This is a genomic window from Aliiroseovarius sp. S2029 (assembly GCF_023195575.1).
In the GTDB taxonomy this organism is placed as follows: domain Bacteria; phylum Pseudomonadota; class Alphaproteobacteria; order Rhodobacterales; family Rhodobacteraceae; genus Aliiroseovarius; species Aliiroseovarius zhejiangensis.
On the sequence record NZ_JALPQE010000003.1, the window covers coordinates 112,808 to 170,478 of the forward strand.

General features: G+C 62.0%; 48 protein-coding genes (2 of these 48 running past the window's edge). 31 read left to right on the forward strand and 17 right to left on the reverse strand.

Annotated features, from left to right (window positions below; genetic code table 11):
* From MUY21_RS07455 to MUY21_RS07470, 4 genes are all read left to right on the forward strand, one after another.
* Positions 1-925, forward strand: partial view of a malate synthase G gene (locus tag MUY21_RS07455; protein ID WP_248409695.1) — the end only. The gene continues 1,199 nt to the left of window position 1, outside the view; the window shows 925 of its 2,124 coding nt (coding positions 1,200-2,124); its start codon lies off the left edge, out of view; its stop codon occupies positions 923-925.
* Between the two features lie 21 nt (positions 926-946).
* Positions 947-1,375 carry a heme-binding protein gene (locus tag MUY21_RS07460; RefSeq protein ID WP_248409696.1) on the forward strand — a complete coding sequence of 143 codons (429 nt, stop codon included), beginning with the start codon at positions 947-949 and terminating at the stop codon, positions 1,373-1,375.
* A gap of 76 nt (positions 1,376-1,451) precedes the next feature.
* Positions 1,452-2,237 carry a gamma-glutamyl-gamma-aminobutyrate hydrolase family protein gene (locus tag MUY21_RS07465; protein WP_248409697.1) on the forward strand — a complete coding sequence of 262 codons (786 nt, stop codon included), beginning with the start codon at positions 1,452-1,454 and terminating at the stop codon, positions 2,235-2,237.
* A gap of 71 nt (positions 2,238-2,308) precedes the next feature.
* The gene (locus MUY21_RS07470; protein ID WP_248409698.1) at positions 2,309-2,761 is read left to right on the forward strand and encodes a cytochrome c; all 453 of its coding nucleotides are present in this window, start codon (positions 2,309-2,311) and stop codon (positions 2,759-2,761) included.
* Between the two features lie 471 nt (positions 2,762-3,232).
* Here the strand turns inward: MUY21_RS07470 and MUY21_RS07475 are convergent, their stop codons facing one another.
* Both MUY21_RS07475 and MUY21_RS07480 read right to left on the reverse strand, forming a co-directional pair.
* Positions 3,233-5,488 carry a Hint domain-containing protein gene (locus tag MUY21_RS07475; protein ID WP_248409699.1) on the reverse strand — a complete coding sequence of 752 codons (2,256 nt, stop codon included), beginning with the start codon at positions 5,486-5,488 and terminating at the stop codon, positions 3,233-3,235.
* Positions 5,489-5,805: 317 nt separating this feature from the next.
* Positions 5,806-6,960, reverse strand: a complete 1,155-nt coding sequence (locus MUY21_RS07480) for an aminotransferase class I/II-fold pyridoxal phosphate-dependent enzyme (RefSeq protein WP_248409700.1) — start codon at positions 6,958-6,960, stop codon at positions 5,806-5,808.
* A gap of 231 nt (positions 6,961-7,191) precedes the next feature.
* Here MUY21_RS07480 and MUY21_RS07485 point away from each other — a divergent pair, with 231 nt between their 5' ends.
* Positions 7,192-7,950: a DsbA family protein gene (locus MUY21_RS07485; protein ID WP_248409701.1), complete on the forward strand. Its 759-nt coding sequence runs from the start codon at positions 7,192-7,194 to the stop codon at positions 7,948-7,950.
* A 90-nt stretch (positions 7,951-8,040) separates the two neighbouring features.
* Positions 8,041-9,429, forward strand: coding sequence for an N-acetylmuramoyl-L-alanine amidase (locus MUY21_RS07490; RefSeq protein ID WP_248409702.1), 1,389 nt, complete (start codon positions 8,041-8,043; stop codon positions 9,427-9,429).
* A gap of 73 nt (positions 9,430-9,502) precedes the next feature.
* Here the strand turns inward: MUY21_RS07490 and MUY21_RS07495 are convergent, their stop codons facing one another.
* Complete coding sequence (locus MUY21_RS07495; RefSeq protein WP_248410034.1) at positions 9,503-10,933, reverse strand: Glu/Leu/Phe/Val dehydrogenase; 1,431 nt, start codon at positions 10,931-10,933, stop codon at positions 9,503-9,505.
* Between the two features lie 325 nt (positions 10,934-11,258).
* On the opposite strand from MUY21_RS07495, the gene MUY21_RS07500 reads away from it, so the two are divergent.
* The 3 genes from MUY21_RS07500 (at position 11,259) to MUY21_RS07510 (ending at position 14,346) form a co-directional block, all read left to right on the forward strand.
* Entirely contained in the window at positions 11,259-13,049 is a 1,791-nt protein-coding gene (locus MUY21_RS07500) for a Tad domain-containing protein (protein ID WP_248409703.1), read from the forward strand.
* A gap of 86 nt (positions 13,050-13,135) precedes the next feature.
* Positions 13,136-13,672 carry a TadE/TadG family type IV pilus assembly protein gene (locus MUY21_RS07505; RefSeq protein WP_248409704.1) on the forward strand — a complete coding sequence of 179 codons (537 nt, stop codon included), beginning with the start codon at positions 13,136-13,138 and terminating at the stop codon, positions 13,670-13,672.
* A gap of 11 nt (positions 13,673-13,683) precedes the next feature.
* A complete protein-coding gene (locus MUY21_RS07510) occupies positions 13,684-14,346 on the forward strand; it encodes a hypothetical protein (RefSeq protein ID WP_248409705.1) in 663 nt (220 codons plus the stop codon).
* Here MUY21_RS07510 and MUY21_RS07515 read toward each other — a convergent pair.
* The gene (locus MUY21_RS07515) at positions 14,336-15,529 is read right to left on the reverse strand and encodes a hypothetical protein (RefSeq protein WP_248409706.1); all 1,194 of its coding nucleotides are present in this window, start codon (positions 15,527-15,529) and stop codon (positions 14,336-14,338) included. The two genes, MUY21_RS07510 and MUY21_RS07515, sit on opposite strands and share 11 nt — an antisense overlap.
* A gap of 178 nt (positions 15,530-15,707) precedes the next feature.
* Between MUY21_RS07515 and MUY21_RS07520 the strand changes: the two genes are divergently transcribed.
* Positions 15,708-16,619, forward strand: coding sequence for a pirin family protein (locus MUY21_RS07520; protein ID WP_248409707.1), 912 nt, complete (start codon positions 15,708-15,710; stop codon positions 16,617-16,619).
* Positions 16,620-16,632: 13 nt separating this feature from the next.
* Here MUY21_RS07520 and kynU read toward each other — a convergent pair whose 3' ends face one another.
* The gene (kynU, locus tag MUY21_RS07525; protein WP_248409708.1) at positions 16,633-17,835 is read right to left on the reverse strand and encodes a kynureninase; all 1,203 of its coding nucleotides are present in this window, start codon (positions 17,833-17,835) and stop codon (positions 16,633-16,635) included.
* Positions 17,836-17,975: 140 nt separating this feature from the next.
* On the opposite strand from kynU, the gene MUY21_RS07530 reads away from it, so the two are divergent.
* The 17 genes from MUY21_RS07530 to recN all read left to right on the forward strand — a co-directional run bounded on the left by MUY21_RS07530 (position 17,976) and on the right by recN (position 37,650).
* Positions 17,976-18,434, forward strand: coding sequence for an isoprenylcysteine carboxylmethyltransferase family protein (locus MUY21_RS07530; protein ID WP_248409709.1), 459 nt, complete (start codon positions 17,976-17,978; stop codon positions 18,432-18,434).
* A gap of 177 nt (positions 18,435-18,611) precedes the next feature.
* Positions 18,612-20,183 carry a Re/Si-specific NAD(P)(+) transhydrogenase subunit alpha gene (locus MUY21_RS07535; RefSeq protein WP_248409710.1) on the forward strand — a complete coding sequence of 524 codons (1,572 nt, stop codon included), beginning with the start codon at positions 18,612-18,614 and terminating at the stop codon, positions 20,181-20,183.
* 13 nt (positions 20,184-20,196) lie between these two features.
* On the forward strand, positions 20,197-21,630 hold the full coding sequence (locus MUY21_RS07540; RefSeq protein ID WP_248409711.1) for an NAD(P)(+) transhydrogenase (Re/Si-specific) subunit beta: 1,434 nt from the start codon (positions 20,197-20,199) through the stop codon (positions 21,628-21,630).
* Between the two features lie 101 nt (positions 21,631-21,731).
* Positions 21,732-22,658, forward strand: coding sequence for a DMT family transporter (locus MUY21_RS07545; protein ID WP_248409712.1), 927 nt, complete (start codon positions 21,732-21,734; stop codon positions 22,656-22,658).
* A 178-nt stretch (positions 22,659-22,836) separates the two neighbouring features.
* Positions 22,837-24,006 (forward strand): putative lipid II flippase FtsW, encoded by a 1,170-nt coding sequence (gene ftsW, locus MUY21_RS07550; RefSeq protein ID WP_248409713.1) that lies wholly within the window; start codon positions 22,837-22,839, stop codon positions 24,004-24,006.
* On the forward strand, positions 24,003-25,109 hold the full coding sequence (gene murG / locus MUY21_RS07555) for an undecaprenyldiphospho-muramoylpentapeptide beta-N-acetylglucosaminyltransferase (protein ID WP_248409714.1): 1,107 nt from the start codon (positions 24,003-24,005) through the stop codon (positions 25,107-25,109). Before ftsW ends, murG begins: the two co-directional genes overlap by 4 nt.
* 48 nt (positions 25,110-25,157) lie before the next feature.
* On the forward strand, positions 25,158-26,555 hold the full coding sequence (gene murC / locus MUY21_RS07560) for a UDP-N-acetylmuramate--L-alanine ligase (protein ID WP_248409715.1): 1,398 nt from the start codon (positions 25,158-25,160) through the stop codon (positions 26,553-26,555).
* A 13-nt stretch (positions 26,556-26,568) separates the two neighbouring features.
* A complete protein-coding gene (locus tag MUY21_RS07565; protein WP_248409716.1) occupies positions 26,569-26,808 on the forward strand; it encodes a DUF2484 family protein in 240 nt (79 codons plus the stop codon).
* Entirely contained in the window at positions 26,805-27,050 is a 246-nt protein-coding gene (locus tag MUY21_RS07570; protein ID WP_248409717.1) for a DUF2484 family protein, read from the forward strand. The genes MUY21_RS07565 and MUY21_RS07570 overlap by 4 nt, the downstream gene beginning before the upstream one ends.
* Position 27,051: 1 nt before the next feature.
* The gene (murB, locus tag MUY21_RS07575) at positions 27,052-27,984 is read left to right on the forward strand and encodes a UDP-N-acetylmuramate dehydrogenase (RefSeq protein WP_248409718.1); all 933 of its coding nucleotides are present in this window, start codon (positions 27,052-27,054) and stop codon (positions 27,982-27,984) included.
* A gap of 228 nt (positions 27,985-28,212) precedes the next feature.
* Entirely contained in the window at positions 28,213-29,127 is a 915-nt protein-coding gene (locus tag MUY21_RS07580) for a D-alanine--D-alanine ligase (RefSeq protein ID WP_248409719.1), read from the forward strand.
* Entirely contained in the window at positions 29,115-30,077 is a 963-nt protein-coding gene (locus tag MUY21_RS07585; RefSeq protein WP_248409720.1) for a cell division protein FtsQ/DivIB, read from the forward strand. Before MUY21_RS07580 ends, MUY21_RS07585 begins: the two co-directional genes overlap by 13 nt.
* Entirely contained in the window at positions 30,074-31,408 is a 1,335-nt protein-coding gene (gene ftsA / locus MUY21_RS07590; RefSeq protein WP_191284600.1) for a cell division protein FtsA, read from the forward strand. Before MUY21_RS07585 ends, ftsA begins: the two co-directional genes overlap by 4 nt.
* A gap of 234 nt (positions 31,409-31,642) precedes the next feature.
* Positions 31,643-33,331 carry a cell division protein FtsZ gene (ftsZ, locus tag MUY21_RS07595; RefSeq protein WP_248409721.1) on the forward strand — a complete coding sequence of 563 codons (1,689 nt, stop codon included), beginning with the start codon at positions 31,643-31,645 and terminating at the stop codon, positions 33,329-33,331.
* Positions 33,332-33,887: 556 nt separating this feature from the next.
* On the forward strand, positions 33,888-34,820 hold the full coding sequence (gene lpxC, locus MUY21_RS07600) for a UDP-3-O-acyl-N-acetylglucosamine deacetylase (protein WP_248409722.1): 933 nt from the start codon (positions 33,888-33,890) through the stop codon (positions 34,818-34,820).
* Between the two features lie 220 nt (positions 34,821-35,040).
* A complete protein-coding gene (locus tag MUY21_RS07605; RefSeq protein ID WP_248409723.1) occupies positions 35,041-35,958 on the forward strand; it encodes an outer membrane protein assembly factor BamD in 918 nt (305 codons plus the stop codon).
* A gap of 39 nt (positions 35,959-35,997) precedes the next feature.
* A complete protein-coding gene (recN, locus tag MUY21_RS07610; protein WP_248409724.1) occupies positions 35,998-37,650 on the forward strand; it encodes a DNA repair protein RecN in 1,653 nt (550 codons plus the stop codon).
* A gap of 6 nt (positions 37,651-37,656) precedes the next feature.
* Here the strand turns inward: recN and MUY21_RS07615 are convergent, their stop codons facing one another.
* Complete coding sequence (locus tag MUY21_RS07615; protein WP_248409725.1) at positions 37,657-39,030, reverse strand: FAD-linked oxidase C-terminal domain-containing protein; 1,374 nt, start codon at positions 39,028-39,030, stop codon at positions 37,657-37,659.
* A gap of 76 nt (positions 39,031-39,106) precedes the next feature.
* Between MUY21_RS07615 and MUY21_RS07620 the strand changes: the two genes are divergently transcribed.
* On the forward strand, positions 39,107-40,795 hold the full coding sequence (locus tag MUY21_RS07620) for a chloride channel protein (RefSeq protein ID WP_248409726.1): 1,689 nt from the start codon (positions 39,107-39,109) through the stop codon (positions 40,793-40,795).
* A gap of 9 nt (positions 40,796-40,804) precedes the next feature.
* On the opposite strand, the gene rsmA is transcribed toward MUY21_RS07620, so the two are convergent.
* From rsmA to MUY21_RS07650, 6 genes are all read right to left on the reverse strand, one after another.
* A complete protein-coding gene (rsmA, locus tag MUY21_RS07625) occupies positions 40,805-41,644 on the reverse strand; it encodes a 16S rRNA (adenine(1518)-N(6)/adenine(1519)-N(6))-dimethyltransferase RsmA (RefSeq protein ID WP_248409727.1) in 840 nt (279 codons plus the stop codon).
* Positions 41,641-42,642 (reverse strand): 4-hydroxythreonine-4-phosphate dehydrogenase PdxA, encoded by a 1,002-nt coding sequence (gene pdxA, locus MUY21_RS07630; protein WP_248409728.1) that lies wholly within the window; start codon positions 42,640-42,642, stop codon positions 41,641-41,643. The genes rsmA and pdxA overlap by 4 nt, the downstream gene beginning before the upstream one ends.
* Positions 42,639-43,928: a peptidylprolyl isomerase gene (locus MUY21_RS07635; protein ID WP_248409729.1), complete on the reverse strand. Its 1,290-nt coding sequence runs from the start codon at positions 43,926-43,928 to the stop codon at positions 42,639-42,641. The genes pdxA and MUY21_RS07635 overlap by 4 nt, the downstream gene beginning before the upstream one ends.
* Before the next feature lie 70 nt (positions 43,929-43,998).
* A complete protein-coding gene (gene lptD, locus MUY21_RS07640; RefSeq protein ID WP_248409730.1) occupies positions 43,999-46,152 on the reverse strand; it encodes an LPS assembly protein LptD in 2,154 nt (717 codons plus the stop codon).
* Positions 46,152-47,249, reverse strand: a complete 1,098-nt coding sequence (lptG, locus tag MUY21_RS07645) for an LPS export ABC transporter permease LptG (RefSeq protein ID WP_191284589.1) — start codon at positions 47,247-47,249, stop codon at positions 46,152-46,154. Before lptG ends, lptD begins: the two co-directional genes overlap by 1 nt.
* On the reverse strand, positions 47,246-48,445 hold the full coding sequence (locus MUY21_RS07650) for an LptF/LptG family permease (RefSeq protein WP_248409731.1): 1,200 nt from the start codon (positions 48,443-48,445) through the stop codon (positions 47,246-47,248). Before MUY21_RS07650 ends, lptG begins: the two co-directional genes overlap by 4 nt.
* A 96-nt stretch (positions 48,446-48,541) precedes the next feature.
* Here MUY21_RS07650 and MUY21_RS07655 point away from each other — a divergent pair, with 96 nt between their 5' ends.
* On the forward strand, positions 48,542-50,020 hold the full coding sequence (locus MUY21_RS07655) for a leucyl aminopeptidase (RefSeq protein WP_248409732.1): 1,479 nt from the start codon (positions 48,542-48,544) through the stop codon (positions 50,018-50,020).
* Positions 50,020-50,532: a DNA polymerase III subunit chi gene (locus tag MUY21_RS07660; RefSeq protein ID WP_282568986.1), complete on the forward strand. Its 513-nt coding sequence runs from the start codon at positions 50,020-50,022 to the stop codon at positions 50,530-50,532. The genes MUY21_RS07655 and MUY21_RS07660 overlap by 1 nt, the downstream gene beginning before the upstream one ends.
* 29 nt (positions 50,533-50,561) lie before the next feature.
* Here MUY21_RS07660 and MUY21_RS07665 read toward each other — a convergent pair whose 3' ends face one another.
* The 3 genes from MUY21_RS07665 to MUY21_RS07675 form a co-directional block, all read right to left on the reverse strand.
* On the reverse strand, positions 50,562-51,149 hold the full coding sequence (locus MUY21_RS07665; RefSeq protein ID WP_191284586.1) for a TIGR02281 family clan AA aspartic protease: 588 nt from the start codon (positions 51,147-51,149) through the stop codon (positions 50,562-50,564).
* An 84-nt stretch (positions 51,150-51,233) separates the two neighbouring features.
* Positions 51,234-51,857 carry a MarC family protein gene (locus MUY21_RS07670; RefSeq protein WP_248409733.1) on the reverse strand — a complete coding sequence of 208 codons (624 nt, stop codon included), beginning with the start codon at positions 51,855-51,857 and terminating at the stop codon, positions 51,234-51,236.
* 2 nt (positions 51,858-51,859) lie between these two features.
* The gene (locus MUY21_RS07675; RefSeq protein WP_248409734.1) at positions 51,860-53,716 is read right to left on the reverse strand and encodes an ABC-F family ATP-binding cassette domain-containing protein; all 1,857 of its coding nucleotides are present in this window, start codon (positions 53,714-53,716) and stop codon (positions 51,860-51,862) included.
* 134 nt (positions 53,717-53,850) lie between these two features.
* Between MUY21_RS07675 and ndk the strand changes: the two genes are divergently transcribed.
* Positions 53,851-54,273 carry a nucleoside-diphosphate kinase gene (ndk, locus tag MUY21_RS07680; RefSeq protein ID WP_191284583.1) on the forward strand — a complete coding sequence of 141 codons (423 nt, stop codon included), beginning with the start codon at positions 53,851-53,853 and terminating at the stop codon, positions 54,271-54,273.
* Between the two features lie 139 nt (positions 54,274-54,412).
* Here ndk and MUY21_RS07685 read toward each other — a convergent pair whose 3' ends face one another.
* Complete coding sequence (locus MUY21_RS07685) at positions 54,413-54,754, reverse strand: TfoX/Sxy family protein (protein ID WP_248409735.1); 342 nt, start codon at positions 54,752-54,754, stop codon at positions 54,413-54,415.
* Between the two features lie 414 nt (positions 54,755-55,168).
* Positions 55,169-57,671: the 3' portion of a cation-transporting P-type ATPase gene (locus tag MUY21_RS07690; RefSeq protein ID WP_248409736.1), read on the reverse strand. The gene runs 191 nt beyond the window's last position; only the last 2,503 of its 2,694 coding nucleotides appear in the window; its start codon lies off the right edge, out of view; it ends in the stop codon at positions 55,169-55,171.

The window sequence follows — 57,671 nt, forward strand, 5'->3', positions numbered from 1 at the left end:
GGGCCTGCCGCAATATACCGTCAAGCTGGGCATCATGGATGAGGAACGGCGCACCAGCGCGAACCTCAAGGAATGTATCCGCGCGGCCAAACATCGCGTGGCCTTCATCAACACAGGCTTCCTTGACCGCACGGGGGACGAGATTCACACCTCGATGGAAGCGGGGCCGATGGTGCGCAAGGGTGACATGAAAGACACCGCCTGGATCAGCGCCTATGAGGATCGCAACGTCGATATCGGGCTGGCCTGCGGGCTGCGCGGACGTGCCCAGATCGGCAAGGGCATGTGGGCGATCCCGGATCGCATGGCCGACATGCTGGCCCAAAAGATCGCCCATCCCGAAGCGGGTGCCAACACCGCCTGGGTGCCAAGCCCCACGGCGGCAACCCTGCACGCGACCCATTATCACCGCGTCGATGTGCTGGCCCGGCAGGACGAGATCGCCGCCCAGGGCCCGCGCGCGAAACTGGATGACCTGTTGACCATTCCGGTGGCGCAAGGCGTGAACTGGTCGGACGCAGAAATCCGCGACGAGGTGGAAAACAACGCCCAAGGCATTCTTGGCTATGTGGTGCGCTGGGTGGATGCCGGTGTCGGCTGTTCGAAAGTGCCGGATATTCACGATGTGGGTCTGATGGAAGATCGCGCGACCTGCCGGATTTCCAGCCAGGCGCTGGCAAACTGGCTGCATCACGGCATCGTGTCGGAAGACGAGGTGATGGACGCCATGCGCGCCATGGCCCGGAAGGTCGACAGCCAGAATGCGGACGACCCGGCCTATGAGCCGATGGCCCCCGGTTTTGACGGCGAAGCCTTCAAAGCCGCCTGCGCGCTGGTATTTGATGGCCGTGCACAGCCTTCGGGGTATACTGAACCCCTGCTGCACGCGCACAGGCTTGCCAAAAAGGCCCAATGCGCGGCATAGGCCAATAACGGGAGGAGACACATGAACAGGATTTCACTGGAGGCCGCGCGGGTTATCGTGCGCGAAACCCTGAACCACGCCGAAAATGCCAAGATGAAACCGCTATCGGTCGCTGTGGTCGATGCGGGCGGGCATCTGATCGCCTTTGAACGCTCTGACGGGGCGCCCGCCGGTCGGTTCGATCTGGCGCGCGGCAAGGCCTATGGTTCGGTCATGCTGGGCATTGGCGGCACCGCGCAGCGCGACCGCGCCGAGGCGCAGGCCTATTTCATCGCGGCGGCCAATGTGGCCTATGGCGGCAAGCTGGTCCCCGTGCCTGGCGGGTTCATCGTGCGCAACGCCGAAGGTGACATCGTGGGCGGCGTGGGCGTGTCGGGTGACACCTCCGAAAACGATCTGGCCGCGGGCGAGGCGGGCATCAAAGCCGCAGGGCTGGTGCCGGAAGGGTAATCACGCGCCAAACCCGTTGTGCAGGCATCTGCGGTACAGTATCTTTCCGCACCTGAACAGATCACGCGGAGCAGGTATGACCCGACCGATCATTGGCATCATTGGCAACAGCTATCTGGTCAACGACCAATATCCGACCCATGCGGGCGGCACCATGAATTCCGAAGCCATTTCGCAGGTTGCGGGCTGTCTGCCGCTGATCGTGCCATCGGACCCGCGCTTCGTGACGGTAGACGAGCTTCTGGACACCTGCGACGGGTTCCTGTTCACCGGTGGGCGGCCCAATGTTCACCCCGCAGAATATGGCGAGGACGAAACCGAAGCGCATGGCGAATTTGACCGCTGCCGCGACGCCATCACCTTGCCGCTGATCCGGGCCTGCGTCGATCGGGGCCAGCCCTTCTTTGGCATCTGCCGCGGCTTTCAAGAGGTCAACGTCGCCATGGGCGGCACGCTTTATCCCGAAATCCGTGACCTGCCGGGGCGGATGAACCACCGGATGCCACCCGATGGCACGCTGGAGGAAAAATTCGCCATTCGCCACGACGTGCATTTGCACGAAGGCGGCGTGTTTCATCAGTTGCTGGGTGCCACCTGCGTGCGCACCAACACCCTGCACGGGCAGGGGATCAAGACCGCCGGGTCGCGTATCGTGATCGAAGGTCACGCTGATGATGGCACACCGGAAGCCATTGTGATTCAGGACGCCCCCGGATTTACCTTGTCGGTGCAATGGCACCCCGAATACAACGCCACGCAGGATCCCGTCTCGCAAATCCTGTTCCGCGCCTTTGGCGATGCAGCGCGGGACTGGTCGGCGCAGAAAGGGGCTGACCCCGCGATGCGCTCGTCGGTCGCCTGAGCCTGACCTTTCGCTGTTGACCTTCCAGTTGGTGGAACGCCCACGGTGGCGGCCGGACAAAAGGAGATCACATGATTCGATCCAACCCAAAGCTGACATATGCCGGTATCGCGGTTCTGGCCGCGGTTGTGGCAGGCTGGGCCCTGACCCGGACCGCCGCTCCAGATCAGAATGCAATGGGCGCAGGCGACACCGCCGCGCCGGGCGATCCACTCGTGCCGGTGAACATGCCGGCGCTGACCAATGCACAACAGATCGGCCAGACGGTATTCGTGGCCAAATGCGCCGCCTGCCACGGCACGAATGCAGGGGGTGTCGACGGGGCGGGACCCCCCCTGATCCACAAGATTTATGAACCGTCACATCATGCCGACATCGCCTTTTACATGGCGGCCGAACAAGGCGTGCGGGCCCATCATTGGAAATTCGGCGACATGGCCCCGGTCGAGGGGATCACCCGGGCCGAGGTGGCGAGCGTGATCGACTTCATCCGCGCGGTGCAGCGGGAAAACGGGATCAACTGACACCGCCCCGTCCCGGATCGGGGCCGTGTGACAGTCAAAACATCAGGTTTCGGTGCCGGGAGGATGGGGCATCTGTGCCTCGGGCATCCGCGACGGTTGTAGCTTGCAGGCAGTGGTGTCGGGATCCGACGGAATCGGTCCGCCAAGCCGCGCGGCAAACGGCCTCCCGCGATCCGCGCCGTTTCGACGAGCGCTTTTGATCGCATCCAGCGCCAAAGCGCCCGTCGCGATACCACCGGACTCTATGATGGTTTCGCGTAAGGCATCCGTGTTCGCAATACCTGCGCTGCTGAACCGGATATCACGGCATCGGCACCCTGATCACCTGCCTACGGACTATCTGTCACCAGGTTTTTCACCGACAGCAAATTTGCACCCGCCGAGCCTCGTGACAGGTGGCGAGCGACGGTGCCTGAGTTTGCGCGGCGGGTTCAGTTTAAGGTGCGCGATTGAGGGTTTGCGCGGGTGCCCCTACGCGACGCAGGGCAGGGCGCTTGCTTCGAATGCGCGCAAGACCGGGCGGGCCGTGTCGCCATAATGGCACGGATCCGCGCGCAATTCGGGGAACAGGGAAAACAACTCGTCCCGCGCGGCGGCGTCGATGGCCGCCAGGCCTTGGTGACCGGGATGGAAGCTTTCAGTCGCGGCATTGTTGGCGAACACGACTTCGTGGCGGTCGAACATCATGTGGAAATAGGTCACCTGTTCCATCGGGGCCAGCACGGCGCCGCGACCGTCCAACAGGTGCTTGGCGGGCACCATCACTTCGCGTTCGGCAAACAGCAGGCTTGCCTCGTAACCGGCGAAAACCATGCGGTGCTGCGGCGAGACCAGAAGCGGCCTGTCATTGCCGAACCCGCCGGGCGCGATCCGGATCGGGGCCAGGGGGCCGGTGCCGGATACGGTTTTCTGACCCATCCAGCGGATCGGTTGCACCCCGTTGTCGCGGGTCACGACCATATCGCCGGGGCGCAAATCCTGGATGGGGCGTTCCCCGCGATCGGTCAGGATCATGGTGTCTGTGGTAAAGCAGATGATGACGCTTTCGATATTCGTGAAGGTCAGCACCGTGCCATCGGACAGGGTCGCGGTGCCGTTTTCCGAATTGCCCGGATCGAACACCACATCGTCCCAATCGTCGACAAGGTGGTTCAGATAAAGCGTGTCGGTGTCTCCATCATCATCATCTTCGCCACCGTCGATGGTGATCGTCGGCCCCGATCCGTCCAGTGCGGTTGCCGCATCCAGGTTGAATGTGTCTGACCCGGCGCCGCCTGATGCGGTGTCACCCGCCGCCACGTTCAGCGTATCGCTGCCCGCACCGCCATCCAGCGTATCGGCCCCCAATCCACCGGCCAGCGTATCATCGCCGCCCTGGCCATAGATCGTATCTGCCCCGTCGCCACCGTCGATCGTGTCATCGCCATCAAGGCCGGGATTTGGGATTGTGTCGAAATGCACATCCGAGACCCAGATCGCCTGCGTGCCGGACAGTGCGTTGGCATATATGATCTCGATCTCGCTGACCGGGCCTGCGATCTCGATCAGAACTGATCCGCCAAGATCATTCTGGCTTTCACCGACATTGTTTGCGGTGACGGTATTGCCGGACACCGTGTCGCCGCCGCCCGGTGTCAGCGTAACGCTGACGGGATTTCCGTTGGCGTCGATCGCGTTGACCGTGACCACATCACGGTGGTTGCCGGACCCCCAATCCACGTCATTGATACGGAATGAGACATTTGCGACATCATCCAGCGACGAACTGCCCGCGGCCGCCGCGAAATCAATCGTTGTGGTTGATGTCGTGCCGTCGCCATTGCCGTAAAGATAGAGGCTGGAGTTGCGGTCGAAATCCTCACCCGTGGCGGCATAGGTGGTGTCGCTTGTCTCGACCCGATAAACGGGGGCGTTGGTGCCATCGCTTGAGAAGCTGACCGAGACATCCATCTCGCCGGTGTTCTGGGTGAAACCGCCACTCAGATTGGTGCCATCACCGCCTTGTGCGCTCCAGTCCAGGACTTCTGACGGGGCTTCTGCAGGATCGTTGTCACCATAGATGACATCGTCGCCAGCACCGCCATCAATCGTATCGTTCCCATCACCACCATAGACAGTGTCGTTGGCCGCGCCCGCGGCGATGGTATCGTTGCCTTCATACCCATAGATGATGTCGTCATTGCCGCCCGTGCTGATGCTGTCGTTACCATCAACAACCTCGCCATCCTCGTCGACGAAGCTGTTGTCGATGACATCATCACCGCTGGTGCCGGTCAGGATGCCGTCGACCTGTTCGGAATAGGTAAAGACAGGATCGCCCGCATTGACATTCGGGTTGCTGTCATAATCAACGATCTCATAGCTGCGCCCGGCAATGAACGGCGTTTCCGACAGGGTGTAATACCCGCTGGCATCGCCGCCTTCGACCTGCAACTGGACAACCTCAAATTCCTGCCCCGTCACAGTGTCACGCACTGTCCAGGCCAGTTCGGCATCCATGTTGACGCCGGTCGAGGTGTCGCCGCCGATGGTGGCTGTGCCGAAGGCGCTTTCGCCGCCGCTGCTGTCATCGTCCAGCGTCTGGCCCTGAATTCCGGGCTCGTTGTCGGTGATCGTGGCCATCCCGGCCGCGGTGGTGGGGCCTGTCCAGGTAAATGTCGATCCCGTTCCCGTCGGAATGACGCCGGACGGGTTGAGGTCATAGAATTTCACGGAATGGGTCGGCATAGAAAACGGCTTTCTTACATACTAGCTACATGTCCAATCAACTGGACGGTCTTGCAATTCGCTTCTCAGAGGCTCCAAAGATTAGAGCTGCGTGCTGAACAATGGCTTAATCGCAGAAAAACGTGACCGAAAAAAGTCGAAATCATCCCAAAAACAGAACTTTGGCGATTGTCACATCGCTATTTGTGGGGAGCCTGCGCGTTAAACGCTCTTCAGCGGGGTGATTGTCAACCAATCGAAGAAAATCGAATATTGGTAAGAGCGGCTCTGCGTTTTGTGGTGCGTTTTCCACGTCCAGATTCGCGGCGTGGTGCTGTTCAGAGGGTCTGGTTGGGATACTGCTGCATGAACTTCGCCAGACGCGCCAAACCTTCGCGAATCTCGCCCGTTGACCGGGCATAGGAAAAGCGCAGCGTCTGATGCCCGCGCACCGGATCGAAATCCAGACCGGGGGTCACCGCGACGCCTGCCTTGTCGAGGATTTCAGCGGCCAGCGCAGGGCTGTCTTCGGTCAGGTCGCGAACATCGGCATAGATATAGAACGCCCCGTCGGGAGGCGCGATCTTGTCGAACCCGATCTTGGGCAACTCCTCGATCATCAACTGGCGGTTGGTGGCATAGGTGGCCAGGTTCGCGTCCAGCTCGTCACGCGCATCCAGCGCGGCGAGGGCGGCGATCTGGCTGGCATGCGAGGGGCAGATGAACATGTTCTGGGCCAGCCGTTCGATCAGGCGCACGTGGTCTTCGGGCACGATCATCCAGCCCACCCGCCAACCAGTCATCGAAAAATACTTGGAAAAGCTGTTGATCACGTAAATGTCGTCGGAGACTTCAAGCGCCGAGATCGCGCGCCCTTCGTATTGCAAACCGTGATAGATCTCGTCGGCGATGAAACTGGTGCCCTGCGCGTGGCAGGTGCCGATCAGCCCTTCAAGGGCTGCGTGATCCAGCATCGTACCCGACGGGTTGGCGGGCGAGGCGGTGATCAGCCCGGCCAGATCGCCGGGGATCTCGGACGGGATGGGTTGCAGGCGGTTTTCCGCGCGGGTGGGAATGCCCACGGGGGTCAGGTTCAGGGCTTTCAGGATTTGCCGATAGGACGGATATCCCGGCTCGCCCAGCCCCACCTTGTCGCCCGCGTCAAACAGCGCGGTGAAGGCCAGGATGAAGGCCCCGGAACTGCCCGGAGTGACCACCACGCGGGTGGGGTCGATTTCCAGATTATACCAGTCTTTATAAAGTCTTGCGATGCCTTCCCGAAGTGCCGGAAGGCCCAGTGAGACGGTATAGCCCAACGGCTCGCCATTCATCGCATCCGCCAGTGCCTCGCGGGATTTCGTCGGGGCCGGGGTCGACGGCTGACCCACCTCCATGTGGATGATGTCACGGCCCGACGCTTCGGCGGCGCGGGCGGCCTCCATCACATCCATGACGATAAATGGATCGACAATGCCGCGGGTCGAGCTTTTCATGGCAACATCCTTTTGCTGTGCGCCCGTCTGGGTGCCTTCCATGCGGGGTAAAGTCAATGCTGCCCGCCTGCGGATTATGTCGCAGCGCCCACAGGCAGACGACTGGTTGGCAGCGTCGCGCCAATCGCGTAAATGCGGGGTGATCGCGGGATTGTGCAGTTACGGGGCACACCCGGCTGCTAGAGTAGTTGCGCATCGAACTGTGCGCCAAAACAGGAACGGACGAACGACATGAATTTCCTAAGGCCCCTGGCCCTGACCTCTGCGCTGACCTTCGCAATGGCCCTGCCGGGCACCGCGCTTGATCTGACCAGCATGACGGATGACGAACGCAACGCCTTTCGTGACGAGATTCGCGCCTATCTGCTGGACAACCCCGAGGTGCTGATGGAAGCCATCGGCGTGTTGGAGCAGCGCCAGGCCGAGGCACAGGACGCAATGGATGCCGACCTTGTGAAGGTCAATGCCGATGCGCTGTTCAACGACGGGTTTTCCCACGTGGCGGGCAACCCAGATGGTGACATTACCATCGTCGAGTTCGTGGATTACCAGTGCGGATACTGTCGCAAATCCTATGATGTGGTGCAGGAGCTTCTGGAAAAGGATACCGGCGTGCGCCTGATCCTGAAAGAGTTTCCAATCCTCAGCGAGGCCAGCATGTTGTCGGCCCGGTTCGCGATTTCGGGCCAGTTGCTGGCGGGCGAAGATGCCTATGCCAAGCTGCATGATGCCCTGATCACTCTGCGCGGGCCGGTCACGACGGAAAGCCTGATCGCGTTGGGGGATGAGCTTGGGCTGGACGGACAGGCGATTGCCGACGGGATGAACGCGCCCGAAGTGGACAGGATTCTGGCCGATAACCGGGCGCTGGGGCAGCGGTTGCAGATCACCGGCACCCCGGCCTTCGTGATGCACGATACGATGGCGCGCGGCTACATGCCGCTGGAGCAGATGGAACAGATCATCGCCGAGAAACGCAAAGACAGCTAAGCGCGCATTGCCTGCTCAATTTGGGCTGACCTTCCGGGCGGAGCTTGATAGGCTCCGGCCAAAGGAAAGCACGGGCAGGGTTGCTGGAACATGACAATATGGACGACGGGCAGGGCGGGGGCAGTCCTGCTGGCTGCAGGATATTTCGCGCTGGTGACTGGCATGACCAGTGTCGCGCTGGGGCAGGACAGTTCCGCCCCTGCAACATCTGTGCAGCCCGAGCCGCGACCGCATATGGCGGCGGATAGTGCCGCGCCAAACGATCCGACAGCGGTGCCCCCGGCAACCCCGCCACGGCCAAAGCACATGGCACAGAAGCTGACAGGACTGGCCCGACTGGCCGGGGCAGGGGTCACGATCACCGACCGTTGGCGTGGCGCGGCGGTCACGATCGAGATGACACGCGCCGTGCCGTGGCGTGTCTTTACGCTGGACGACCCACAGCGTGTCGTTTTGGATTTTTCCGAACTGGACTGGTCCGGGCTTGATACCAGTGCCCTGCGCGACATGTCTGAGCGCGTGGCGGATCTGCGCGCGGGGCTGTTTCGTCCCGGCTGGACGCGACTTGTCTTGACCCTGTCCGCCCCGATGATGGTGGAAAACGCCTGGATGACCAGCCCCGATGGCGAAGGCGGGACAGCCGTTCTCTCCCTGGATCTGGCGCAATCGTCACCGGAAGAGTTCGCCGCCACCACCGGTGCGCCGGACAGCGCCGTGTTCACCCCCGTCACGCCGCGCCCGATGCCATCGCCCAAGACGCGCCAGACCGGGTTCGGCGACCTTGTGGTGGTGCTGGACCCCGGCCATGGCGGCATTGACCCCGGCGCCGAGCGTGAAGGCGTGGTCGAGGCCGATCTGATGTTGACCTTTGCCCGGCAGTTGAAGGAGACGCTGTTGCGGTCGGGCGGGTTCAAGGTTGTCTTGACCCGTGACAGCGACATCTTCGTCCCGCTGGAGGAACGTGTGACCATTGCCCGCCGGGCCGGGGCCGACGTGTTCCTGTCGCTGCACGCGGATGCGCTGGCACAGGGGCGGGCTACCGGGGCGACCGTCTATACCCTGTCGGACGCGGCCACCGATGCCGCCTCGCAATCCCTGGCCGAACGGCATGACCGGGAGGACATTCTGGCCGGTGTCGATCTGACCCGCCAGTCGGACGAGGTGGCATTGGTCCTGATGGATCTGGCGCGCACCGAGACCACGCCACGTTCCGAAGCCCTGGCCGACGCTCTGGTGGAAGGGATCCATTCGGCAACCCGGTCGACCTATAAAAGCCCGCGCATGAAGGCGGGGTTTTCGGTGTTGAAAGCGCCCGATATTCCGTCCGCTCTGATCGAACTGGGATTCCTGTCCTCGCCCCGCGACCGCAAGCTGTTACAGGATGAAAACTGGCGCAGGCAGGCGGCCGAGGGCATACGTGATGCCCTGCAATACTGGGCCTTGCAGGATGCGGCGAAAAGCGACCACCTGCGCCGGTAAATCAAATATCGTCAGCAGGTTACGCTGCCGCCTTGATGCAGTCCGCAAAGGCGGCAGCCGGGGGTCGCCGGGGTCAGAGACCCTTGGCGCGGTAGCTTGCCGCCACGCGCTTGATCGCCACGATATAGGCCGCCATCCGCAGATCATCCACATCATCGCGGGCATGCCAGACCTCGCGCATGTCCTGATAGGCGGTGCGCATCGTGTCATCCAGACCCGAACGGACCAGTTCCAGCTCATCCGCGCCGCGCAGGTATTTTTCCTTGAACTGCGGCGTCATCGACCAGGCATCGCCCAGATAGCGGTCCAGCCGTTCCAGTTCGTCCACCACAAGTTGGTGGCGTGCCTCTTCCTGGCGGCGCTGCATCCGGCCAAAGCGGATATGGCTCAGGTTCTTGACCCATTCAAAGTAACTGACCGTTACACCGCCTGCGTTGGCATAAAGGTCGGGAATGATCACCGTGCCCTTCTTGCGCAGAATCTCGTCCGCACCCGAGGTCAGCGGGCCGTTTGCGGCCTCGATGATCAACGGAGCCTGGATGCGGTCGGCGTTGGTCAGGTTGATCACCCCTTCCAGCGCGGCGGGGATCAGAATGTCGCAGTCAGATTCCAGCACCTTCGCGCCGTCCTCAAGATACTTGGCGTCGCCAAATCCCTTGACACAGCCGTGCTGCACAATCCATTGGTGCACCGCCTCGACGTCCAGGCCGTCTTCGTTCACAAGGGCGCCGTCCCGTTCGATGATGCCCGTGATCTTGGCCCCGTCCTCTTCCGAAAGGAACTTGGCCGCGTGGTAGCCCACATTGCCCAAACCCTGCACCACGATCCGCTTGCCGTCCAGTTTTCCCTCAAGATTGGCGATCTTCACGTCTTCGGGATGGCGGAAGAACTCGCGCAGGGCATACTGCACGCCGCGCCCCGTGGCCTCGACCCGGCCGGCAATGCCGCCCGCATGTGTGGGCTTGCCGGTGACACAGGCGCGCGCGTTGATGTCGGTCGTGTTCATCCGGGCATATTGGTCGGCGATCCACGCCATTTCGCGTTCGCCGGTGCCCATGTCGGGGGCAGGGACGTTCTGCGACGGGTTGATCAGGTCGCGCTTGGCCAGTTCATAGGCAAAGCGGCGGGTGATCAGCTCCAGTTCGTGTTCTTCATAGTCGCGGGGTTCGATGCACAGCCCGCCCTTGGACCCACCAAACGGCGTTTCCACCAGCGCGCATTTGAATGTCATCAGGGCGGCCAGCGCCTCGACCTCGTCCTGGTTCACCGCCGAGGCATAGCGGATGCCGCCCTTGACCGGCTCCATATGTTCGGAATGGACCGAGCGATAGCCGGTAAAGGTGCGGATTTCACCCCTGAGCCGCACGCCAAACCGAACGGTATAGGTCGAGTTGCAGACGCGGATTTTCTCTTTCAAACCTGTGGGAATATCCATGAGTGCGACCGCACGGTCGAACATCAGGTTCACGGAATCGCGGAAACTCGGCTCTTTGATGTTAGCCATATCAGCCATTTTTCATACCCCTGCGTACTTTGCTGCACCGCCGCAGAATCAATATTCAGCGACATTTCTTTGAACAGGTTAGGCCTAATCGGCCCCAATGCCACCCCGGATTACCGTGCCATTGGTTCGACATCCAATGCAAAACCGTGCTCAGGCGGCTTTCTGTTTTTAAGCTGCGGACAATAAGGCGTATTTGGGCGAGTTTACTCGCTTTCGTAAAGAAATTGCCTTAGTTTTGCCATAGCTTTCGAATTATTATCGAAAGGTTAAAAAAGTTAGTACGTGTGTATTGGTACCGTGCGGGGGCATGGGAAGGGAGATCGACATGAAGCGCCGGAACGACTGCTTGGGCGGTTTCAAATCCAGTGTGGCGGGCCTGTTGCGACGGGGTCGGCTCAACACTTTCGCCCGCGAGGAAGACGGGGCGATGTTCATCCTGACGTTGTTCCTGTTCATGACCCTGCTGATCGTATCAGGCCTGTCGATTGACCTGATGCGATATGAAATGCAGCGCACCCGTTTGCAGGCCACGCTGGACCGCGCGCTTCTGGCTGCGGCCCACCCGGATCAGGAAAACGACCGCAAAAGCGTGGTGATGGATTACTTCAAGCGCGCGGGCCTTGATGGGTTCATCAAGCCCGAAGACGTTGTGGTGACGGTGAAGTCGGACGGCACGTTGGTGTCGGGCTACGCCAGGATGGATGTGCGCACACCCCTTCTGGACAATCCGTTCCCCTTCCTGCCGTCGACCGGCGTCAGTTACCTGAGCGCGCCCGCAGCAGGCGCGGCGGCCAAGGTGAACGCGCTGACCGAGATTTCGCTGGTGGTGGACGTGTCCGGGTCGATGGACAGAACCTCGACCACGGGCAATTCCAAGATTTACGAGCTGCGCAAGGCCGCGAAGGAGTTTTCCAACCTGTTGTTGTGCAATCCGAATGACGGAACGACATCGACCAATTGCACGATCACGCACAAGAAGACATCCCTGTCGCTGATCCCGTATTCGACACAGGTGAATGTCGGGCAGACTTTGCTGTCGAAGTTCACCCGGCAGGATGCCCAGACCGATGCCTATTGCGCGACCTTCTATCCCGATGCGACCTTCCGGTCCGCCTATGTCGATCCGGACGTCCCGTTGCGCCAGGCGGCCAAGTACTATCGCTATGGCGGCAACTACAAACGAAGCACCCCCAATTCCCTCCTGTCCTGTCACACGGACAACTGGCGCGAAGTTGTGCCCTTTGAAGATTCGCCGACCCAGATGGAAGCGAAGATCAATGCCTTGGGCGCCGAAGGCGACACCGCGATCGACATCGGTTTGAAATGGGGTTCGGCGCTTCTGCATCACAAGGCGCAACCCGTTGTGTCGGCACTGATCGACGATGGTAAAGTTGATGCAGCCTTCGCGGGTCGCCCGTTCAATCCGGCCACCACATCTTCGTCGAAGTTCCTGGTGCTGATGACGGATGGTCAGAACACCAATCACCACCATCTGTTTGATGGATACCGGACCGGGCCGTCACCCTTCTGGCTGAACACCCATGAAAACTGGGACATCATGTCGGTCTATAAGGCTGATACAAACAAGTATATGTGGTTCCTGCCGGCCACAGGCGAAACTCGTTGGGAAGAACACCCGTATGGCAAGAACGGTCGCAGTGATTGCTTCTGGTCCAACAAACATGGCAGAGATTACTGCACACCCACACGGTCAGAATTTGATAGCTATACCAGCCAACTGACCTGGCAGGAACTTTGGAAAGAGAACTACACGTGGGGCTTCGTCGAGCGATTTGATTGGCTGTTGCCGGCAAACAAGAACGCGCCCGGTCGCCTGATCTCGAACAGCAATGATTCGGACGGCAATGGCACACGCGACATCGACCAGCGCCTGCTGGATCAGTGCACGGCGGCCAAGAATGCGGGCATCACCATCTATACGATCGAGATGGAAACCCCAGACACGGCGACAGATGCGATGCAGAAATGCGCGTCCACCAAGGTTGGCGAAAGCGGCAAGCCCGAGCTTCTGCATTACAAGGTCAGCGCCTTGGATATCGGCAAGGTGTTTTCGAAAATCGCCGCAGATATCAACAAGTTGCGGCTGATCAACTGATGAGTATGGGCACAGGTCACAGAAACGCCCACGGGGCAGGCAATCTGGAAACAGGAGCGTCCTGACAGGACAACGGAACAGTACGAATGAAACGGGTATGTAAACAGTTTTGGCACAGGTTGCGCGCACGCGATGGCAATACGACCATCGAGTTCGTGATGTGGTTTCCGTTCTTCCTGACCCTGTTCCTGACATCCTTCGAGCTGAGCATCTATGGCATGCGGTCGATGATGCTTGAGCGGGCTGTCGATGTGAACGTCCGCGGCATGCGTCTGGGCACAAACCGCCCCGAGGACATGACCGTCCTGAAAAAGAACATCTGCGAAGACACCATCCTGTTTCACGATTGCGAACGGGAAATGACCATCGACGTGCGCAAGATTGACGGGGTGGGGTGGACCCTGCCCACCGGGCCGATCGAATGTGTCGACCGGTCGAATGACTACAAACAGCCCGACAACGTGGAATACGGGCCGGGCGGCAGTGGTGACCTGTTGCTGATCCGCGTCTGTGTGAAGAAAGACCCGTTCTTCTTCACAACGCCTTATGTCATGGGTCTGCCGCGCGACAAGTCCGGCGCGGTCGCGATTGTTGCCATGTCAACTTATGTGAACGAACCATGAGGGCAGGGACGATGTTTAGCAATCTGAAGACACTCCTCGCCTCCGGTGGCCGCACGGTGCGGCGCGCACGGGCGGGCTTGCGCAAATTCGCGCGGGTCGAGGCCGCATCAATCACGGTGGAAAGCGTGATCATCCTGCCTATCCTGCTGTTCGGACTGATGGCAACCTATACCTATTTCGAGGCGTATCGCCGCCAAAGCCTTGCGCTGAAAGCGAATTATGCGATCGCCGACTACCTGTCGCGGCTCAACTCATTCGATCGCACGACGCTGGAAGGGCTGGATGAGCTGTTCGAATACATGTCCGGGACCAGGGAAGGCAGTTGGGTGCGCGTCACCGTCGTGGAATGCAACCAGTCGCCAGCGCGCTGCAACGATCTGACCCCGCGCAGGTTGGGACGAGGTGTGTCAAAAACCAGCCTTCACAGCGGCGTTCAAAACCACACCCGCACCACCATGCGCGAATATCTGGGGCCGTATATTCCCAAGATGTACAAGGGCGAAAAGCTGATCGTTGTCGAAACGGTCGCCAAATATGTGCCACCCTTCCCCGTTCGCTGGACCGGAATCTATCCGCGCGATCTGGTGAATGTCACCGTCACGAGCCCGCGCGAGTATGACGGTCTGTGCTGGAAGGTCCAACCGGAAGACTGCCCGCTGCCGTCTACGTCGTGAACCGGGTCTGATCTGACGCAGGCCGGGGCAGCCTGACCCAGATCGGCATGTGATCGGACAGATCATGTGCGAAACGGTTATAGTCCGGGGTGCCGTCTGGCAGTCGGCCGGGGCCGGCCTCGGTGAACAATTGCACGAAATCGAACATGCCATAATCGAACTGGTCGCGCCCAAGCGTGCCCGCCAACCCGTTATGACGCCCACGCGGCAGGCGTGTATCATCGGCCAGCCACGCGATGTGGTCATAGGTCTGGGTGCGCCGTGCGTTGGTGTTGAAACTGCCATCCAGGAACGGGAAGTTCACCTTGGCATCCAGCCGCCGCTTGGCGTTGATCCCGGTCACATAGTTTTCGATCCCGATCCGCCGGTCGGCGTTCGAGCTGTCGAAATCCATGTTCAGATCCCCCATGATCAGGATGATCTTGCCCCGTTCGCCGACTGTTTTGCGGCTGTCATGCAGAAGCCACTCCAGAAGCGCAAAGAATTCCTGCTCCCGCTCGTTCTTCTTGCCGGACACCAGATGCGCGTTGACGGCATAAAACTCGTATTGGCCATCCGGTCCGTCGATCACGAACTCGACCAGATAGGGGCTGCGGATGAACTGAACGAATTTGGAAAACTGTGACCCCATCAGGCGGGTGGTGTTCTGCACCCAGTTCATCAACTGCTCGAGATAGCCGGGGTCGTCCTGACCCGGCACGCTGGTGTCAAAGGAGGCTTTCAGCGCCTCGTTCATGTTTGCGGCGATCGCGGTGCGGTCATAGGACAGGTCCGAGGCCAGATGCCCCAACCGCACCCGGTCCTCGCGATACAGATAAGCAAATCGTTCCGACATGCCGCGATAGCCCGGGCTGCGTCCCGTCACATCGCTGTAGATCACGCCATAGGGTGCGTTCAGCGCCGCAAGCAGGGCGTCCAGCGCGCCGGTGGCGTCCTGTTGTTCCTGAATGGCCAGCAGATCGGCCTGCGCGGCGATGCGTTCAATCATCCGCGTGGCGCCCGCGCTTTTCTTCAACCCGTCCCGGTCGGCAACCGCCCCGAATTTGCGAATGTTCCACGACATCAGGATCACGGACCCCTCGCGCCGTTCCGGCAGGCCATAGGCTTCTGGGTTTTGGGCAAGGGCTGCGTCCAGATGTGCCTCGATCTCTCGCCATTCGGCGTCGGTAAAATGCTGGGCCATGGGTGCCTCAATCCATAAACGAATGCTGCAAGTATAGCAGGAAACGGCCCCACGCGCTTGCCCCCAAGCAATTTGTGCAAAAATGCAGGGGTGCTGTTAGGTTGCGCGCAATTGCAGAGCCGGCGCGCCGTGCCTATTTTAAGACCAACACCACATGACCTTCTGAAAGGGGGATACCATGTCCATTCGTCCCGTTTTGTCAGCCACGCAGTCGAAACCCACGCTGGAAGGCGCGGGTGTTCACCTGCACCGCGCCTTTGGGTTTCACGAGCCGGAAGCCTATGACCCGTTCCTTCTGTTCGACGATTTCCGCAACGATGATCCGCGCCTGTCGGAGAAGGGCTTTCCATGGCACCCGCACCGAGGGATCGAGACGATCACCTATGTGCTGGCGGGCGAGGTCGAGCATGAAGACAGTCTCGGCAATGCGGGTCGTCTTGGTGCGGGGGATATCCAGTGGATGACGGCCGGGTCAGGGATCATGCATCAGGAAATGCCACATGCGAACGCGCGCGGGCAGATGCACGGGTTCCAGCTTTGGGCCAACCTGCCGCGCGATCTGAAGATGACCGCGCCGAACTATCAGGATGTGCCGTCGGTCGAAATACCGGTGGTCGAGGAAGACGATGGCACCAAGGTCCGCGTCATCGTCGGCGATTTCTGGGGCAAGTCTGGCCCGGTTGACGGGATTGCGGCGGACCCGCTTTATCTGGATATCAGCGTGCCAGCAGGCGTGACCAAGACGTTCCCCGTGGACACGCGTCGCCAGGCCTTTGCGTATGTTTTCGAAGGCGCGGGCGCGTTCACTGATGCTGCCGCACCCCAAGGTGTGCTGCTTGAAAAAGAGGTGATGGGGCAGGAGGTCAACATCCGCGATCTGTCCGGCAACCGCACCGTCGTGCGGTTTGGGGCAGGGGATGACGTGCGGGTGCAGGCCGGGCCGGAGGGCGTTCGTTTTCTGCTGGTCGCAGGTGCGCCGATCCGCGAGCCGGTGGCGTGGCACGGTCCCATCGTGATGAACACCAAGGACGAGCTGCGTCAGGCGATGGCCGATCTGCGCAACGGGACGTTCATTCAGCCCGCGCACTAGATCGTGCGTTAGATCACGTTACGGCGGCCCGGGTGTGATACTCGGGCCGGTCCCACAGGCGGTTCGACATGATGTCGGCAAGCGTCTCGACGGCGCGGTCCACATCACCTTCGTCGATGTAAAGCGGTGTGAAGCCGAACCGCATGATGTCTGGCGCGCGGAAATCCCCAATCACGCCGCGTACAATCAAGGCTTGCATGGCGGCATAGCCGTGCTCGAAAGCGAAACTGACCTGAGACCCGCGCGTCGCCGCCTCGCGCGGGCTGGCAAGGGTCAGGTCTGGGCAAGTCGCCTCGACCCCCGCGATGAAACGCTCGCACAATGCGACCGATTGCGTGCGCAGCGCGTCCATGTCGACCTGATCCCAGATATCCAGTGCCGCCTCCAGCGCGGCCATTTGCAAAACCGGCGGCGTGCCGACGCGCATCCGGTCGATGCCGGGGCCGGGGCGATAGTCGGGATCGAAGGCAAACGGTGAGTCGTGACCCAGCCACCCCGACAGCGCGGGCGCGACCTGATCGGCCAGTCGGGGTGCCACATAGATAAACGCGGGTGCGCCGGGGCCGCCATTCAGGTATTTATAGGTGCACCCGACCGCGAAATCCGCATCGGTGCCGCTGACATCCACCGCAAAAGCCCCCGCCGAGTGCGCCAGATCCCAGATCACCAATGCGCCGACCTTGTGTGCGGCCTTGATCAGGGCGGGCATGTCGTGCCGCCGACCGGTGCGGTAATCAACTTCAGTCAACATCAGGACCGCAAGGTCATCGCCGATGGCGTCGATCTGCGCGGCGACGTCCTTGGGGGCAGGGGTTTCAATCCGGTGGCCTTGGTCCAGCGACCGCACCAACCCTTCGGCCATGTAAAGGTCCGTGGGAAAGTTTCCGCTGTCAGACAGGATCACGCGGCGGTCGGGGCGCAGTTCCAGCGCCGAAGCCAGCGCCTGATAAACCTTGATTGACAGGGTGTCACCAACGACAGTCGTGCCCGGCGCTGCGCCGATCAACCGCCCAATCCGATCCCCCAAGGCGCGTGGCTGGTCCATCCAGCCTGCCTTGTTCCATCCGGTGATCAGCATCTCGCCCCATTCATCGCGCAGGCAGGCGGCCATCCGGTCTTGTGCGGCGACGGGCAGGGGGCCGAGCGAGTTGCCATCCAGATAGGTCACGCTGTCGGGCAGGGAAAACAGGGTTCGGGTCGCGTTGAAATCGGTCATGGGACACCTCGTCGCCGGGTTTCCGGCAGGGTAGGGATTTCCACATGCGGGGCAAGCGCAATCAGGCGCAAATGCCGTTGCACATCCCCATCAAGACGTTACAACTTCTGCAACGATAAACGATCAAAGGCCCCTCCCGAATGAGCCGACATTTGCGCTGGATTGACATGCCGCCGGTCTGGCTGGCCTTGATGGTCGCGCTGGCTTATGGGCTGGACCGGATCGCGCCGGGGCTGGGCTTCGGGTTTGAGGTCACGCGCGGGCTGGGCAATCTGTTGATCGTGCTTGGTCTTTGCCTGCTTGGGGTCGCGATATGGGAATTCATGCGTGCCCGCACCACGGTGATCCCCGGTCAGCAGCCAACGGCATTGCTGACGCGTGGCATCTATCGCTGGACGCGCAATCCGATCTATCTGGGCGACGCGATGATCCTGACGGGTCTCATACTTAGGTGGGATGTGCTGCCGGCGCTTCTGCTGGTGCCGGTGTTCACCACCATCATCACCAAGCGGTTCATTTTATGGGAAGAAGCGGCGCTGAGGGCCAAATTCGGACCCGCATTCGACGACTGGGCCGGGCAGGTGCGTCGCTGGATCTGACAACCCTGCTGCAAAGCAGCATTGCCCTGCAATGGGGAAGCGCGTATTGAAACAATATTGTCGCAATACGCTCCGTAACGATAGCATCTTGCGCCTGAGCCGCGTATAGGATGCGCAGGAAACCGCCGGGACCGGGGATGCCCCACGGTCGGCACACGACGGGAGAAGGAAGAGACTGTGAAGATCGGTGTACCCAAGGAAATATTCGAGGGCGAAAACCGGGTCGCAATGACCCCGGACAGCGCCAAAATGCTGCAAAAGCTGGGCTATGACTGCGTGATTGAAACCAAGGCCGGTGCGGCTGCGGGGTTCTCAGACGCAGCTTACAAAGAGGCAGGTGTCGAGGTCGTCAAGACCGCCGCCGCGCTTTGGAAAGCCGCAGACATTATCGCGAAAGTGCGCCCGCCCAACGATACGGAACTGAAACGGTTGTCGTCTGACAAAACGCTGATCAGCTTCTTCAACCCGGGTGGCAATGAAGACGGGATGGAAAAGGCCAAGGCGTCGGGTGCGACTGTCATCGCGATGGAAATGGTGCCGCGCATTTCGCGCGCGCAGAAGATGGACGCGCTGTCGTCCATGGCCAATATCGCGGGCTACCGCGCGGTGATCGAGGCGGGCAACAATTTCGGCCGCTTCTTTACCGGACAGGTGACGGCGGCAGGCAAAGTGCCCCCCGCCAAGGTTCTGGTGGTCGGCGCGGGTGTGGCCGGTCTGGCCGCGATCGGCACGTCCACATCGCTGGGCGCGATCACTTACGCGTTCGACGTGCGCCCGGAAGTGGCTGAACAGGTTGAATCGATGGGGGCCGAGTTCGTTTACCTCGATTTCGAGGAAGACCAGCAGGACGGCGCGGCGACGGGCGGTTACGCCTCGGTCTCCAGCCCCGAGTTCCGCGAGGCACAACTGGCCAAGTTCCGCGAGCTTGCCCCGGAAATGGACATCGTGATCACCACCGCGTTGATCCCCAATCGCGAGGCGCCCGAATTGTGGACCGAGGACATGGTGAAAGCCATGAAACCCGGCAGTGTCATCGTCGACCTTGCGGCCGAGAAGGGCGGCAACTGCAAACTGACCGTGCCGGACGAGAAGATCGTGACCGACAATGGCGTGACCATCATCGGCTATACCGATTTCCCGTCGCGCATGGCCGCGCAGGCGTCCAGCCTGTATGCCAACAACATTCGCCATATGATGACGGATCTGACGCCCGAAAAAGACGGCAAGATCAATCACGACATGGAAGATGACGTGATCCGGGGCGCGACCGTGACCCATCAGGGCGAGATTACATTCCCACCGCCACCACCCAAGGTGCAGGCGATTGCCGCCAAGCCCAAGGCTGCGGTGAAGGAACTGACGCCCGAAGAGAAGAAGGCGCAAGAGCTTGCCGCGTTCAAGGCACAGACCAAACAGCAGTTCACGCTTCTGGGTGTGGGCGGTGCGCTGATGCTGCTGGCAGGGCTTTATGCGCCAGCCAGTTTCATGCAGCACTTCATCGTGTTCGTTCTGGCCGTGTTTGTGGGCTTCCAGGTGATCTGGAATGTCTCGCATTCGCTGCACACACCGCTGATGGCGATCACCAACGCCATTTCGTCGATCATCATTCTGGGCGCGCTGATGCAGATCGGGACGGGGTCTTTCCTTGTCATCCTGCTGGCCGCGCTGTCGATCTTCATGGCGGGGATCAACATTTTCGGTGGCTTCCTCGTGACACGGCGCATGCTCGCCATGTTCCAGAAATCGTAAGGAGTAGAGGGTTATGGAATTTGGTTTCACCACAGCCGCTTATGTTGTCGCGGCAGTTCTTTTCATCCTCTCGCTTGGCGGTCTTTCGGGGCAGGAAAGCGCGAAACGGGCCGTGTGGTATGGCATTGTCGGTATGGCGCTGGCAATCTTTGCCACGCTGGTTGGCCCTGGCTCCGGCTTGTGGGTTCTGTCGATCATCCTGATCGCTGGCGGCGGTGTCATCGGCACCTATGTCGCGCAGAAGGTCCAGATGACCGAGATGCCGCAGCTTGTGGCCGCCATGCACTCGCTGGTTGGTCTGGCTGCCGTGTTCGTGGGCTATAACGCGCATATCGAACTGGGCAACGTGCTGGCGATGGACGATGCGGCCCGCGCGGGGCTTGAAGGCTTCGCCGGTCTGTTGGCCCACAAAACACCCGTTGAACAGAACATCCTGCGGATAGAGCTTTTCCTGGGCGTGTTCATCGGTGGCGTGACCTTCACCGGGTCGGTGATTGCCTATGGCAAACTGGCGGGCAAGGTCACATCGGCGGCGGAAAAGCTGCCCGGTGGGCATATGCTGAACGCGGGTGCTGCGATCCTGTCGCTGATCTGCCTGATCTGGTATTTCAACACCGGTGGGTTCTTCCCGCTGTTCGTGATGACACTGGCGGCCTTCTTCATCGGTTATCACCTGATCATGGGCATTGGCGGGGCTGACATGCCGGTGGTTGTGTCGATGCTGAACAGCTACTCGGGTTGGGCCGCGGCGGCGATTGGTTTCTCGCTGGGCAATGACCTGCTGATCGTGGTTGGTGCGCTGGTGGGCTCGTCCGGTGCGATCCTGTCCTACATCATGTGCAAGGCAATGAACCGGTCGTTCATCAGCGTGATTCTGGGCGGCTTCGGCGGCTCGGCCGGTCCCGCGATGGAAATCGAGGGCGAGCAGATCGCCATCGACGCCGAAGGTGTGGCGGCGGCTTTGGAAGACGCCGACAGCGTGGTGATCATCCCCGGTTACGGCATGGCGGTGGCCCAAGCTCAGCAGAACGTGGCCGAACTGACCCGCCGTCTGCGCGCCAAGGGCAAAGAGGTCCGCTTTGCGATCCACCCGGTCGCGGGCCGTCTGCCCGGTCACATGAACGTGCTGCTGGCGGAAGCCAAGGTGCCTTATGACATCGTGCTGGAAATGGACGAGATCAACGACGACTTCCCCGACACGGATGTCGCCATCGTCATCGGGTCGAACGACATCGTGAATCCGGCCGCTCAGGAAGACCCTAACAGCCCCATCGCCGGGATGCCGGTGCTGGAATGCTGGAAGGCCAAGCAGGTCTTCGTCTCGAAACGCGGGCAAGGCACCGGCTATTCCGGCATCGAGAACCCGCTGTTCTTCAAGGAAAACACGCGGATGTTCTATGGTGATGCGAAACAGTCGCTGGATACGTTGCTGACGATGATCAACTAAGCCAGCGCAGACCAAGTCAAACGCCCCCACGCAAGTTGGGGGCGTTTTTCGTTTCACGGGTCCGGCTTCCAACCGTCAGGCAAACGCGCTAAGCGGAAGGGATGAACCCTTCGCGCGGTATTGCATTGAAACTCGGCTCGGTGGCGTTCTTCATCTCGCTTCAGACGATGGTGAAGGCGGTGTCAGGTCATGTCCCGGCGGGCGAGGCGGTGTTCTTCCGCTCGCTCTTTGCGCTGCCCGTGATCCTTGCCTGGCTGGCATACGAGGGGCGGTTGCATTCGGCCCTGCGCACCACGAATCCCTGGGGGCATATCAGCCGCGGCACAGTGGGTGTGCTGGCCATGGGGCTGAGCTTCACCGCGCTTGGCTATCTGCCACAAACCGAGGTCACGGCGATCTTCTATGCCGCGCCCATCATCACCGTGGTGCTTGCGGCGATTTTTCTGGGCGAACAGGTGCGCATGGTGCGGATCGGTGCCGTTCTGGCCGGGTTGGTCGGCGTCATGGTGATCCTGTGGCCGCGACTGGAGGGGTTTGGTGGCAGCGCCGAAGATGACACGCTGAGAGCCTTCGGCGCGGTCCTGGCCCTGATCGCCGCCTGTTGCGTAGCGGTGGCAAAGATCCTTGTGCGCAAGTTGGTGGGCATTGACCCACCTTCGACCGTGGTGATCTATGCCTCGCTCACGGCGGTGTTCCTGTCGCTGCTGACCGTGCCCTTCGGTTGGGTCTGGCCCACAGGGTGGGAGTTCGCGCTGTTGCTGGGGGCCGGGCTGGCCGGGGGGGTGGGTCAATTGATGCTGACCACGGCCTATACCCATGCCGATGCCTCGACCATCGCGCCGTTTGACTATACCTCGATGATCTTCGCGCTCGCGTTCGGATATGTCTTTTTCGGAGAGCTGCCGACGTTGCAAATGCTGGCTGGTGCGGGGATCGTCGTCATGGCCGGGCTGGTGATCATCTGGCGCGAAAGCAAGCTGGGGCGCGACCGGTCAATCTCACGCGCGGTCAGCCCGCCCGGCAGTTGATCGCGCACCGGGGTCGCACGTGGCGCGAATTCTCTGGAAAACCAATGAAAAGCTGGCTATCCTGTGCGCAATGACCCGCATCAGACGGGCGAATGAGGATCAGTGGCAGAGATAACCCGAAAACGGGACCTGCTGTTGGTAAGAACGAGCGGTACAGACAAGTGGCAGGCATTTTCCCATGACAGAGATGGTATATGGCGCGGTTCCCGCGCGCGACGGCGACCCCATTCTTCCCCGGTGGTGGCGCACGATCGACAAGTGGTCGGTGTCCTGCATCCTGATCCTGTTCGGGATCGGCATTCTGCTGGGGCTGGCAGCGTCGCCCCCCTTGGCTGAACGCAATGGGCTTGAGCAATTTCATTACGTACAACGCCAGTTGATCTTCGGCGTGACCGCGCTGGTCACGTTATTCGCCACAACGATGATGAGCCCCCGCATGGTGCGCCGGCTTGGCGTGCTGGGGTTTGTGATTGCGCTGGTTGCGGTGATGCTCTTGCCGGTTCTTGGCACCGATTTCGGCAAGGGCGCGGTGCGCTGGTATTCACTGGGTTTCGCCTCGGTCCAGCCGTCCGAGTTTCTGAAACCCGGTTTCGTCGTCGTTGCCGCGTGGCTGATGGCTGCGAGCCAGGAAATCAATGGCCCGCCGGGGCGCTCGATGTCACTGGCGCTGGTGCTGGTGATCGTGGGCTTCCTTGCGCTGCAACCGGATTTCGGGCAGGCCGCATTGGTGCTTTTTGGCTGGGGTGTCATGTATTTTCTGGCCGGTGCGCCGATCCTGTTTCTGGCGGCTGCTGCCGGGGTGGTCGTGTTGGGCGGGATGTTCGCCTATAACAACTCCGAGCACTTTGCCCGCCGCATCGACGGGTTTCTGAGCCCGGATGTGGACCCGACAACGCAGCTTGGCTATGCCACCAACGCGATCCGCGAAGGCGGGTTCTTCGGCGTCGGTGTGGGCGAGGGGCAGGTGAAATGGTCGCTGCCGGACGCGCACACGGATTTCATCATCGCGGTTGCTGCCGAGGAATATGGGCTGATCCTGGTTCTGGTCATTATTGCGCTTTATGCCACCGTCGTGGTGCGCAGCTTCCTGCGCCTGATCCATGAACGCGACACGTTCATCCGGCTGGCAGGGTCCGGTCTGGCCGCGATGTTTGGCATTCAGGCATTGATCAATATGGGCGTGGCTGTCCGCCTTCTGCCCGCCAAAGGCATGACACTGCCATTTGTCAGCTATGGCGGGTCCTCCCTGATTGCCGGTGGGATTGCACTTGGCATGCTTTTGGCGTTTACCCGCACCCGGCCACAGGGCCGTATGCAGGACGTATTCGCAAACAGGCAAGGACGATGAGCGACGCCAAACCCCTTCTTGTCATTGCCGCTGGGGGCACCGGCGGCCACATGTTTCCCGCACAAGCCTTGGCCGAGGCGATGCTGCGCAAAGGCTGGCGGGTGAAACTGTCGACCGACGCGCGGGGCGCGCGCTACACGGGCGGCTTTCCCCATGTGGTCGAGATTGAGGAAGTGTCTTCCGCGACCTTCGCGCGCGGCGGGATGCTGGCCAAGGCGATGGTGCCCGCCCGGATTGGCGCGGGCATCATGGGTGCGATCCTGAAAATGCGCCGCGACAAGCCCAAGGCGGTTGTTGGTTTCGGCGGCTATCCGACGATTCCCGCTCTGACTGCGGCCAAGGTGTTGAACCTGCCGCGCATGATCCATGAACAAAATGGCGTGTTGGGGCGGGTGAACAAGATCTTCGCCACGCGCGTCAATGCGGTGGCTTGTGGCACCTGGCCGACCGACCTGCCCGAAGGCGCGAACCCTGTCTATACCGGCAATCCGGTCCGGTCAGGGGTGCTGGCCCGCGAAACCGCGGGCTATATCGCGCCGGGCGATTATCCCATGTCGATCCTTGTCATTGGCGGATCACAAGGTGCGCGTGCCTTGTCAGATACGGTGCCACCTGCCATCGCCGCGTTGCCCGAGGGGCTTTTGCAGCATATCTCGGTCAGCCATCAGGCCCGCGAGGAAGATATGGAGCGGGTCAGCGCGTTCTACACCGAACATGGTATCCGCGCCGATGTGCAACCCTTTTTCACCGACATTCCGCGCCGCATGTCCGAAGCCCAACTGGTGATCAGCCGGGCCGGTGCGTCCTCGGTGGCGGATATTTCGGTGATCGGCCGCCCCTCGATCCTTGTGCCCTATCCGCATGCGACCGACGACCACCAGACCGCAAACGCACGCGGGTTGGTCGAAGCGGGCGCTGCGATCCTGATCCCCGAAAGCCGCCTTGACGTCGAGACTCTGTCCGAGCAAATCACAACGGTTCTGGACAATCCCGAAGGCGCCATGCGAATGTCGCGCGCCGCGCAGGGGCAGGCCCGCCCCGACGCGACCGTCGCTCTGGTGGAGCTGGTTGAACATCTGGCGGGCGGCCCCCAAACGACCTGACCGACCGCAGACAAGGTCGGGCATATCGCACGAGTGAAAGGTAGCCACATGAACGCAGCAGCGACCAAATTGCCCATCGAGATGGGGATGATCCACTTTGTCGGCATTGGTGGCATCGGCATGTCGGGCATCGCAGAGGTGCTGCTCAATCACGGTTATCGGGTGCAGGGGTCGGATCTGAAAACCTCGAAGATCACCGATCGGCTGGCGGAGTTGGGCGCTGAAATCTTCGTCGGACAAAAGGCCGAGAACCTGGCCAATGCCGAAGTTGTCGTGATCTCGTCCGCGATCAAACCGGGCAACCCGGAACTGGACGCCGCCCGTGCCCGTGGCCTGCCCGTGGTGCGCCGGGCCGAAATGCTGGCCGAACTGATGCGCCTGAAATCCAACATCGCGGTGGCTGGCACACATGGCAAGACGACCACCACCACCATGGTGGCCGAGCTTCTGGTGCATGGCGGCATTGATCCCACCGTGATCAATGGCGGCGTCATCCACGCCTATGGCTCGAATGCGCGGATGGGGCAGGGCGAATGGATGGTGGTCGAGGCCGATGAAAGCGATGGCACGTTCAACCGTTTGCCCGCGACCATCGCCATCGTCACCAATATCGACCCTGAACACATGGAACATTGGGGCGACTTCGACACGCTGCGGCAGGGCTTTCTGGATTTCGTCTCGAACATTCCGTTTTACGGGCTGGCGGTCTGTTGCACCGACCACCCCGAGGTTCAGTCGCTGGTCGGCAAGATCACGGACCGCCGCGTCGTGACCTATGGGTTCAACGCGCAGGCCGATGTGCGGGCTGTGAACCTGACCTACAAAGGCGGCGTCGCTCATTTCGACATTGAACTGCACAATGAAGGCACCCGTATCGACGGCTGCACCCTGCCGATGCCGGGGGATCACAATGTCTCGAACGCGCTGTCAGCGGTGGCGGTCGCGCGACATCTGGGCATGAAGCGGGACGAAATTCGCGCGGCATTGGCCAGTTTCGGTGGCGTGAACCGGCGTTTTACGAAAGTGGGCGAGGTGAACGGCGTCACCATCATCGACGATTATGGTCACCACCCGGTGGAAATTGCCGCTGTCCTGAAGGCCGCCCGCCAAGCGACCGAGGGGCGCGTGATTGCCGTGCACCAACCGCACCGCTATTCGCGCCTGCACGGTCTGTTTGAAGATTTCTGCGCCTGTTTTAACGAAGCCGATGTGGTCGGCATCGCCGATGTCTATGCCGCTGGCGAAGACCCGATTGAAGGCGCTAGCCGTGACGATTTGGTCGCCGGTCTGGTGCGCCATGGCCACCGCCACGCCATTGCCATCCCTGATGAGGATGCGCTGACGGCTTTGGTGAAAGATCACGCTAAGCCGGGCGATCTGGTGGTCTGCCTTGGGGCCGGGACGATCAGCGCCTGGGCCAACAACCTGCCCGCGCGGCTGTCATGACACGGCCCGCGCCATGAGCCCTGCGCTGATCGCCGCTGCCCTTTGGGTGATTGCCGCCAGCGCCGTGGCGTTTTTGCCGATGCGCCGCCAGTTTGCACCGGGCTTTGTGCTGCTGGCCGCCGCCCCTGTGCTGATCATCTGGATCGGTGCGGTGAACGGTTGGATATGGTCAGCTATCGGGCTGGCGGCGTTCATATCCATGTTTCGCCGCCCGCTTTGGTATCTGGGTCGAAAGGCCTTGGGGCGCGTATGACTCTCTCGTTGATCCTGGCCTGTTTCTGGGCTGTGGTGGCACAGATCATCGCGCTGTTTCCGTCGCGCGATCATCATTGGCGGGCAGCTTACGTCTTGATCGCCGTGGGCATTCCGCTATTGGGTTACGTGGTTTATCAAAACGGGCCACTGGTCGGGATACTGGTCATGATCGCAGCGATGTCGATCCTTCGCTGGCCGGTGATTTATCTGATCCGGTGGCTGCGCAAGACACGAGGCTGACGTGACCCATCCAAGCAAGATCGAAACACGCGGCGCTTTGGTTCAGGACAAGGACTTGTCTGCCCTGACATGGCTGCGCGTGGGCGGGCCTGCCGACTGGTTTTTCATGCCAGCGGATGAGGATGATCTGGCGCAGTTCCTTGCCGCGCTTGACCCCGACGTGCCGGTTTTTCCGATGGGGGTCGGGTCGAACCTGATCGTGCGCGATGGCGGCATTCGTGGTGTGGTGATCCGGTTGGGGCGCGGCTTCAACAGTATTGAGATTGATGGCACCCGTGTCACCGCAGGCGTCGCCGCGCTGGATGCCCATGTGGCGCGCAAGGCAGCCGAGGCGGGCGTTGACCTGACCTTCCTGCGGACCATCCCCGGTGCCATTGGCGGCGCGGTAAGGATGAATGCGGGCTGCTATGGGTCATACGTGGCGGACGTGTTTGTCGAAGCGCAGGCAATTACGCGCGAGGGTGAGCGGGTGACATTGACTGCCGATGACCTGAAATTTCAATACCGTCAGACTGACCTTCCCGAGGGGTGGATCATCACCAGCGCGATATTTGAAGGCTCAACAGGCGATCCTGCCGCGCTCGCCGCCCGGATGGAGGCGCAACTGGCCAAACGGGATGAAACCCAACCCACCAAGGACCGCACCGCCGGATCGACCTTCCGCAACCCGGCGGGCTACAGCTCGACCGGGCGCGCCGATGACAGTCACGAGCTGAAAGCGTGGAAGGTGATCGAGGATGCCGGGATGCGCGGGGCCACGCGGGGTGGGGCGCAGATGAACCCGATGCACGCGAATTTCCTGACCAACACCGGCGACGCCACTGCCGCGGACCTTGAAGGATTGGGCGAAGAGGTCAGAAAAAAGGTTTACGAACACAGTGGCATAGAGCTAGTATGGGAAATCATGCGCGTGGGTGAATTGGCAGAGAAATAAGCCAACGGACGCGCGCAGATACTGGGGTCGGGCAGGCCCTTCAGATCCGGTCGAAAAGAACCGGTGACAAGGGGCAAACGCCCTTGCAAACAAGGGGCGCAAAGCCCTGCGCAAAGGGGCGGTACAGCCTTCGATAAAGATAAACACCGCGCGCAAAGTGCGGATCGGCGCCGGAAACGGCTGGGCAGTTGGTCGCATCGCGCGATCAGGGACGAGGCAAAAGCAGGCATGTCGGGCAAGACAGTCTCGAAAGTTGTGGTTCTTCTGGGCGGTCAATCGGCCGAGCGGGAGGTTTCGCTGAGCTCCGGGCGCGAATGCGTCGCGGCGCTGAAAGGCGAGGGCTATGACGTGACCCCCATCGACGCCGGTCCTGACCTGTCCGAACGCCTGCGGGCCGAGGCCCCCGATGTCGTGTTCAACGCGCTGCATGGCCGTTGGGGCGAAGATGGCTGCGTGCAGGGCCTGCTTGAGTGGCTGCAAATTCCCTATACCCATTCCGGTGTGCTGGCGTCCTCGCTCGCGATGGACAAGGAGCGCGCGAAAGACGCCTATCGCGCCGCAGGCCTGCCGGTGGTCGACAGCGTTCTGGCACCGGCGGACGAGGTGCGCGCCCGCCACGTGATGGAGCCGCCCTATGTGGTGAAGCCCTTTAACGAAGGCAGCTCGGTCGGGATTTACATTGTGAAGGACGGCGCGAACACGCCCCCGCAACTGGCCCCGACCATGCCCGATACGGTGATGGTGGAAACCTATGCGCCAGGGCGTGAGCTGACCACGACCGTGATGGGCGACCGGGCGCTTGGCGTGACCGATATCCTGACCGATGGCTGGTATGACTATGACGCGAAATATGCCGAGGGCGGTTCGCGCCACATCATGCCTGCCGACATCCCCGCCGAGATCGAAGCCGCCTGTCTGGACTACGCGTTGCGGGCGCATGAAGTCTTGGGGTGTCGCGGTGTCAGCCGCACCGATTTCCGCTGGGACGAGGCGCGCGGGCTGGATGGGTTGATCCTGCTGGAAACCAACACGCAGCCGGGCATGACGCCCACGTCGCTTGCGCCTGAACAGGCGGCCCATCACGGGATCAGCTTTGGCCAGTTCTGTGCCTGGATGGTGGAGGATGCCTCATGCGATCGCTGATGCGCAAACCCCGCCCCGCGCGCGGCTATCATTCCGTCGCCGCGCCACGTCCGCCGCAGGCCGGGGGCGGGGCATCAGATGCCGCGCCGACCCATCGTGACCCGGCGCCTTCGCGCCTGGCCTACAAGGCGCATCGCTTGTGGCTGACCCCGACCTTCCGGACTTTGCTGCGGGTCGGGTTGCCGGTCGGGCTTGTGTTGCTGGCGGTGGGACTTTACTTCGCCAACCCGGACAATCGCACCCATCTTGTCGACACTTACACCCAGATCCAGCGGTCGGTGCAGGAGCGTCCTGAGTTCATGGTCAAGCTGATGGCGGTCGAGGGCGCAACGCCGGTGGTGGCCGACGCGGTGCGCGACATGCTGCCCATCGACTTCCCGATTTCCAGCTTCGATCTGGATCTTGAGGCGATGCGGTTGGAGCTTACGAAATTGGACGTTGTCGAAAAAGCCGCCTTGCGGGTGCGCCCCGGTGGCGTGCTTGAGGTGGCGATCACCGAACGCCAGCCGGTCATCATCTGGCGCCACGATGGCATCCTTGATCTGCTGGACCGCAGCGGCCATCGGGTGGCCAGCCTGATCACGCGCAATGGCCGGTCGGACCTGCCGCTGATCGCGGGCGCGGGCGCGAACCAGGCTGTGGACGAGGCGCTGGCGCTGATCGAAACGGCGCGCCCGCTCGGGCCGTCGCTGCGCGGCCTCGTGCGGGTTGGCGAGCGCCGTTGGGACGTGGTTCTGGCCACGAAACAGCGCATCCTCTTGCCCGAACACGACTCCGTGGCCGCCTTGGAGCAGGTGATCGCCCTGGATCAAGCGCAAGAGGTGATGGCCCGCGACCTGACCGTGGTCGACATGAGAAACCCCCTGAGACCGACGCTTCGACTGGGTGAGCCAGCCGTCGAAGAGTTGCGCCGCATTCGAACGTTAGAATTTGGAGCCGACGACCAATGACCGACATTTACAGCCAGCAGCGCGCCATGCGCGCCATGCGCGAAGCCGCCATGCAGCGAGGTGTGATCGCCATTCTGGACATCGGCAGCTCTAAAATCGCCTGCCTGATCCTGCGCTTTGACGGGCCGGACCAGTTTCGCGAAAGCGATGGGGTGGGCAGCCTGGCCGGGCAAAGCGCGTTTCGTGTGATCGGGGCGGCGACCACGCGGTCGCGCGGGGTGCGGTTCGGCGAAATCGACGCCATGCAGGAAACCGAACGCGCCATCCGCACCGCCATTCAGGCAGCACAAAAAATGGCCAACATTCGCGTCGATCATGTGATCGCCTGCTTCTCGGGTGCCAATCCGCGCAGCTATGGTCTGGATGGTGTGGTCGAACTGAACAACGCGGCTGTCACCGAAGACGACGTGGCGCGGGTGCTGGCCGCTTGTGACATGCCCGACATCGGCGAAGGGCGCGAAGTGTTGCACGCCCAGCCGGTCAATTTCGCGCTGGATCACCGGTCGGGGCTGAACGACCCACGCGGGCAGATCGGCAACCGGCTGGCGGTGGACATGCATGTGCTGACCGTTGATTCAGCGGTCATTCAGAACCTGCTTTACTGCATCAAACGCTGCGATCTTGAATTGGCGGGGCTGGCGAGTTCGGCCTATGTGTCCGGCATTTCGGCACTGGTCGAGGACGAGCAGGAACTGGGCGCGGCCTGCATTGATCTGGGCGGCGGGTCAACGGGCCTGTCCATCTTCATGAAGAAGCACATGATCTATTCCGACAGCGTGCGGCTGGGCGGGGATCACGTGACCTCGGACATCTCGAAGGGGTTGCAGGTGCCGCTGTCGACGGCGGAACGGATCAAGACCTTCTATGGTGGTGTCGTGGCAACCGGCATGGATGATCGCGAGATGATCGAGATCGGTGGCGACACCGGTGATTGGGAACATGACCGGCGCACGGTCAGCCGGGCCGAGCTGATCGGCATCATGCGCCCGCGCGTCGAAGAGATTTTGGAAGAGGTTCGGGCCTGTCTGGATGCGTCCGGGTTCGAGCATCTGCGCAGCCAGCAGATCGTGTTGACCGGTGGCGGCAGCCAGATCCCCGGGCTGGACGGGCTGGCCCCGAAAATTCTGGGCCAGCAGGTGCGCATCGGGCGCCCGCTGCGGGTGCAGGGTCTGCCGCAGGCGGCGACGGGGGCGGGTTTTGCCTCAGCGGTCGGGCTGTGTCTGTTCGCCGCCCATCCGCAGGACGAATGGTGGGATTTCGACATTCCGGCCGAAAGCTACCCGGCGCGCAGCCTGCGCCGGGCCTTCCGGTGGTTCAAGGACAATTGGTAAGAAGACCTCGATTGCACCAATATACGGTGTGTTCGGCGAAATCCTGCTGAAATCGCCTGCGATTGCTCAATATTTTGCGGCATTGCGCCCCTTTAGGGCGTGACGAAAGGCGGTTTTTTGGGGTAACATGGACAAAACGAGGCAGAAACCGGCGATTCAGTCGGAAATAATTGACAGTATTTGCCGCCATCGGGGGACATCGGTGCGGCGCGGACATAGACAGGCGGAAAAATCATGACTTTGAACCTTACCTTGCCCGGTCAGGAAGAGTTGAAACCTCGTATCACGGTGTTTGGCGTGGGCGGTGCCGGTGGCAACGCTGTCAACAACATGATCGAGAAGGAACTCGAGGGCGTTGAATTCGTAGTGGCAAACACCGACGCGCAGGCTTTGCAGCATTCGCGCGCCAAGGACCGCATCCAGATGGGTGTGAAAGTGACCGAAGGGCTGGGCGCGGGGGCCCGTGCATCGGTCGGCGCAGCGGCAGCCGAGGAATCGATCGAACAGATCGTCGATCATCTGGCCGGCGCGCATATGTGTTTCATCACCGCCGGTATGGGCGGCGGCACCGGCACCGGGGCTGCCCCGATCATCGCGCAGGCCGCGCGCGAGCTTGGTGTGCTGACCGTGGGTGTCGTGACCAAGCCGTTCCAGTTCGAAGGCGCCAAGCGGATGCGTCAGGCCGAAGACGGTGTGGACGCGTTGCAAAAGATGGTCGACACGCTGATCATCATTCCGAACCAGAACCTGTTCCGTCTGGCCAATGAGAAAACGACCTTTACCGAGGCGTTCTCGATGGCAGATGACGTGCTGTATCAAGGTGTCAAAGGCGTCACCGACCTGATGGTGCGCCCCGGCCTGATCAACCTCGACTTTGCGGATGTCCGCGCCGTGATGGACGAGATGGGCAAAGCCATGATGGGCACCGGCGAATCCGATGGCGAAGATCGCGCCGTTCAGGCCGCCGAGAAAGCCATCGCAAACCCGCTTCTGGACGAAATCAGCCTGAAGGGCGCCAAGGGAGTGTTGATCAACATCACCGGCGGCTACGACCTGACGCTGTTCGAACTGGACGAGGCTGCGAACCGTATCCGCGAAGAGGTGGATCAGGACGCCAACATCATCGTCGGCTCGACGCTGGACACCGACATGGAAGGCGCAATGCGCGTGTCCGTGGTCGCCACCGGCATCGACGCGGTGGATGTAAATTCGGACATCCCGCTGCCGCGCCGCAGTCTGGCCGCCCCGCTGCAAGCCCCGCTTGAGGTCGAGCAGAAAATGGAAGCCGAAGCGCCGGAAGCTGTTGCCGCAGCCGCTGCGATCGATAACGCGCCTGCCGCAGAAATTGCCCCCGCAGCTTCGGCGTCCCCGGCAGCCGCACCTGTCGAAGCCGCCAGCAGCGAGCCGTCGCTGTTTGGCGATCTGGAGCGGGAGCAAGAAGCCCCGAAAGCGCCGACGGAAAACGTGTTCAACCCTGAACAGGCAGGGGGCGATATTCCTCCGCCCGCCTATCAGCCGCGCGAACCCGAAGCTGCACCGCAGGGATATGACGATCAGCCGGACGTGGCCACTTTCGTCGCGCCGCGCGCGCCGGCCCCCGGCACCCCGTCACCCGAGGCGCTGGCCCGGTTGCAGGCCGCCGTGCACAACCAGCCGCGCGCCCAACAGGCGCCGTCACATGGCAGCGCGCCCGCACATCAGGGTGGCGCAGGGGGCGCAGGCGCGGGGCATGACAAACCGCGCTTTGGTATCAACTCGCTGATCAACCGGATGACCGGATCGGGTGCCGCCGGTGCCGAAGACCAGGCGCGCAGCCAGCCGCCGGTGCAATCGGAACGGCCCGCGCAACCGCAAACCCCGGCCGCCGACCCCGAGCAGGACAAGGTTGAAATTCCGGCCTTCCTGCGGCGTCAGGCAAACTGATCGCAAACTGATTTGGGCCGCGCGGACCTGTGTCGCGCGGCCCGTTTGAAGCCCTGTATCAAGCAGGCCACAAACCACCCCTCTGCACGGCATTGCCTGCGTTGACGGGTTGTCACATTCATCACGAAATGATCCGCTCCGACCCGCCCCTTGGCGGGTCTTTTTTGTTGCAGAACAGCGGATTACGGCCCGGGTGGTGGTGTTTCGGCAACCCTCCGCCGGGGTGTGTGGCGATGTTACAGACCGTTACAGAGGTTTGAATTGTTATTGCACCGGGCAGGATTTACCTCTGTGTCACCAAGCCCTACATGCTTGGAGCGCGTCAGACCTGCCGCTGCCAGAACCGGGTTCAGAGACCCGTTTATGCACGGAAACTGACATCGGTGTGCGGGACGTCCGCATCACCATGCAGACCCAGAACGGTCGGGAAGCTGTGCCACTCCACACAGATCCCAACCGTCAGCGGCTTCTGGCGCGGCAATAAATGCAGACGGAACGGGCCGCTTTTCGCAATCCGTTTACGTCGATCCGAACCGAGGCAACGAAGAGGCAACACGTGCAAACCACAGTTGCAAGCAGTGTAACATTCACCGGCACCGGGCTGCATTCCGGGCGCCCGGTTCGAATGCGTGTGATGCCCGCCCCGGCGGAATACGGCATCTGGTTCAAACGGATCGATGTCACGGATCGTGACAATCTGGTACCCGCTCACTGGGCGTCGGGGGTACCGACGCCGCTGTGCACCCTGATCCGCAACGATGCCGGGGTCGAGGTCAAGACCATCGAACACATCATGGCCGCGCTGGCCGGATGCGGCATTCACAATGCGCTGGTTGAACTGGACGGGCCGGAAGTGCCGATCATGGACGGCAGTGCGGCACGTTTTGTCGACGGGCTGGTGAAAACCGGGGTGCGCGAACTCGCAGCCCCCGTGCGGGTGATCGAGGTTCTGAAACCCGTCGAATACCGCGAAGATGATGGGGAGCACGCCGTTTGGGCGCGGCTGGAGCCGTCGGACGGGTTCGAGATCGATTTTCATATCTCATTCCCAGACCGCGTGATTGGTACACAGAACAAGCGGTTGGATCTGTCAAACGGCAACTTCGTGCGCGAGCTGAGCGATTGCCGCACCTTCTGCCGCCGCGCCGATGTCGAGGCGATGCACAAGGCCGGGCTGGCGCTTGGGGGCACCTATGACAATGCCGTGGTTGTCGATGGCGACGCGGTTCTGTCGCCCGGCGGTCTGCGCCGCATTGACGAGGCCGTGCGCCACAAGATGTTGGATGCGGTGGGCGATCTGGCTCTGGCCGGGGCGCCGCTGAAGGCGCGCTATGTCGGGCACCGGGCGGGTCATGCGATGACCAACAAGCTGTTGCGCGCCCTGTTCGATCAACCCGACGCCTGGCGTCTGGTCGAATGCGACCCGGAAACCGCGCGCCGTCTGCCGGGGGTGGGGGTGCGCCGCTCCGATCTTCCGATGACGGCATGATCTGGTCCCGAACCCGTTGATTCCAATACGGAAGCCACGCTTTTCTGGCGTGGTTTCTTCGTTTTCAGGCACGTGTGGGTGGAATGAGTGTGCGCCGAGTGTCCAAGAGGTGCGAAAATTGCCGCGCAAACCATTTTGCCTTGAAAATTTCTGTGCTAGGACAGGCGAGAGCAATTCGGACCTTTCGGTTGGATAGTAATTTTTTGGGGTGGCACCGGTCATGATCCGCGTGAAATTTGGCAAGGCTATCAGCGTGGCGTTGGTGTCGGGACTTGTTCTGTCCTCGTGCGGTGGCGGCTCTGGCAGCCTGGGGTTTGGCAGTCTTGGTGGCAGTTCCGGCGGCGGGGGCGGTGGCCTGTTTGGTGCGTTCTCGCAACCTGTCGAGAAAAAGCCGATCGACCAGTGGACGGCGGAAGAAATCTATAAGCGCGGGGAATATGATCTGGAACGCGGCGACCCGTCGGAAGCCGCCAAGTGGTTTGGCGAGGTCGAGCGCCTGTACCCCTATTCCGAATGGGCCAAGCGCGCGCTGATCATGCAGGCGTTTTCGCACCACAAGGACAAGGAATATGAACAGGCGCGGGCCAGCGCGCAGCGGTATATCGACTTCTATCCGGCCTCCGAAGATGCTGCCTATGCGCAATATCTGCTGGCGCTCAGCTATTACGACCAGATTGACGAGATCGGGCGCGACCAGGGCCTGACCTTTCAGGCGTTGCAGGCGTTGCGCACTGTGATCGAACGCTACCCCGACACCGAATACGCGAAATCCGCGATCCTGAAATTTGATCTGGCCTTTGACCATCTGGCTGCGAAAGAGATGGAAATCGGCCGTTATTATCTGAAGCGCAAACACTATGCCGCCGCCATCAATCGGTTCCGCGTGGTGGTCGAGCAATTCCAGACCACGACCCATGTGGCCGAGGCGTTGCACCGGCTTGTGGAAAGCTATCTGTCGCTTGGGCTGGTGGACGAGGCGCAGACCGCCGGGGCCATTCTGGGGCACAACTTCCAATCGACCGAATGGTATCAGAGCAGCTATCGCCTGCTGACCAAATCCGGGCTGAAACCCGAGGCGAAGGGCAACAACTGGCTGAACTCGGTCTATCGGCAACTGGTCAAGGGCGAATGGCTCTGACCCTTCGCCGGGGCAGGGCCGCAAGCGTCCGGGGACACCATGCTGCGTGGTCTTGATATCCGCGACCTTCTGATCATCGACCGGCTGGAGCTTGAGTTTCAGCCGGGGTTGAACGTGCTGACCGGGGAAACCGGGGCGGGCAAATCCATCTTGCTGGACAGTCTGGGGTTCGTGCTGGGCTGGCGCGGACGGGCAGATCTGGTCCGCGCCGGGGCGGAACAGGGCGAGGTCACGGCGGTGTTCGACGTGCCGGCTGACCATCCAGCGCGGGGCGTGCTGGAAGAGGCGGGCATCCCGATCGAGGACGAATTGGTCCTGCGCCGGGTAAACCGGGCCGATGGGCGCAAGACGGCCTGGGTGAATGATCGCCGCGCATCGGGCGAAGTGCTGCGCGCCTTGTCCGACACGCTGGTCGAATTGCACGGGCAGCAGGATGATCGCGGACTTCTGAACCCGCGCGTTCACCGGCAGTTGCTGGATGAGTTCGGCGGCCATGATGCGCAGGTCGAGGCCACCCGCACAGCCTGGCGCGACCTGTCGCGGGCAGCGAAGGCACTGGATCAGGCGCGCGCGGATCTGGCCGCGGCGCAAGCCGAAGAGGAATTTCTGCGCCATGCGGTTGCCGAGTTGGAGGCGCTGGCCCCCGAGCCCGGCGAAGACGCCGAGTTGGACCGCCGCCGCCGCTTGATGCAAGCCGCCGAACGGATCGGCGAGGATATCACCAAGGCACATCAGGCGCTGTCATCGGGCGAGGGGGCCGAAGCCCGGATGGGCGACGCCTTGCGCTGGCTGGAAGGCGTCGTCGATCAGGCCGGAGAGGCGCTGGACCCGCCGATTTCCGCCCTGGGGCGGGCGTTGGTGGAGCTTGGCGACGCGGTGCAGGGGGTCGAGGCCGCGCTGGACAGCCTGACGTTCAACCCGCACGAGCTGGAAACGGTCGAGGAGCGCCTGTTCGCCATTCGCGCGATGGCGCGCAAGCATCAAGTGGCCCCGGATGACCTGGGGGGATTTGCGGATGATCTGCGCACACGGCTTGACGCTCTGGACGCGGGTGCCGATGCGATAGCCGGTCTGGAACAGGATCTTGTCGCGGCGCAGTCGCGCTATGACAGTGCAGCCAGGTCGCTCAGCAGCGCGCGCACGGCTGCGGCCACGGCGCTGGACAAGGCAATGTCGGGCGAACTGGCCCCGCTGAAGATGGAACGCGCCGTTTTCACCACCGAGATCACCGGCACCGAACCCGGACCCGACGGGCGGGATCAGGTGACCTTCACCGTGGCCACCAACCCCGGTGCACCCGCCGGACCGCTCAACAAGATTGCCTCGGGCGGTGAACTCAGCCGGTTTCTGTTGGCGTTGAAAGTGTGTCTGACCCGTGAAGCTGATGGGCTGACCCTGATCTTTGACGAGATTGATCGCGGCGTGGGCGGGGCCACTGCCGACGCGGTCGGGCGGCGTTTGGCGTCGTTGTCACAAGGCGGGCAGGTTCTGGTTGTCACCCACAGCCCGCAGGTCGCCGCCTTGGGGGATCATCACTGGCAGGTGCAGAAATCGGTGGCACACGGTATGACCTTGACCACCGTAACCCCGCTGAGCACGGCTGCCCGTGTGGACGAGGTGGCGCGGATGATCTCGGGCGATACGATTACCGATGCAGGCCGCGCCGCCGCGCGTGAACTGCTGGGCGGGTAAGCCGCATTAGCCTTGCGGCACCAGCTTGCCGGGGTTCAGAATGCCCTTGGGGTCCAGCGCCGTCTTGATGTTGCCCATCACGTGCCACGCTGCGCCGTGTTCCGCCTCCATCAGCCCAAGCTTGCCCATGCCGACCCCGTGTTCCCCGGTGATCGTGCCGCCCATGGCCAGGGCGCGGGTGCTCATCCGGGCGGCAAGGTCTTTGGCGATGGCTTTCTCGGCCGCGTTGCCGTCTTCGATCAGAAGGGCCGCGTGGAAATTGCCGTCCCCCACATGCCCCAGGATCGGCCCCATCAGGCCCGAAGCCGCAATGTCGGCCTGCGTTTCGGTGATGGCGTCGGCCAGTTTCGAAATGGGCACACAGATATCCGTCACCACCGCCCGCGCGCCGGGGCGCAGCGCCAGCACCGCGTAATAGGCCTGGTGGCGGATCCTCCACAGCGCGTTGCGGTCTTCGGTGCGGGTGGCGTGCTGGTATCCGGTGGCGCCGAAATCTTCTGCAATCTCGCCAAAGGCTTCGCTGGCCTCGGTGACGACGGTGGGGCTTCCGTGAATTTCGACCAGCAGATGCGGGCATTCCGGCATATCTGTGCCGGCATAGCCGTTGAAGGCGCGCGCGGTGTCGGCATCCACAAACTCGATCCGCGCCATGGGGATGCCCATCTGGATCACGTGCTGCACCGCCCCCACGGCCGAGGCCATGTCGGGAAAGGCACAAATGCCTGCGCTGATCTGTTCCGGTGTGCCGTGCAGGCGCAAGGTCAGTTCGGTGATGATGCCCAACGTGCCTTCGGATCCCAGAAACAGGGCCGTCAGGTCATAGCCCGACGCCGATTTCGCCGCGCGTGACCCTGTTTTGATGACACGCCCATCGGCCAGCACCACGGTCAGGCCCAGCACGTTGTCGCGCATCGAGCCATAGCGCACGGTCGTGGTGCCCGACGCCCGCGTTGCCGCCATGCCACCAAGGGTCGCGTTTGCGCCGGGATCGACCGGAAAAAACACGCCCAGATCGCGCAGCTCATGGTTCAGGTCTTCGCGGGTCACGCCGGGCTGCACCACGGCGATCATGTCGCCGAGATCTGCCGACAAGACGCGGTTCATCCGCGTCAGGTCGATGCACAGCCCCCCTTTTGGCGCGCTGGTATGCCCCTCAAGCGAGGTGCCCGCGCCAAACGGGATGACCGCAACGCCCGCTGCATGACACCGGCGCAGGATGGTGCTGACCTCGTCCGTGGTTTCGGGCCAGACCACCGCGTCCGGCGGGGCCGGGGCGAAATGGCTTTCGGAACCGCCATGGTGCGACAGATCAGACTTGGAGCGGCTGAGCCGATCGCCTAGCATGGACGAAAGCTCGGTAATCACGGTGTCGATGGTCATCCCATCCTCCCCAGCAAAGCCGGAACAACTTATGGTAAATGCGTGATCTTGGGAAGGGCCGCGCGGGCGGGTGACGATGCCTAGACGGCTAAAATTGTTTCTATATCGCGCTTGGCGGGATTTGCGAAAGCGGGCCACCACTGGTTGGTTAATTCTGGTCGAGAAAGGGCCCAGCCAGGTGCAGTTCTGGCTGATCGCCCTGCTGATCGGGGTCGCGTCCGGCTTCGCCGCGTTGGGGTTTCGCAAGGGAATCGAAACGCTTCAGGCGGCGCTGTATGGCACGGATGATCTGGCGCATCTGCACAGTTTCGCGGGCACGTTGCCGTGGTATTGGATACTTTTGCTGCCTGCTGTCGGCGGATTGGTGGTCGGGATCATCCTGAACTGGTTCACCCATGACGGGCGTGTGCGTGCCGTCGCCGACGTGATCGAGGGCGCGGCCCTGTGGGATGGGCGTGTCGAGAAACGCGCAGGGCTGGGATCGGCACTGGCGTCGCTGATCACCCTTTCAACCGGCGGATCGTCGGGGCGCGAAGGCCCGGTGGTGCATCTGGCGGCAGTGATCTCAAGCTGGGTGTCGGTGCGGATCAACGCCAACGGGATGACGGGGCGCGACCTTTTGGGTTGCGCGGTGGCGGCGGCGGTGTCGGCCAGTTTCAACGCGCCGATTGCCGGTGCGCTGTTCGCGCTTGAGGTCGTGTTGCGCCATTTCGCCGTACATGCCTTTGCCCCCATCGCCATCGCATCCGTGGCGGGCACGGTGATCAACCGGCTGGAATATGGCGATGTGACCGAATTTGCGCTGCCCGCCGAAGGCTCGCTCGCTTTCTATGTCGAGTTGCCTGCCTTTCTGCTGCTGGGGCTGGTCTGCGGTGTGGTCGCGGTGATCCTGATGCGATCCATTTTCTGGGCCGAGGATGTGGGCGACAGCATTCAGAAGGCCTTGCGCCTGCCCAAGGTGCTGCGCCCGGCTTGCGCGGGGCTGATCCTTGGCGCCATGGCGATCTGGTATCCGCATATCATCGGCGTGGGCTATGAAACCACATCGGATGCGCTGACTGGCGGGTTGGGGCTGCAACTGGCGATCACCTTTGTCGTCGTCAAGGTTGCCGCCGTCGCGATCACAATGGCTGGTCGCATGGGGGGCGGGGTGTTTTCCCCCGCGCTGATGGTTGGGGCCTTGACCGGTCTGGCCTTCGGGATCGTGGCGACCGCGGTCTTTCCCGATGTGTCAGGCTCCGAGACACTGTATGCGCTGGCGGGCATGGGCGCTGTGGCGGCGGCGGTTTTGGGCGCGCCGATTTCCACCACGCTGATCGTTTTTGAGCTGACTGGCGACTGGCAAACCGGGATTGCCGTGATGGCGGCGGTGTCGCTGTCCACCGCACTGGCCAGCCGCTGGGTCGACCGATCATTCTTCCTGACCCAGCTTGAACGGCGCGGCGTGCATCTGGCGGCCGGTCCGCAAGCCTATCTGTTGTCCACGGTGCGCGTGGCCCAGATCATGCGCGCGCGTGATCACGACAAGGCTGCCGGGGAAGAGCTGTGTTGGGAGTTGATCGAGCAAGGCGTCTATGTCGACGGCAACGCCACCTTGGAGGCTGTGATGCCGATGTTCGAGACCTCGAACGCGCAATTCATTCCCGTGGTCACCTTGGGTGGCGAGGGCGATCCGCCCGAATTATGGGGCGCGGTGTTCCATGTGGACGCGTTGAAAGCGTTCAACCGGGCGCTGGCGGAAACGGCGGCCGAGGAACACAGCTGAGGCAAGCGGTCACTCTGACAAGGCGCGGCTGAGCGCACAGAAGGCTTCGATGCCGATCTCTTCGGCGCGCGCGGTGGGCTTGATCCCGACCGAGGTCAGCACATCTTCAATTCGCGGATGCAGGCCCTTCAGCGACGCGCGCAGCATCTTGCGGCGTTGACCGAATGCCTTGGCCACAAGGGCTTGCAGCTTGTCTGCGTCCGCCTCGAAACGCGGTTCAGGCAGGGCGTCGAAATGCACCACGGCCGAATGGATCTTCGGTGGCGGGGTGAAAGCCTCGGGCGGCAGTTCCATCACCACGCGCGGGGTGGTGCGCCATTGTGACAACACCGCCAGACGCCCGTATTTCTTCGAACCGGGCTGGGCGACGATACGTTCGGCGACTTCTTTCTGGAACATCAATGTCAGGCTGTCCCAGGCCGGCGGCCAGCGGGGCGGCGTCAGCCAGCGCACCAGAAGTTCGGTGCCCACATTATAGGGCAGATTGGCGACGATGCGGATCGGCGGGGTCAGATGCTCCAGCGGGTCAAGCTCCAGCGCATCGGCGTTGATGACCTCAAGCCGGTCGGGATAGACCGCCTGGATCTCGGCCAAAGGTGCCATCGCGCGGCTGTCTTTCTCGACCGCCAGCACCTTGCGTGCGCCTTCGACCAGCAACCCGCGCGTCAACCCACCGGGGCCGGGGCCGATTTCCAGAATGTCCGAGTCCGCCAGATCGCCTGCCTGCCGCGCGATCTTGGCGGTCAGGTTCAGATCCAGCAAAAAATTCTGCCCCAGCGATTTCTTGGCGGTCAGACCGTGGGTCGCAATCACCTCGCGCAGGGGGGGCAGGCCGTCGATCTGCCTCATGCCGGTTGTTCCCACCGGCTGCGTCCCATCTGATGCGCCATGCGCAAGGCAGCGATCAAGGAGCTTGCATCTGCCTTGTCCGTGCCCGCGATGTCGAACGCCGTGCCGTGATCGGGCGAGGTGCGCACGAAGGGCAGGCCCAGCGTGACGTTGACGCCACCTGCAAAGTCGATGGTCTTGATCGGGATCAGGGCCTGATCGTGATACATGCAGACCGCCGCGTCATAACCCGACCGCGCAGCGGCGTGAAACATCGTGTCGGCAGATTGGGGTCCGATCAGATCCAGCCCCTCGGCGCGCAGGTCGTCCAGAAGCGGGGTGATCATCTCGATCTCTTCCATCCCCATCGCGCCTCCTTCTCCCGCATGGGGGTTCAACCCGGCGACAGCGATGCGCGGAGTGGCGATGGCAAAATCTTGTATGAGCGCCGAATTGGTTGTCCGAATAACCTGCGCCAGAAGGTCACGGGTCAGGGCAGTCGGCACCTCGGACACCGCGATGTGGATGGTGGCCGGCACGACGCGCAAGCCCTCGCAGGCCAGCATCATCACCACATCCGCCCCGCCCGCCAGATGGGCTAGAAACTCCGTGTGGCCGGGGAAGGCAAAGCCCGCGCCATCTTTCAACGCCTTCTTGTGAACCGGGTTGGTGCAGACCGCCAGCGCCTCGCCCGAGCGGCTCAGCGTCACAGCCCGTTCGATCACCGCAATGATGTGCGGTGCATGGTCCGCCTGGGGGTCGCCGGGGCGGCGGTCGCTGCCGAAATCATGGCGCAGCACCGGCAAGCTGGATGCGGATAACGCTTCGGCGGGCACGGAGATTTCGGTGAAATTGGTGCCGGGCGGCAGGTGCGACGGATCACCGATCAGAAAAAACGGCACCTTGCCCCGCAGCGCGGTAAAGGCCGGCCCGGCGATGTCCGGGCCGATCCCTGCCGGTTCACCGATGGTCAGGGCAATGGGGGGCAAGCGGACCTTGGACGGCGACGCGTCGGTCATTGCCCGCTGTAGTCCTCGATATAGGCTGCGGCTTTCAACTCGTCCAGATAGGCGCTGGCGAAGCTTTGCAGGCGCTGGTTTTGCAACTGTCGCTTGATGTCCTCGCGGCTGACCTCTTCCGGCAGATCGCGGGTGCGTGAACACAGCATCAGGAACACGAGGTTCTGCCCGGAGGCCGAGGTCAGGTTGGTTGAAACCTCGCCCTCGTCCAGCTTGGCCAGTTCCAGCGCGTAGCCGGTGGGCACCTGACCGATGGGCAGGCTTTCGCGTTGAAATTGCGCAGGCGTTGCATCGGGGATGACGCCATAAAGATCGTCGCAGGTATCGACCTTGGCGCGAATACTAGCGGCTTCGCCAAGGGCGGTTTCCGTGCGTCCGCCGGGCAGCAGAAGCGTGGCGTAATCCACGGTCACATCCTTCGGTTGCGGGGTGTCCGTTTCCTCGATCGCGCGCATCTGAAAGACCGCAACGCCGTTCTTGACCGGGATCGGGTCGCTGACATGCCCCGGTGCCAGCGGCAGGATCTGCGCGGCGACAGCGGGGGGCAGGTTCGACAGGTCCATCCATTGCAGACGACCCGAGCGCCCGCGTGACGGTGCCACCGAATATTGGCGCGCGGCGGCGGCAAAGGCGGGCAGGGTCGTAATCTCGCTCAGTTCCGAGGCGCGCGCGTTCGACGCCTGCATCTGCGCCGGGGTTTGGGCTGGCAGGATGATTTCGGACAGCAGAACCCGCACGCCCTGTCCGGGGCGGGTCAGGGCAAGCTGGCGATCCACCTCGTCATCCGTGACCTCGACCCGGCCAGCCCAGCGGGCGCGCACGACGCCGCGCCAGGCAATCCCGCCTGACACGAAGTCGCGGAACGTCTCGGGTGCGATGCCAGCCTGTGCAATGATCTTGTTGAAGGTCTCGACATCCAGATTGAAACGGCCGGTAAACTCCTCCATCCCGGCAAGGATTTCCTCGGCGGTGGGGTTCACGTCCGCTTCTTCGGCGGCTTGGCGCTGCAATGCCTCGTCGGTCAGTTGTTCCAATGCCAGTTCACGCAGATTGCCGGGGGCCTTCAGGATGGTCAGAAACGCCATGCGTTGCGACAATTCATAGGCGGTGATCACGCGGTCATTGACCTTTTTCACCGGGGCAAACAGATCCTGCGCGGTGGCAGGCCCCGCGCCCAGCAACGCTGCGACCAGCATCATCCCCGCCATCACCGTCGTGACAAGGCGCTTGACCAGGCGAAATTTCGGCCCGGTGCGGGCGCGGCGGTTGATCATGCGTTTCACCATTGTCCTGTCCGTTCTGCTCTGCGTCATCTTATGCCGTCAACTCAATCTGCGGGTCAATTCACGGGCCCGGTCAGCCATTGCATTTATGGGCCGTTTTGCCGCGTGCCCCGCCAAACCCCGTCAATTCGACCTTGAAGCCGAAATCCGTCGTTGGCGTCACATTAATCGAGGATGTGAAACGACGCGAGAGGGAAAGGTCCACAAAAAGGCATTCATTTTGATAACGTAGCCCCAATCCGGCGCGCGTGGCCTGCCGGGCCTCAAGATCAAAGCTGCCATCGGCCGACAGACGCCAGAAATCGCTGATCTGATAGGCGCCGTCCAACCGTAATTCGTGGGTCGGGTCGGGGCGGTTTTCAGCCAGGTCTTCGATCACCCAGATATGGGCGGCGCTGATCTGGAAATCGTCGGCCAGATAGGCGGCGCGGGTCTCGGACTTGGTAATCCCCAGATTGTCGTCCAGCAGCGCACGCCCCTGCAGCGCGAACCGCCCGCCTATGTTCACATGCGCCCCCAGAAGCCAGTCGGACCGGTCGCCCGCCAGGCCAGAGGCGTCGGTGAACTGGTCGAACCCGCCTTCGCGAAACACCCGGCCTGCCGCCAGCGTGAACGCCCAGCCCGCGGGCGAATGGCGCGTCCAGCTCAGCCCAAGGGCCGCCCGCGCGCCGTCTTCGCGCCGGTCATAGCCGGGAAAGCGGTTCAGATCGAACAGGTTGGCTTCGTCAAATTCGACGAACACGCTGTCTTCGTTGGGAATGTCGGCCCCGACCTGTTTGGACCATGCCACATGGGCGACCGGCTCAAGAATGTCGACCGCGCCCGATGCCGCCACACGCGACATCGGCCATCTGAGCGTCACTCCTGCAGACGGGGCCGCGAAGCTCTGTTCCGAAAGAAATCGGCTGTCCTGTTCGATCCAATAGACATTGGCATCCACACCCGCTTCGGCCTCGATCACCAGACCGGCGGGGCCGATCCAACTGCGCGACCAGCCCAGCCCGGCGCCCATCCGGGCCATGTCTCGGCCCAGAATGTCCTGCGTGCTTTCGCGAAAATGCGCCTGCCAGGACAGGGTGCCGCGCAGTTCGCCCCCCAGCCATTGCGGGAAAAAGCGGCGTTCATAAAATGCATCGACCTGGGCAAATGGCAGTTGATCCGAGATCGGCAACTCGCTTTCGCGCAATGTGTCATAGCGGGTGATGCCGCCGAACACGAACTCGTCCCGACGCGCCCGCATCACTTCGATTGCGTTGCGCAGCCGGTCCTGATCGGAATAGCCATAGTCCAGCAGATAGGCCGGGTCCGAAGCCTCTTGCAGTTCGAAGCTGAGCGTATAGTCGCGGGGCAGGGAGAACGTGCCTTCGCCAAAGACATAGTATCGCGTCTGGTCGGGCAGCACATCGTCACGGCTGATGGCGCCCGAAAACGCAATGTCACCGGCCCGGAATGCCTGGCGATACCGCAGTTCAAGCGTGGAGGTCTTGGCCGCCAGAAACGGGGACAGGGTCAGGTCCGCGTGATCGCCGAGACGCAGAAAGAACGGGGCGACGACCCCGACGCCCAGCGTCGAGGTGGTGCGGATGCGCGGCGGCAGGAAGCCGGTGGCGCGTTTCAGGGTGGGGTCGGGCAGGCGCAGCCGCGGCAGATAGAACACCGGCACATCCGCGATGCGAAGCTGCGCGCCGTGGAAATACAACTGCCGGGCCTTTTCGTCATGCACCACGCGGTCGGCGCGGATCTGCCACAAAGGCACCGGGTTGGTCTTGCACACATGGCAGGACGAGGCCGCAACACGGGTCATTTGCGTATAGCGATCGTTCACGCGGTTGATCTGGGCGGCGGCGATCTGCAATTGCTCGTTCAACACCAGCCGCGCGCTTTTCAGGATGCCGTTGCGCAGGTCCGACGAAAGTTCCGCCGCCTGTGCGATCAGCACGGTTCCGTCGGGGCGGCGGATGGTGATCGGGCCTTCGATGCGGAGCGTGTCGGTGGTTTTGTCGTAAATCACGGATGAGGCGGTCAGGCGGGTTCCTTCATACAAGACCACCACATTGCCCTGTGCGATCAGGGCACTGTTGCCTTCGACGCGCACCTGATCGGCGATCAGGCTGGCCTGACCTGCAAGGGCGGCACCCGACGCGAGGGCAAGGACGCCCGACGCAGTGGCAAGCCCCAGCCAGGCAGCCGCCAATCCTGCGCGTGCTCTGGCCCAAAGGTTGTCCATCACCCGTCCTCCAGATGCAACAAAAGCCCCATGGGCATCATGATCGCGGCGATGGGCGGCGCCCATGCGGCCAAAAGCACGGGGATCTGCCCGTTCTCACCCAGAATTTGCGCGAAATTGCGGATGAAATAAGCCCCAAACCCCATCATCAGCGCCAACAGCACCATGATCCCAGTGCGACCGAAACGGGTATGGCGCATGGTGAAACCCGCCCCGATCAAAACCATGGCGACCAGAAAGAAGGGTGTTGCCAGTTCCATATGAAACCAGACCTGATGAGCACGGGCGGAAAACCCGGCGGCCTCCAACTGGTTGATGAAGCGCGGCATGTCCCAGATCGAGATCGAACTGGGCTTGCCGAAGCTGTCGCGGATCTGTTCCTGCGTCAGGTTTGAATCCACCAGATATTCATCGAAGGACTGCGATTCCAGTTCGGGGTTGTCGGCGTTTTCCAGATCCCAGACCTTGGCGCCGGTCAGCATCCACTGTCCGGGTTCAAGCTGCGCGGTCTTGGCCTCGATCCGCAGGGTTGGCAAGCCGTCGGGCGCAAAGGAAAAGAAGGTCACGCCCGACAGGCTGGTGCCTTCCAGATCGGACCTGGTGGCGCGGATTACGGTCTGGCCGTCTTCGTTGCCCTGCCGAAGCCAGACACCCTCGGTCGAGATCGACAGGACCGACCCGCCCGTTCCCTCGTATTGCGCGGCGATGCGTTCGTATTTTTTCGATGTCGCCGCTGCGATCGGGTTGCCCACCGCCACTGCGATCAGGCCGAACAGGAACACGGTCAGCGCGGGTGAGATCAGCGTGTTCAGGGCAGATCGCCCTGCCGCCCGGGTCACGACCATTTCCGAACTGCGCGCAAGGCTCAAAAACATCCACAGGGTCGCCAATATGACGATCAGCGGCAGGATGCGATACATCCAGACGGGGGCGTTCAGAAGCGTCAGGCTGAGTATGTTTCCGAAGCCGACAGCGGCGCTGTCAAACCGGCGCATGCTTTCCACCATGTCCAGAAGCACGAAGATCATCGCCAGCACGACCAGCATGGTCAGGAAGGCAAACAGGAACCGGCGCGCGATATAGAGGTGGAGTTTCATGCGACCCCTCCGGCCGGTGTCCGCGACAATTCGCGCAGGGTGCGACGCCGGCGCCGCAGGTCACGCGCGGACGGGCGGCTGGCCAGGATCAGGATCACGATATTCATCACCGCGCCCACTGCGGTCGCCGCATAAACCAGCCATAACAGGCTTGCGTCACGCCGCGCCATGTCCAGCATCGTGTTGTCCACGGTTTGCAAAAGCGCCACGGTGCCAAGCGCCAGAACCACCTGCCGCCACAGCCCGAACCGGCTGAACCCTGCGACGATCAGCATCGAGAACCCGGTCATCGCGGTCACGATCGAATACAGCGCCTGTGCGTTGCGGAAATGCCCCTCGGCGCGCAGGGCTGCACGGGTTTCGCCGGTCTCGACCAACGTGGCTTTGGGCGGGTTCAGAAGTTCGGGCGTATAGATCTGGGTGACGGTGCGATTGCCGCCGATCGGACCGGACAAAAGGGCCGAGATGTCATAGGTAAAGTTCTTGAACTTGGTGGTCGACAGCCGTTGCGAGCTGGCGTTCAACACCTGCGCGAGCCCGTCAAACATGATCAGTCGCGGCCCGGCATCGGTGCGCAGGATCAGCGCCTTCTTGGCGGTATAGGTGTATTTCTGCCCCTCGTCGCGGTCATCCGACAGGAAAATGTCCAGCAGTTCACCCGCCGGGCTGATCTCGCGGATATAGAGGGTCACTCCCTCGACCGGGTGCACGAAGTTGCCCTCGGTCAGAAAGCGGGCTGTGATGTTCTCGGCGACCTCGGCCTGACGTTCGGCAAAACGCAACTGGCTCATCGGGACCAGTACGTGGGTCAGGACCAGCATGAACAGCGCGGTAAAGACGCCAAACACCAGAACCGGGAGCGCCAGTCGAAACGGGCCGAAACCTGCGGCCTGCGCGACCACCAGTTCGCTTTCCGCGTTCAGGCGGTTCGTCACCGACACCGCGGCCGCGAAGGACGCGATGGGAATGATGAATACGATCACGCCCGGCACGATCATCGCCGAAAACTCAAGAAACACCATGGCGTTCTGACCGTTGGCGATCAGCTGATCGAACAGCCTGACCGCCCGGTTCACCCAGAACAAGAGAACCAGCACCAGCCCGTAAAAGCCAAACAGCAAAATCATTTGCGACAGCATATAGCGGTCGAATCTGGCCACGTTACCCCCGGTGAACCCCAACATGTTGTGGGTCATTTTCTAGCCGATCCCTTGGCCGGGGAAAACTGCTATCTGGCCTTTCGGTGTGCCTCTGGCTAGGAATGGCAAAAGATTGCCTGAAAGGAATGTCCCATGACGACCCCGATCCAGCCCGTTTTCAGCGAAGTGAACCTTGATGCCATCGGCGAGCACGAAGGCCGCGTGGCCGTGGTCTTGTCCGAACCGGGCAAGCTGCACCCGGCAGCGCGGAGGGTGAACAAGCTGACCCGTGGTGCGTTGCTGCGCTTTGCCGAAAGCGAGGCGTTCGAGAAGATGAAGGACGGCGACGCGCATGAGATGGCCTTTCCCACGGGCATGAAGGCCGAGGCCGTACAGGTCATCCGGCTGGCCCCGCGCGCCGATCAGACCACCGCGCGCAAGGCAGGCGGGGCCATCGGCAAATCCATGGCCGGCAAGGATGTTCTGGTGCTGGCCGGTCCAGTGAAACACGCCGATGAACTGGCGCTGGGGGCGGTGCTGCGCGCCTATGCGTTTACTGATCACAAGACGGACAAAGACCTGCCGACCGAACCCGGCAGCCTGACTGTGATGGTGTCGCGGGTCGATCAGTTTGACGGGGCGGCGGACCGGGTCAATGCGCAAAGCGATGGGGTCTTTTTCACCCGCGACCTTGTAAACGAACCCGCCAACGTGCTGACCACCACCGAATTTGCCGACCGCCTGGTGGCGCTGAAAAAGCTCGGGGTGACAGTGAAGGTGCTGGAAGAGGACGCGCTGGAGAAGCTCGGAATGCGCGCGCTTCTGGCCGTGGGGCAGGGCTCCGAGTCGCCGTCCAAGGTGGTCGTGATGGAATGGATGGGTGGTGAGAAGGAAGTCGCCCCGCTGGCACTGGTCGGCAAGGGCGTCGTGTTTGACACCGGCGGCATCAGCCTGAAACCCGGCGCGGGAATGGAAGACATGACCATGGACATGGGTGGCGCGGGCACCGTGGCGGGCGTGATGAAAACGCTGGCCACCCGCAAGGCCAAGGCGAATGTCGTCGGACTGGTCGGGCTGGTTGAAAACATGCCCGATGGCCGTGCACAACGTCCCGGAGATATTGTGGCCTCGATGAAAGGCGACACGATCGAGGTGATCAACACGGATGCCGAGGGCCGGCTCGTTCTGTGTGACGTCATGTGGTACGCGCAGGAGAAATACAAACCGGCTGGCATGATCGACCTGGCCACCCTGACCGGCGCGATCATCATCGGGCTCGGGCATGACAACACCGGCGTGTTCTCGAATGACGATACCCTGTGCAACGGGCTTCTGGACGCTGCCAAAGCCGAAGGCGAAGGCGCATGGCGGATGCCGATGGGGCCGGGCTATGACCAGTTGATCAAGTCGCACAAGGCCGATATGAAAAACGTGGGCGGTCGCCCCGCAGGGTCGATCACTGCCGCACAGTTCCTTGGTCGGTTCGTCAAGGACGGCCAGCCCTGGATCCACCTCGACATCGCAGGCACCGCGCAAGTGGCGCAGGACGGGCCCTTGTGGCCCAAGGGTGCAACCGGCTGGGGCGTTCTGACCCTGAACCGTCTGGTGCAGGACATGTACGAGGCCGGGTGATGTCAGACCCGGCAACCGAAACCGACAGCGGGCAGGGTGCGTCACAGGACAAGACCGGCGAGGTCTTTTTCTATCACATGACGCGCAGCCCGCTTGAGGCGACATTGCCGGTGCTTTTGCAAAGATCGTTGCAGGCAGGTTGGAAAATCTGCCTGCGCGGTACCGATCCCGCGCGGTTGGACTGGCTGGATGAACGGTTGTGGACGGCGTCTGATGACGGTTTTTTGCCGCACGGGCTGGCGGGCGGTCCATATGACGCGGATCAGCCCGTGCTGTTGACCGCGGACACGACCCTGACCCATCCCGCCGATGCGTTGATCCTGATTGACGGGGCGGCGGTCAGCGCCGATGAGATGCTCGGCCTGACCCGTGTCAGCATCCTGTTCGACGGCAACGATCCAGACGCCGTTGCCCGCGCCCGCGCGCAATGGAAAGAGGTGGTCGCCGCAGGCTGCACCGCCAAATACTGGAGCCAGGAAAGTGGCCGGTGGGAGATGAAGGCAAGCTCTTAACGCTATGATATAGCGCGATTAAACGCGTATCAGCCACCCCGAGTCAGGATCAACCTGTCCCGCTCGATCTCGATCTTTTCGAACCGTTGCAGATAGTCGTTGCCCAACAGCGACCCCGGCATTTCGCCATCATTCACCCAGACCTCGACGCCGAAATCCTCGATCCCCAGAAGCTCGACCCGGGCGATGCGGGCAGGGGCTGTGCGCACCGGGCCATTGGCGCTCATCGCGCGGCCGAAGAAACGCAACGCCTCCATCTGCACGCCCGCGCGTTCTGCGTCTTCCTTGGTCAGAACGATCTGGCTGGCACCGGTGTCGACGACGAAATCAATCGGCTGTCCGTTCAACAGCAGCGTCGCATAGAAATGCCCGTCACGCGCGCGCGGCAGCACGATCTGCCCGGTTTCCTGCACCACGCTTTGCCGGGGGGTGATGTCGTTTCGGATATCCTGCCACAGTCCGACCCCGGCCAGCGCGCCGATGAAGATCAACCCCCAGATCAGCGCATGGCGAAAGGTCTGGCCGATATTCTTGCGGTTTTCCGCGATGAAGTATCCCCCGATCGCCACAAGAAGCAGGGTCAGATAGATCGCGCGGGCATAGTCGTCGCCGGTCATGCGGGTCTCCGAGATAGGTACCTGAAAGATATAGGAACGACTGGCGGACTTGTCACCGGGGCACCGTGCCGCGCAGGGAATGTGCTATCCCATCAGGCCGAAATCGCGAAGCCCATCCAGAATGAACTGCACGGCCAGCGCCGACAGCAGCATCCCCAGAAGCCGTGTCACCACCTTGATGCCCGTTTCGCGCAATACATGCTCCAACAGCGATGCTGCGTTGAACAGAATGAACGCGATCAGAAGCACCAAGACCATCACGGTCAGCGCCAATGCGAGGCCCGACAGTCCATCGCCCTGTCCCGACAGTAAGATGACGGTGGCAATTGATCCCGGCCCCGCCATGATCGGGATGGCCAATGGAAAGACCGACGGGTCGTCATGCGCATCATGCCCTTCCTCTGACTGATCCTTGCGCCGTTGGGTGCGGCGTTCAAACAGCATGTCCAGCGCCAGCAGCAACAACAATATCCCGCCAGAGATCCGGAACGCCGCCATCGAGATACCCAGGAACCCCAGAACATTCTCGCCGAGAAATGCAAACAGGATCAGAATGACCGCCGCCGTGGCGCAGGCCCGCAACGCAATCGCCCGCCGCTCGCGTTTGGTTCTTCCCCGCGTCAGCGCCATGAACAAAGGCGAAATGCCAATCGGGTCCATCACCACAAACAACGTGACAAAAGCGGGGATAAACAGTTCAAGTTCCATGCCTAACCCTCGGCTTTTTCAAGCTTATCCTGCGCGCGCAACCAAAGCTCTTCGGCCCGGTCCAGGGCTTCGTGCACCTCGGCGTGCTTTCTCTGCCAGACCACGACTTCGTCCTTGCGTTCGGGATCGTAAATGCCCGGATCGCCCAGCTTGGCGTCCAGCTTGTCGCGCATAGCTTCCAGTTTTTCGACCCGCGCCTCGGCTTTGCGCAGCTCGGCCCGCAGGGCCAGGATGGTGTCGCGGTCAGCCCGTTTCGGCTTGGTTGGCGCAGGCTTGGCCCTTGCGGATTTCTTGTCCTCGTCCGAAGACAGAAGCATCTTGCGATAATCCTCCAGGTCGCCCTCGAACGGGGCGACGTGGCCGTCATTGACCAGCCACAGCCGGTCGGCCACCAGCCCCAACAAGTGCATGTCGTGGCTGACCAGAACCACCGCGCCGGAATAGGCGGTCAACGCCTCGACCAGCGCCTCGCGGCTTTCGATGTCCAGGTGGTTGGTCGGTTCGTCCAGAATTAACAGATGCGGCGCGTCCAGCGTGGCCAGCAGCAAAGTCAGTCGCGCCTTCTGTCCGCCCGACAACCGTGCCACCACCGTCTCGGCCTGATCCGCACCCAGACCGAACCCTGCCAGCCGCGCCCGATGGCGGCCCGGCACCTCGTTCGGGCGCAGGCGGCGCAAATGCTCGACCGGCGTTTCGTCTTCGTAAAGCTCATCCATCTGGTGCTGGGCAAAATACCCGATGCGCAGCTTGGAGGATTTGGTCATCCGCCCGCTCATCAGATCAAGCCTGCCTGACAAGAGCTTGGACAGCGTGGATTTTCCCTGACCGTTCTTGCCCAGAAGCGCGATCCGGTCGTCCTGGTCGATTCGCAGATCCATCCGCGATAGAACGGTGGTGTCACCGTAACCGCAGGACGCGCCTTCCATATTGATGATGGGGGGCGACAACTCTTCGGGCTCGGGGAAACTGAACGCCTTCAACGCGGCCTCTTGCGGGGTGGTGATGGTCTTCAACTTCTCGATCATCTTCAGACGAGACTGCGCCTGCACGGCCTTTGATGCCTTGGCCCGGAACCGATCCACGAAACTCTGCAAATGGGCGCGCCGTGCCTCGATCTTCTTGTTCTCGCTTTCCGCCACAGCCAGCCGCGCGGCACGGGTTTCGGCAAACCGGTCATACGGTCCCTGATACAGTGTCAGTTTGCGGTCTTCCAAATGCAGGATCGCCCCGACCGAGCGATTCAGCAGTCCACGATCATGGCTGATGATCAGAACCGTGTGCGGATAGCGCGTCAGGTATTGTTCCAGCCACAACGCGCCTTCCAGATCCAGATAGTTGGTCGGCTCGTCCAGCAAAAGCAAATCGGGTTCAGAGAACAAAACCGCCGCAAGCGCCACCCGCATCCGCCAGCCGCCGGAAAAATCGGCACAGGGCAGGGCGTGCTGGTCATCGTCGAACCCCAGGCCTTTCAGAATCGCAGACGCCCGCGCCTCGGCGCTCCAGGCGTCGATATCGGCCAGACGGGTCTGAATATCGGCAATCCGGTGGGCGTCGGTGGCGGTCTCGGCCTCTGCCATCAGCGCGGCGCGTTCGGTATCCGCCGCCAGCACCGTGTCCAGAAGCGAGGTCTGCGAGGCCGGCACCTCCTGCGCCACGCCCCCGATGCGTGCGCCCTTCGGCACCGAGATGTCCCCCGCCTCCAGCGACAGTTCGCCCCGGATCAGGCGAAACAGCGTCGTCTTGCCCGTGCCATTGCGCCCGACAAGGCCAACCTTGTGACCATCGGGGATGGTGGCCGACGCCCCCTCAAACAGCGGGCGTCCTTCGACGGCATAGGTGATGTCTGAAATCCGAAGCATGAAACCCCATGTGCCTGAGCCGGGCAGCCTCGTCAATCGCCGCTTTTCAAAACGCCGATCCCATGTTACGGGACGCGCAAATCACATCCGCATCAGGGCAGGGGCCTTGACGCTCAAACGCAAAAGGGACCGACATGGCCATTCAACGCACTTTCTCGATCATCAAACCCGATGCCACCAAACGCAACCTGACCGGCGCCATCAACGCCAAGATCGAAGCCGCCGGCCTGCGCATCATCGCTCAGAAACGTATCCACATGACGCAGAAACAAGCCGAAACCTTCTATGGCGTCCACAAGGACCGCCCCTTCTTCGGCGAACTGGTCGAATTCATGATTTCCGAGCCGGTCGTCGTGCAGGTTCTGGAAGGCGAAAACGCGATCAAAGCCTACCGTGACGTCATGGGCGCCACCAACCCGGCCGACGCTGACGAAGGCACCATCCGCAAGGAATTCGCCCAGTCGGTTGGCGAAAACTCGGTCCACGGGTCGGACGCCCCGGAAACCGCCGCAGAGGAAATCGCCTACTTCTTCTCGGGTCTGGAACTGGTTGGCTAAGCCCACCCGTCAGATTGACAAAAGGCCGCTCAGGGGAACCTGGGTGGCTTTTTTCATTTACACGATGCTGTTTCTTCTGGCCCGAAATATCCCGGGGTGAGGGGCAGCGCCCCTCTGGCTCACACCGTGAGCCACCCATTCAACGTCCCGTCTGCCGCAGGATCCCGATCTCGTCCAGGATCGTCTCCATCTTGCGCTCGGACATTCCGGTCTGTCCGATCTCGGCCTTCAGCGCATCAAACCGCGCGCGAAGCTCGGCCTTCTCCTTGCCCGTACAGTCATTCCACGGCCGCCCCTGCAACCCCATGACCATAGCGTAATATCCGATGAAATGGGGACGAGAACCCGCCGCCAGCAAACGGCGATAGGTCTCGTCTGCGCCCATGTCCCGCAATTCATCCGCCGAGTGAATGCCCGCCCGGGCAAACGCCGCATCCGACGCAGGCCCAAGATTGCGTATGGACGATACAGGATCAGTCATGATCCCGACTTAAGCGTGTCGCGCAGCCGTGAAAACCCGTCAGATGCTGGCCCAGTCCGTGAACACCACGGCGGGTGTCTCGGGCTCGTCCCGTTTTGTTCTGTCGGTTTTCGGCGGTGTCTGCTGTCGAAGATAGCGAACGACGCGCTTTGGTGTTTTAATCTGTTTATTCTGTGACTTATATACCATTACCCCACTCCAGATGCTGAGGGTTGCGCCGGAATATGACGCACCGTTTTCCCCACCAGAGACCTTTCGGTATTCACATGTTAACATATTGTTAGGAAATTAACGCGACTAAATATTTCACAATCCTGTTGTCTTTTGAAACATTGTGGCGCCCATGTCACAAGTCATATGCCGGGTGCGTTCTTCCAGGGGTGCTCGGGCAGAGGGTAAGCTCGTCGATTTCAGTCAATGCGCCGGGCGCAAGGTGATGTAAATCTGACCCATCACCAATGGGATGAAACTGGCACTCGTCGCCAGCAGCAATCCGGCACCGCCCGGAGCGGGCAACTGCAAAACACTCGACAAGCCCGGCACCCAAAGGGCTGCCGCGATCAGCCCAATACACAGGGTGATCGCCCCCCAGATCCAGGGGTTACGCGTCACGTCATTGACGAACACCCGACCCCCCGGCACACGCACGTTGAACACATTCCACAATTGCCCCAGCGCAAGGGTCAGGAAGGCCACGGTTACGGACCGCCCCACATCCAGTTTCAACCAATGCAGCGCCAGCCAGAATGCGCTTAGCGTGGCAAGGGTAATTGCCCCACCCAGAACGCCGATGTCGGTCCAGCGTCTGCGATCAACGATGTCTTCTGCCGGATCACGCGGGGGGTGGTGCATGACGGTGTCATCTCCTGCGCCCAGCCCCAGCGCGAAGGCAGGAAACACATCCGTCACGAGGTTCAGAAACAGGATCTGCAGCGGCAGCAGGGGCATCGGAAGGCCTGTGCCGACAGCCAGACCGACGATCAGCACCTCACTGACATTGCAGGACATCAAATAGACGACAAACTTTCGGATGTTGTCGAAGATCACGCGCCCCTGATGCATTGCCGCGATGATGGTGCCGAAGGCATCGTCGCGCAGCACCATATGCGCGGCTTCGCGGGCGACCTCGGTGCCGCGCTGGCCCATTGCGATCCCGATATCGGCCTTTTTCAGGGCAGGGGCGTCGTTCACGCCGTCACCGGTCATCGCTACGATATGGCCGTTCGCCTGATAGAGCGTCGCGAGTTTCAGCTTGATGACAGGGTCCACGCGGGCAAAGACATCGGCGGCAAGGATACGGTCGCGCAGGGCTGCGTCGGCTGTTTCGGGGTCGAAACCGGCCAGTTCCTGCCCCTCGATCACGACCAAAGGGCAACCCTCTGTGCCGAGCCCTGCCTGTTTTGCGATGGCGGCCGCCGTTTTGGCATGATCGCCCGTCATCATCACGACGCGCACCCCAGCGGTGCGGGCTGCGGCGATGGCCGCGGCGACATCTTCGCGCAATGGATCGTGAAAGCAGACCAGCCCGACGAGGGTCAGGCCTTCATAGGGCGCCGCATCCTCGCGATCTGACGGCTTCATCGCCATGGCCAGCAAGCGCAGCCCGTCCGCTGCGGCATCTGCGGCGCGGTCCAGCCACCGGGCGCGCGCGGCGGGGTCCAGTTCCTGCGGCCCGTCTGGTCCCAGCACATGGGTGCAGACTTCGATCACAGCTTCGGGTGCACCTTTGACCGCAAACTGATACCCACCGTCGATGCGATGGACGCTTGCCATCATTTTGGCGTCCTGGGCAAAGGCGTGCTCTGCCACCTTCGTGCTTTCCTGCAACATGTGATCGCGCCCCAGACCGGTCTGCTGGGCAACACTCAGCAGCGCCAGTTCCATCGGATCGCCGGAGGGGGCCACGTCCCCGTGCCCCAATGATGCGCTGTTGCAAAGCGCACCAATCCGCAGCATCTGACAAAGGCGCGCGTCCTGCATGGGGTCGGCGCCATGACCGTCGATTTCAAACTGAACCGCGCCCTCCTGATGCGTCAGGTCCACATCAGCCGCAGCAACAAGATAGCGCGCAACCGTCATGCGGTTCTCGGTCAGCGTGCCGGTCTTGTCAGTCAGGATCACCGTAGTCGCGCCCAGGGTTTCCACCGATGACAGGCTTGAAATGATCGCGTTGCGCGCGGCCATGCGCCACATGCCGCGCGCAAGGCTCAACGTGGCGACAACCGGCAATCCTTCGGGAACCGCAGCAACCGCCAATGCCACACCGGTCTGAACCATCGTGAACATATCGTGCCCGCGCAGGATACCGGTGCCGATCACCAAAGTTGCAAGCGCCAGAGTCAGCCAGACCAACCTTCGTCCCAGCCGATCCAAACGCTTTTCCAGGGGCGAGGACGCGGCATGGGCGGTTTGCACAAGATGGCTGATACGCCCCAGTTCCGTGGCCATTCCAGTGCCCGTCACGATGCCCACCCCCGACCCCTGGGTGATGGCCGTGCCCTTGTAGACCATGCTGGCGCGATCCCCGATCACGGCCTCTGGTGGTACCGGATCGGTTTGCTTGGCCACCGGCACGGATTCTCCGGTCAGCACGGATTCGTCGCATTCCAGACGTGACGTTTCGGCAAGTCGTAGATCGGCAGTGACCACTTCCCCCGCTTCAAGCAGGACGATATCACCCGGCACCAGATCTTGCGCGTCGATACGCAGGTCTTGACCGTCCCGCCGGACGCGGGTGGAAACCGACGCGATATCCAGCAACGCCTCCATCGAGCGCGCCGCGCGCAGCTCGGTGAAAAACCCGATCGCGGCATTGATCAACAGAACAACGACGATCGCGACCCCTTCGGCGACGTCGCGAAAATAGAAGGACAACCCGGCCGCGAACGCAAGAAGCCAGACGATCACGCCTTCGGCC

Bases quoted from the DNA above. Each gene is read 5' to 3' on its own strand.
- MUY21_RS07460 (WP_248409696.1), top strand. From the start codon at position 947: ATGAACAGGATTTCACTGGAGGCCGCGCGGGTTATCGTGCGCGAAACC.
- MUY21_RS07465 (WP_248409697.1), top strand. From the start codon at position 1,452: ATGACCCGACCGATCATTGGCATCATTGGCAACAGCTATCTGGTCAAC.
- MUY21_RS07470 (WP_248409698.1), top strand. From the start codon at position 2,309: ATGATTCGATCCAACCCAAAGCTGACATATGCCGGTATCGCGGTTCTG.
- MUY21_RS07475 (WP_248409699.1), bottom strand. From the start codon at position 5,488: ATGCCGACCCATTCCGTGAAATTCTATGACCTCAACCCGTCCGGCGTC.
- MUY21_RS07480 (WP_248409700.1), bottom strand. From the start codon at position 6,960: ATGAAAAGCTCGACCCGCGGCATTGTCGATCCATTTATCGTCATGGAT.
- MUY21_RS07485 (WP_248409701.1), top strand. From the start codon at position 7,192: ATGAATTTCCTAAGGCCCCTGGCCCTGACCTCTGCGCTGACCTTCGCA.
- MUY21_RS07490 (WP_248409702.1), top strand. From the start codon at position 8,041: ATGACAATATGGACGACGGGCAGGGCGGGGGCAGTCCTGCTGGCTGCA.
- MUY21_RS07495 (WP_248410034.1), bottom strand. From the start codon at position 10,933: ATGGCTAACATCAAAGAGCCGAGTTTCCGCGATTCCGTGAACCTGATG.
- MUY21_RS07500 (WP_248409703.1), top strand. From the start codon at position 11,259: ATGAAGCGCCGGAACGACTGCTTGGGCGGTTTCAAATCCAGTGTGGCG.
- MUY21_RS07505 (WP_248409704.1), top strand. From the start codon at position 13,136: ATGAAACGGGTATGTAAACAGTTTTGGCACAGGTTGCGCGCACGCGAT.
- MUY21_RS07510 (WP_248409705.1), top strand. From the start codon at position 13,684: ATGTTTAGCAATCTGAAGACACTCCTCGCCTCCGGTGGCCGCACGGTG.
- MUY21_RS07515 (WP_248409706.1), bottom strand. From the start codon at position 15,529: ATGGCCCAGCATTTTACCGACGCCGAATGGCGAGAGATCGAGGCACAT.
- MUY21_RS07520 (WP_248409707.1), top strand. From the start codon at position 15,708: ATGTCCATTCGTCCCGTTTTGTCAGCCACGCAGTCGAAACCCACGCTG.
- kynU (WP_248409708.1), bottom strand. From the start codon at position 17,835: ATGACCGATTTCAACGCGACCCGAACCCTGTTTTCCCTGCCCGACAGC.
- MUY21_RS07530 (WP_248409709.1), top strand. From the start codon at position 17,976: ATGAGCCGACATTTGCGCTGGATTGACATGCCGCCGGTCTGGCTGGCC.
- MUY21_RS07540 (WP_248409711.1), top strand. From the start codon at position 20,197: ATGGAATTTGGTTTCACCACAGCCGCTTATGTTGTCGCGGCAGTTCTT.
- MUY21_RS07545 (WP_248409712.1), top strand. From the start codon at position 21,732: ATGAACCCTTCGCGCGGTATTGCATTGAAACTCGGCTCGGTGGCGTTC.
- ftsW (WP_248409713.1), top strand. From the start codon at position 22,837: ATGACAGAGATGGTATATGGCGCGGTTCCCGCGCGCGACGGCGACCCC.
- murG (WP_248409714.1), top strand. From the start codon at position 24,003: ATGAGCGACGCCAAACCCCTTCTTGTCATTGCCGCTGGGGGCACCGGC.
- murC (WP_248409715.1), top strand. From the start codon at position 25,158: ATGAACGCAGCAGCGACCAAATTGCCCATCGAGATGGGGATGATCCAC.
- MUY21_RS07565 (WP_248409716.1), top strand. From the start codon at position 26,569: ATGAGCCCTGCGCTGATCGCCGCTGCCCTTTGGGTGATTGCCGCCAGC.
- MUY21_RS07570 (WP_248409717.1), top strand. From the start codon at position 26,805: ATGACTCTCTCGTTGATCCTGGCCTGTTTCTGGGCTGTGGTGGCACAG.
- MUY21_RS07580 (WP_248409719.1), top strand. From the start codon at position 28,213: ATGTCGGGCAAGACAGTCTCGAAAGTTGTGGTTCTTCTGGGCGGTCAA.
- MUY21_RS07585 (WP_248409720.1), top strand. From the start codon at position 29,115: ATGCGATCGCTGATGCGCAAACCCCGCCCCGCGCGCGGCTATCATTCC.
- ftsA (WP_191284600.1), top strand. From the start codon at position 30,074: ATGACCGACATTTACAGCCAGCAGCGCGCCATGCGCGCCATGCGCGAA.
- ftsZ (WP_248409721.1), top strand. From the start codon at position 31,643: ATGACTTTGAACCTTACCTTGCCCGGTCAGGAAGAGTTGAAACCTCGT.
- MUY21_RS07605 (WP_248409723.1), top strand. From the start codon at position 35,041: ATGATCCGCGTGAAATTTGGCAAGGCTATCAGCGTGGCGTTGGTGTCG.
- recN (WP_248409724.1), top strand. From the start codon at position 35,998: ATGCTGCGTGGTCTTGATATCCGCGACCTTCTGATCATCGACCGGCTG.
- MUY21_RS07615 (WP_248409725.1), bottom strand. From the start codon at position 39,030: ATGACCATCGACACCGTGATTACCGAGCTTTCGTCCATGCTAGGCGAT.
- MUY21_RS07620 (WP_248409726.1), top strand. From the start codon at position 39,107: ATGCCTAGACGGCTAAAATTGTTTCTATATCGCGCTTGGCGGGATTTG.
- rsmA (WP_248409727.1), bottom strand. From the start codon at position 41,644: ATGAGGCAGATCGACGGCCTGCCCCCCCTGCGCGAGGTGATTGCGACC.
- pdxA (WP_248409728.1), bottom strand. From the start codon at position 42,642: ATGACCGACGCGTCGCCGTCCAAGGTCCGCTTGCCCCCCATTGCCCTG.
- MUY21_RS07635 (WP_248409729.1), bottom strand. From the start codon at position 43,928: ATGGTGAAACGCATGATCAACCGCCGCGCCCGCACCGGGCCGAAATTT.
- lptD (WP_248409730.1), bottom strand. From the start codon at position 46,152: ATGGACAACCTTTGGGCCAGAGCACGCGCAGGATTGGCGGCTGCCTGG.
- lptG (WP_191284589.1), bottom strand. From the start codon at position 47,249: ATGAAACTCCACCTCTATATCGCGCGCCGGTTCCTGTTTGCCTTCCTG.
- MUY21_RS07650 (WP_248409731.1), bottom strand. From the start codon at position 48,445: ATGACCCACAACATGTTGGGGTTCACCGGGGGTAACGTGGCCAGATTC.
- MUY21_RS07655 (WP_248409732.1), top strand. From the start codon at position 48,542: ATGACGACCCCGATCCAGCCCGTTTTCAGCGAAGTGAACCTTGATGCC.
- MUY21_RS07660 (WP_282568986.1), top strand. From the start codon at position 50,020: ATGTCAGACCCGGCAACCGAAACCGACAGCGGGCAGGGTGCGTCACAG.
- MUY21_RS07665 (WP_191284586.1), bottom strand. From the start codon at position 51,149: ATGACCGGCGACGACTATGCCCGCGCGATCTATCTGACCCTGCTTCTT.
- MUY21_RS07670 (WP_248409733.1), bottom strand. From the start codon at position 51,857: ATGGAACTTGAACTGTTTATCCCCGCTTTTGTCACGTTGTTTGTGGTG.
- MUY21_RS07675 (WP_248409734.1), bottom strand. From the start codon at position 53,716: ATGCTTCGGATTTCAGACATCACCTATGCCGTCGAAGGACGCCCGCTG.
- ndk (WP_191284583.1), top strand. From the start codon at position 53,851: ATGGCCATTCAACGCACTTTCTCGATCATCAAACCCGATGCCACCAAA.
- MUY21_RS07685 (WP_248409735.1), bottom strand. From the start codon at position 54,754: ATGACTGATCCTGTATCGTCCATACGCAATCTTGGGCCTGCGTCGGAT.